The 57072-nt window shown below is 70.2% G+C and carries 51 protein-coding genes and 4 pseudogenes (2 of these 55 only partly in view); 20 read left to right on the top strand and 35 right to left on the bottom strand.

Annotated elements, in window-relative coordinates; translation table 11 throughout:
- The 3 genes from GR130_RS23030 to GR130_RS23020 form a co-directional block, all read right to left on the bottom strand.
- Positions 1-2049: the 5' portion of an ABC transporter permease gene (locus GR130_RS23030; RefSeq protein ID WP_159506445.1), read on the bottom strand. 261 nt of this gene lie to the left of the window's left edge; only the first 2049 of its 2310 coding nucleotides appear in the window; it begins with the start codon at positions 2047-2049; the stop codon falls past the left edge of the window.
- A 4-nt stretch (positions 2050-2053) separates the two neighbouring features.
- On the bottom strand, positions 2054-2782 hold the full coding sequence (locus GR130_RS23025; RefSeq protein ID WP_159510157.1) for an ABC transporter ATP-binding protein: 729 nt from the start codon (positions 2780-2782) through the stop codon (positions 2054-2056).
- 71 nt (positions 2783-2853) lie between these two features.
- A complete protein-coding gene (locus GR130_RS23020) occupies positions 2854-3357 on the bottom strand; it encodes a PadR family transcriptional regulator (protein WP_159506444.1) in 504 nt (167 codons plus the stop codon).
- Positions 3358-3640: 283 nt separating this feature from the next.
- Here GR130_RS23020 and GR130_RS23015 point away from each other — a divergent pair, with 283 nt between their 5' ends.
- From GR130_RS23015 to GR130_RS22985, 7 genes are all read left to right on the top strand, one after another.
- A complete protein-coding gene (locus GR130_RS23015; protein ID WP_159506443.1) occupies positions 3641-4909 on the top strand; it encodes an ABC transporter substrate-binding protein in 1269 nt (422 codons plus the stop codon).
- Positions 4910-5315: 406 nt separating this feature from the next.
- Entirely contained in the window at positions 5316-7043 is a 1728-nt protein-coding gene (locus tag GR130_RS23010; RefSeq protein WP_201304973.1) for a glycoside hydrolase family 13 protein, read from the top strand.
- A gap of 31 nt (positions 7044-7074) precedes the next feature.
- Positions 7075-8421, top strand: coding sequence for an ABC transporter substrate-binding protein (locus GR130_RS23005; RefSeq protein ID WP_159506442.1), 1347 nt, complete (start codon positions 7075-7077; stop codon positions 8419-8421).
- 11 nt (positions 8422-8432) lie between these two features.
- Positions 8433-9836 (top strand): carbohydrate ABC transporter permease, encoded by a 1404-nt coding sequence (locus GR130_RS23000; RefSeq protein WP_159506441.1) that lies wholly within the window; start codon positions 8433-8435, stop codon positions 9834-9836.
- Entirely contained in the window at positions 9833-10714 is an 882-nt protein-coding gene (locus GR130_RS22995; RefSeq protein ID WP_159506440.1) for a carbohydrate ABC transporter permease, read from the top strand. Before GR130_RS23000 ends, GR130_RS22995 begins: the two co-directional genes overlap by 4 nt.
- A gap of 106 nt (positions 10715-10820) precedes the next feature.
- Positions 10821-11939: an ABC transporter ATP-binding protein gene (locus tag GR130_RS22990; RefSeq protein ID WP_159506439.1), complete on the top strand. Its 1119-nt coding sequence runs from the start codon at positions 10821-10823 to the stop codon at positions 11937-11939.
- Between the two features lie 198 nt (positions 11940-12137).
- Positions 12138-13127, top strand: coding sequence for an esterase/lipase family protein (locus tag GR130_RS22985; protein WP_236573397.1), 990 nt, complete (start codon positions 12138-12140; stop codon positions 13125-13127).
- 105 nt (positions 13128-13232) lie between these two features.
- On the opposite strand, the gene GR130_RS22980 is transcribed toward GR130_RS22985, so the two are convergent.
- From GR130_RS22980 to GR130_RS22960, 5 genes are all read right to left on the bottom strand, one after another.
- The gene (locus tag GR130_RS22980; RefSeq protein ID WP_159506438.1) at positions 13233-14456 is read right to left on the bottom strand and encodes a beta-ketoacyl-[acyl-carrier-protein] synthase family protein; all 1224 of its coding nucleotides are present in this window, start codon (positions 14454-14456) and stop codon (positions 13233-13235) included.
- Entirely contained in the window at positions 14453-14743 is a 291-nt protein-coding gene (locus tag GR130_RS22975; protein ID WP_159506437.1) for an acyl carrier protein, read from the bottom strand. Before GR130_RS22975 ends, GR130_RS22980 begins: the two co-directional genes overlap by 4 nt.
- A 103-nt stretch (positions 14744-14846) precedes the next feature.
- Positions 14847-17108: an MMPL family transporter gene (locus tag GR130_RS22970; RefSeq protein WP_159506436.1), complete on the bottom strand. Its 2262-nt coding sequence runs from the start codon at positions 17106-17108 to the stop codon at positions 14847-14849.
- A 2-nt stretch (positions 17109-17110) separates the two neighbouring features.
- Complete coding sequence (locus GR130_RS22965) at positions 17111-18427, bottom strand: WS/DGAT domain-containing protein (protein ID WP_236573395.1); 1317 nt, start codon at positions 18425-18427, stop codon at positions 17111-17113.
- Positions 18428-18591: 164 nt separating this feature from the next.
- On the bottom strand, positions 18592-19422 hold the full coding sequence (locus GR130_RS22960) for a hypothetical protein (protein WP_159506434.1): 831 nt from the start codon (positions 19420-19422) through the stop codon (positions 18592-18594).
- 46 nt (positions 19423-19468) lie between these two features.
- Between GR130_RS22960 and GR130_RS22955 the strand changes: the two genes are divergently transcribed.
- Positions 19469-20899 (top strand): pyridoxal phosphate-dependent decarboxylase family protein, encoded by a 1431-nt coding sequence (locus GR130_RS22955; protein ID WP_159506433.1) that lies wholly within the window; start codon positions 19469-19471, stop codon positions 20897-20899.
- 584 nt (positions 20900-21483) lie between these two features.
- Positions 21484-22404, top strand: a complete 921-nt coding sequence (locus GR130_RS22950; RefSeq protein WP_159506432.1) for a glycoside hydrolase family 16 protein — start codon at positions 21484-21486, stop codon at positions 22402-22404.
- 243 nt (positions 22405-22647) lie between these two features.
- Here GR130_RS22950 and GR130_RS22945 read toward each other — a convergent pair whose 3' ends face one another.
- The 3 genes from GR130_RS22945 to GR130_RS22935 all read right to left on the bottom strand — a co-directional run bounded on the left by GR130_RS22945 (position 22648) and on the right by GR130_RS22935 (position 25618).
- Positions 22648-23982: a Dyp-type peroxidase gene (locus tag GR130_RS22945; RefSeq protein WP_159506431.1), complete on the bottom strand. Its 1335-nt coding sequence runs from the start codon at positions 23980-23982 to the stop codon at positions 22648-22650.
- A gap of 22 nt (positions 23983-24004) precedes the next feature.
- Positions 24005-24940, bottom strand: coding sequence for a hypothetical protein (locus tag GR130_RS22940; protein WP_236573393.1), 936 nt, complete (start codon positions 24938-24940; stop codon positions 24005-24007).
- Between the two features lie 144 nt (positions 24941-25084).
- Positions 25085-25618, bottom strand: coding sequence for a hypothetical protein (locus GR130_RS22935; protein ID WP_159506429.1), 534 nt, complete (start codon positions 25616-25618; stop codon positions 25085-25087).
- A gap of 305 nt (positions 25619-25923) precedes the next feature.
- Here GR130_RS22935 and GR130_RS22930 point away from each other — a divergent pair, with 305 nt between their 5' ends.
- On the top strand, positions 25924-27210 hold the full coding sequence (locus GR130_RS22930; protein ID WP_159506428.1) for an ATP-binding protein: 1287 nt from the start codon (positions 25924-25926) through the stop codon (positions 27208-27210).
- 97 nt (positions 27211-27307) lie between these two features.
- Here GR130_RS22930 and GR130_RS22925 read toward each other — a convergent pair whose 3' ends face one another.
- A complete protein-coding gene (locus tag GR130_RS22925) occupies positions 27308-28957 on the bottom strand; it encodes an allantoin permease (RefSeq protein ID WP_159506427.1) in 1650 nt (549 codons plus the stop codon).
- Between the two features lie 212 nt (positions 28958-29169).
- Here GR130_RS22925 and GR130_RS22920 point away from each other — a divergent pair, with 212 nt between their 5' ends.
- Complete coding sequence (locus tag GR130_RS22920; RefSeq protein ID WP_201304972.1) at positions 29170-29526, top strand: hypothetical protein; 357 nt, start codon at positions 29170-29172, stop codon at positions 29524-29526.
- Between the two features lie 135 nt (positions 29527-29661).
- Here GR130_RS22920 and GR130_RS22915 read toward each other — a convergent pair whose 3' ends face one another.
- Entirely contained in the window at positions 29662-30330 is a 669-nt protein-coding gene (locus GR130_RS22915; RefSeq protein WP_159506426.1) for a class I SAM-dependent methyltransferase, read from the bottom strand.
- A gap of 168 nt (positions 30331-30498) precedes the next feature.
- Positions 30499-30576 (bottom strand): annotated as a pseudogene (locus GR130_RS40875) (SDR family oxidoreductase); the annotation flags it as partial.
- Between the two features lie 216 nt (positions 30577-30792).
- Here GR130_RS40875 and GR130_RS22905 point away from each other — a divergent pair.
- Positions 30793-31224 carry a helix-turn-helix domain-containing protein gene (locus tag GR130_RS22905; RefSeq protein ID WP_159506425.1) on the top strand — a complete coding sequence of 144 codons (432 nt, stop codon included), beginning with the start codon at positions 30793-30795 and terminating at the stop codon, positions 31222-31224.
- An 80-nt stretch (positions 31225-31304) separates the two neighbouring features.
- On the opposite strand, the gene GR130_RS22900 is transcribed toward GR130_RS22905, so the two are convergent.
- The 4 genes and pseudogenes from GR130_RS22900 to GR130_RS22885 all read right to left on the bottom strand — a co-directional run bounded on the left by GR130_RS22900 (position 31305) and on the right by GR130_RS22885 (position 33542).
- On the bottom strand, positions 31305-31907 hold the full coding sequence (locus GR130_RS22900; protein ID WP_159506424.1) for a ClpP family protease: 603 nt from the start codon (positions 31905-31907) through the stop codon (positions 31305-31307).
- Position 31908: 1 nt separating this feature from the next.
- Positions 31909-32547, bottom strand: coding sequence for an ATP-dependent Clp protease proteolytic subunit (locus tag GR130_RS22895; RefSeq protein ID WP_159506423.1), 639 nt, complete (start codon positions 32545-32547; stop codon positions 31909-31911).
- A 111-nt stretch (positions 32548-32658) separates the two neighbouring features.
- A pseudogene (locus GR130_RS22890) lies at positions 32659-32781 on the bottom strand (epoxide hydrolase); the annotation flags it as partial.
- Positions 32782-32840: 59 nt separating this feature from the next.
- Positions 32841-33542, bottom strand: coding sequence for a hypothetical protein (locus GR130_RS22885; RefSeq protein WP_159506422.1), 702 nt, complete (start codon positions 33540-33542; stop codon positions 32841-32843).
- Positions 33543-33886: 344 nt separating this feature from the next.
- Here GR130_RS22885 and GR130_RS22880 point away from each other — a divergent pair, with 344 nt between their 5' ends.
- Together GR130_RS22880 and GR130_RS22875 are read left to right on the top strand one after the other, a co-directional pair.
- On the top strand, positions 33887-34858 hold the full coding sequence (locus GR130_RS22880; RefSeq protein ID WP_159506421.1) for a GlxA family transcriptional regulator: 972 nt from the start codon (positions 33887-33889) through the stop codon (positions 34856-34858).
- On the top strand, positions 34855-35460 hold the full coding sequence (locus GR130_RS22875) for a DJ-1/PfpI family protein (protein WP_159506420.1): 606 nt from the start codon (positions 34855-34857) through the stop codon (positions 35458-35460). Before GR130_RS22880 ends, GR130_RS22875 begins: the two co-directional genes overlap by 4 nt.
- A gap of 156 nt (positions 35461-35616) precedes the next feature.
- Here GR130_RS22875 and GR130_RS22870 read toward each other — a convergent pair whose 3' ends face one another.
- Positions 35617-36546, bottom strand: coding sequence for a LysR family transcriptional regulator (locus tag GR130_RS22870; RefSeq protein ID WP_159506419.1), 930 nt, complete (start codon positions 36544-36546; stop codon positions 35617-35619).
- An 83-nt stretch (positions 36547-36629) separates the two neighbouring features.
- On the opposite strand from GR130_RS22870, the gene GR130_RS22865 reads away from it, so the two are divergent.
- The gene (locus tag GR130_RS22865) at positions 36630-37676 is read left to right on the top strand and encodes a threonine ammonia-lyase (RefSeq protein ID WP_236573390.1); all 1047 of its coding nucleotides are present in this window, start codon (positions 36630-36632) and stop codon (positions 37674-37676) included.
- Positions 37677-37773: 97 nt separating this feature from the next.
- Here the strand turns inward: GR130_RS22865 and GR130_RS22860 are convergent, their stop codons facing one another.
- The 9 genes from GR130_RS22860 to GR130_RS22825 all read right to left on the bottom strand — a co-directional run bounded on the left by GR130_RS22860 (position 37774) and on the right by GR130_RS22825 (position 45051).
- Entirely contained in the window at positions 37774-39150 is a 1377-nt protein-coding gene (locus GR130_RS22860) for an alpha/beta hydrolase family protein (protein WP_236574012.1), read from the bottom strand.
- 86 nt (positions 39151-39236) lie between these two features.
- Entirely contained in the window at positions 39237-39800 is a 564-nt protein-coding gene (locus GR130_RS22855; RefSeq protein WP_159506418.1) for an ArsR/SmtB family transcription factor, read from the bottom strand.
- Between the two features lie 446 nt (positions 39801-40246).
- The gene (locus tag GR130_RS22850) at positions 40247-40378 is read right to left on the bottom strand and encodes a helix-turn-helix domain-containing protein (RefSeq protein ID WP_328707598.1); all 132 of its coding nucleotides are present in this window, start codon (positions 40376-40378) and stop codon (positions 40247-40249) included.
- A gap of 40 nt (positions 40379-40418) precedes the next feature.
- Positions 40419-41339, bottom strand: a complete 921-nt coding sequence (locus GR130_RS22845; RefSeq protein WP_159506416.1) for a VOC family protein — start codon at positions 41337-41339, stop codon at positions 40419-40421.
- Positions 41340-41452: 113 nt separating this feature from the next.
- Positions 41453-41698, bottom strand: coding sequence for a fumarylacetoacetate hydrolase family protein (locus GR130_RS41400; protein WP_268977978.1), 246 nt, complete (start codon positions 41696-41698; stop codon positions 41453-41455).
- Positions 41659-42348: a fumarylacetoacetate hydrolase family protein gene (locus tag GR130_RS41395; RefSeq protein ID WP_268977933.1), complete on the bottom strand. Its 690-nt coding sequence runs from the start codon at positions 42346-42348 to the stop codon at positions 41659-41661. Before GR130_RS41395 ends, GR130_RS41400 begins: the two co-directional genes overlap by 40 nt.
- Positions 42275-43489 carry a molybdopterin molybdotransferase MoeA gene (locus tag GR130_RS22835; RefSeq protein ID WP_159506415.1) on the bottom strand — a complete coding sequence of 405 codons (1215 nt, stop codon included), beginning with the start codon at positions 43487-43489 and terminating at the stop codon, positions 42275-42277. Before GR130_RS22835 ends, GR130_RS41395 begins: the two co-directional genes overlap by 74 nt.
- Before the next feature lie 159 nt (positions 43490-43648).
- A complete protein-coding gene (locus GR130_RS22830) occupies positions 43649-43858 on the bottom strand; it encodes a TOBE domain-containing protein (RefSeq protein WP_159506414.1) in 210 nt (69 codons plus the stop codon).
- Positions 43859-43926: 68 nt separating this feature from the next.
- Positions 43927-45051 (bottom strand): PP2C family protein-serine/threonine phosphatase, encoded by a 1125-nt coding sequence (locus GR130_RS22825; protein WP_236573388.1) that lies wholly within the window; start codon positions 45049-45051, stop codon positions 43927-43929.
- 556 nt (positions 45052-45607) lie between these two features.
- Here GR130_RS22825 and GR130_RS22820 point away from each other — a divergent pair.
- The 4 genes from GR130_RS22820 (at position 45608) to GR130_RS22805 (ending at position 50214) form a co-directional block, all read left to right on the top strand.
- Positions 45608-46435 (top strand): alpha/beta fold hydrolase, encoded by an 828-nt coding sequence (locus tag GR130_RS22820; RefSeq protein ID WP_159506413.1) that lies wholly within the window; start codon positions 45608-45610, stop codon positions 46433-46435.
- 295 nt (positions 46436-46730) lie between these two features.
- Positions 46731-48413: an FAD-dependent oxidoreductase gene (locus GR130_RS22815; RefSeq protein ID WP_159506412.1), complete on the top strand. Its 1683-nt coding sequence runs from the start codon at positions 46731-46733 to the stop codon at positions 48411-48413.
- On the top strand, positions 48410-49867 hold the full coding sequence (locus tag GR130_RS22810; RefSeq protein WP_159506411.1) for an ATP-binding protein: 1458 nt from the start codon (positions 48410-48412) through the stop codon (positions 49865-49867). The genes GR130_RS22815 and GR130_RS22810 overlap by 4 nt, the downstream gene beginning before the upstream one ends.
- Positions 49864-50214 (top strand): UBP-type zinc finger domain-containing protein, encoded by a 351-nt coding sequence (locus GR130_RS22805; RefSeq protein WP_159506410.1) that lies wholly within the window; start codon positions 49864-49866, stop codon positions 50212-50214. The genes GR130_RS22810 and GR130_RS22805 overlap by 4 nt, the downstream gene beginning before the upstream one ends.
- Before the next feature lie 306 nt (positions 50215-50520).
- On the opposite strand, the pseudogene GR130_RS40870 reads toward GR130_RS22805, so the two are convergent.
- Positions 50521-50745, bottom strand: a pseudogene (locus GR130_RS40870) (short-chain dehydrogenase); the annotation flags it as partial.
- Between the two features lie 77 nt (positions 50746-50822).
- Here GR130_RS40870 and GR130_RS22795 point away from each other — a divergent pair.
- Positions 50823-51041 carry a hypothetical protein gene (locus GR130_RS22795; protein WP_159506409.1) on the top strand — a complete coding sequence of 73 codons (219 nt, stop codon included), beginning with the start codon at positions 50823-50825 and terminating at the stop codon, positions 51039-51041.
- A gap of 59 nt (positions 51042-51100) precedes the next feature.
- Here the strand turns inward: GR130_RS22795 and GR130_RS22790 are convergent.
- The 6 genes and pseudogenes from GR130_RS22790 to GR130_RS22760 all read right to left on the bottom strand — a co-directional run.
- Positions 51101-51232 (bottom strand): annotated as a pseudogene (locus tag GR130_RS22790) (flavoprotein); the annotation flags it as partial.
- A 192-nt stretch (positions 51233-51424) separates the two neighbouring features.
- Complete coding sequence (locus GR130_RS22785) at positions 51425-52231, bottom strand: alpha/beta hydrolase family protein (protein ID WP_159506408.1); 807 nt, start codon at positions 52229-52231, stop codon at positions 51425-51427.
- A gap of 139 nt (positions 52232-52370) precedes the next feature.
- Positions 52371-53915 (bottom strand): FMN-binding glutamate synthase family protein, encoded by a 1545-nt coding sequence (locus GR130_RS22780; RefSeq protein WP_159506407.1) that lies wholly within the window; start codon positions 53913-53915, stop codon positions 52371-52373.
- Positions 53916-54247: 332 nt separating this feature from the next.
- On the bottom strand, positions 54248-54763 hold the full coding sequence (locus GR130_RS22770; protein WP_159506406.1) for a putative immunity protein: 516 nt from the start codon (positions 54761-54763) through the stop codon (positions 54248-54250).
- Positions 54764-55093: 330 nt separating this feature from the next.
- Positions 55094-56902, bottom strand: a complete 1809-nt coding sequence (locus GR130_RS22765) for an ABC transporter ATP-binding protein (protein WP_159506405.1) — start codon at positions 56900-56902, stop codon at positions 55094-55096.
- Positions 56880-57072: the final stretch of an ABC transporter ATP-binding protein gene (locus GR130_RS22760; RefSeq protein WP_159506404.1), read on the bottom strand. The gene runs 1616 nt beyond the window's last position; only the last 193 of its 1809 coding nucleotides appear in the window; the start codon falls outside the window, past its right edge — the gene reads right to left on this strand; it ends in the stop codon at positions 56880-56882. The genes GR130_RS22765 and GR130_RS22760 overlap by 23 nt, the downstream gene beginning before the upstream one ends.

Genomic DNA, 57072 nt, shown 5'->3' with positions numbered 1-57072 from the left:
GATGGCGGTGACCTGCCGTGGCGTCAGGCCCATGGCCCGCAGGACACCGAGGTCGCGGACGTGGTCGCGCAGGCCGAAGGCGGTGGCGGTGACCAGTTCGGCGAGGCCGATCAGCGTCAGGACCCCGATCAGTCCGACGACCACCACGCGGACCATGCCCAGCCGGTCCGCCGGGTTGGCCACCGACCGTACGTCGAGGCGGCCGTGGGACGCCGCGATCAGATCCGCCCGCACCGCCTTCGGATCCGCCCCCGGGCGCAGCACCAGCGCGTCGTACTGCGTCCTGGGAGGTCCGCCGGGTCCGGCCAGCGCACCCAGCTCCACCGAGAGCATCTCCCCGTTGTGATCGGGCTCGATGTCCCGACCGACGATGTGCAGGATGTGCGGGGTCCCCCCGGCCATGACCCGCACCCACTCGCCCACCTTGGCGTGCAGCAGGTCGAGCGCCCCCTGCCCGGCCACCGCCTCGTCCTCGTCGCGGATGAGGTGGCCCGCGGCGAGGGCGAACGGGTAAGGATGGTCGGCGGTGCCCAACGCGCGAACGGTGATCGTCGTGGTCTCTCCGGGGACAAGTGCCGGCGTCTCCACCCCCGGATACGCGGCTGCCACTTCGGGCTGCCGGGCGAGCAGGCGGAGCGCCTCCGCGTCGCCCATGCCACTGGGCCGTGCGGTCAGGCTCGCCGCCAGTCCCAGCTGCCGGGGATGGTCCTGGAAGCCGTCCAGCGTGGCCCAACTGCCCAGCGCCACGGTGATCATCATGATCGGGATTGCCAGCCGGGCAACGGTGAGCCCGGCGCGCAGGGGGCGGTGGAACGCCGCCCGGCTGCCCAGTGCCAGCGCCGGAGGCAGCTTCAGCAGCAGCGCGAGGCGGGCCAGCCGGGAGATCCCGCTCGCCGGGTGGTTGGCGCGGACCGTGGGCGCGGCCGGAATCCGTCCGGCTCGCCACGCTGGGAGGACGGTGGCCAGGGCGACGCTGAGCACCACCCCCGCACCCGTCGCCGCCAGCGCCCCGGCGTGGGCGGGTTCGGCCTGCCACAGGCCCATGGCCTCCCCGAGCGCGCCCGGCAGCAGCGGGCCGAAGAGGCTGGCCGCGCCCGCCCCCAGGACCATCCCGGCCAGTGCCAGGGCGGTGTGCTCGTACAGGAAGAGCCGCACCACCTGCGCCGGGGTGAAGCCGATGGCCTTGAGCATGGCGATGTCCCGTACCTGTGCCAGCACCCGGCTGCCCGCGGCGCCCGCGGTGGCCAGTGCCGCCGCCACCAGGGCGACCAGGCCGAAAACCCCGAGCAGCAGTCCGAGGAGCCGGTTGTCCTGGCCCATGGCGGAACGCACCTGCTGCCAGGTGGTGACCTGCGTCACCTGGCCGCTGCCCAGTGTGGTGACGACCTGCTGGGCGGTGAAGTCGGCAGCACCCGGATCGCGCAGCCGCAGCCCGATCACCTGCTGGGTGTGGACGGGCTCGGGCACGACACGGTCCAGGGCGGAGGGCAGCACCCAGCCGAGGCCGGGCGTCCAGTCCGGGTACGAGCCCTGGTCGGCGCTGTCGGCGATGCCGAGCACCCGCATCGGCCGCGTCCCGTCGTCCCGGCCGCGGACGGTGACCGTGCCGCCCACGTCCACGCGCATCGCGTGGGCGAGCGAGCCCTCCAGCACGATGCCGTCGGGCCGCGCCGGGTCCAGCCACCGGCCGGAGCGCACCAGTGGGCGGGCCACCGCCGGAGGATCCACGCCTGCCGCTCGCAGTTCGAGGGACACCTTCTCGGTGCCGCGTACCAGGTCGGCGGAGGCGGTCCGGTACGGTCCGGCGACCCCGGTGACCCCGTCGAGGTGGCTGAGCGGTGCGGTGTCCACGCCGGGACGCAGGTGGATCCACACATGGGCTCCGCGGGACTGCAGGAAGACGCGCTGCCAGGGGTTGGCCGCGTCCTGCAACAGCGCGTTCGCCAGGATCAACGAGACCGCGATCACCGCCGTGACCAGGACCATCAGCGCGGCCTGGCCGCGGTGGGCGCGCAGGTCGGCCCGTACCCAGCGAAGCAGCGCGCGCATCGGCTCAGCCCTTCAGCCGCAGCACGTCGGCCACGGTGGTCGTGCTGTCGGAGGGGGCGTGCAGCGCGGAGTCGTCGGCTATCTCGCCGTCGTAGAGGCTGATCACCCGGTCCGCGCTGCTGGCGACCCGGGCGTCATGGGTGACCAGCAGGATCGTCTGGCCGCTGGCGTGGTAGCGGGCCAGCAGGCGGAGCACGTCGCGGGTGTTGCGGCTGTCGAGGTTGCCGGTCGGCTCGTCGGCGAGCAGCAGACCCGGCTCGTTGACCAGGGCTCTGGCCAGCGCGACGCGCTGCTGCTCACCGCCGGAGAGTGCGGCGGGGGTGCTGCGGGCCCTGTCCTCGAGGTCGAGTTCGGCGAACAACTCCTCGCGGCGCGTCCGGGCCTGCTTCGGGGACATCCCGGCCAGCAGGGCCGGCAGTTCCACGTTGTCGGCCGCGGTCATGTTGGTGACCAGGTTGAAGAACTGGAAGACGATCCCGACGGTCCGGCGGCGCAACAGCGACCAGCGGGCCTCGGTCAGACCGTCCACCCGCTGCCCGTCCAGCCATATCCGGCCGCTGTCGGGGCGGTCGAGCCCGCCGAGCAGGTGGAGCAGCGTGGACTTGCCCGCGCCGGAGGGCCCCATGATCGCGACGAACTCGCCGCGGTCGACGCGGAGATCCACATGGCGTACGGCATGGGTGGCGGTCTTCGCACCGTGGTGGACCTTGACCAGGTCCCGTGCCCAGAGCATGGCTTCGGCGGGCGGGAGGACGTGGTCGGGGTCCGTGGTGGCGGCGCCCGCGGGGTCGGGGCCCGAGCGGCTCAATCCAGTTCCTCCTGACAGCGCTCCAGCCAGTCGAGGTCGGCCTGCAGGTGGAGCATGGCGCCCTCGACGAGCAGTTGTGCGACGCGGTTGTCCCGGTCCTGCGCGGCAAGCCGCGAAAGACCCCGCATGACGTTCAGATAGTGGCGGCGCTGCGTGTTGATCAGCGCGAGCCGGTCGCTGCCACCGGCCCCGGGCGCCAGGACCAGCTTCATGAAGAACTCGTCCCGTACCCGAGGGCCCTCGGTCGGCTCGGCGAACCATGCGGCGAGTTCCTCACGGCCGGCGTCGGTGATCTCGTAGACCCGCTTGTTCGGCCGGTTGGACTGGTCGACATCCTGGCCCTTGATCAGCCCATTCTTCTCAAGTCGCCCCAAAGTGACATAGACCTGTCCGATGTTTGGCTGAGGGTACGCCGCGCCGAAGGTTTGCTCAAGGGCTTGCTTGAGCTCGTAACCGTGGGCGGGTTCCTTGGCGAGAAGCGCCAGCAGTGGCAGGCGCACGGGCTTCGACTCCTCCTCACGTGCCGGTCGGACACGATCTCTGCTCGGTCAACGCGCGACCCATGACAGGGCCCGGCGTGGGCGTTATGGTTCCGCCCAGCACCCCGGCCTCTTCCCCGGTTCGCGCGCGTGCTCCCGGTATCGCCGCCGCAGTCGGGTGCGGGTTCGCCGCAACTGCTCCGAGCCGGCCGCGCGGACCGATGCCCTGTTCCCCGTCATAGATGCGAGATATACATAACCGAATACTACCCTTCCGCAGGGCGGTGGTGAGCTGGAGGAACGCATGCGGTGGCTCAGAGTGACGCGCTGGCTGGTGGCCGGGTTGCTGCTGCTCTCCGGGTGCGCCCTGCCCGCGAGCCGGGCTCGCGACGGCGGCGCCGACGGAACGGGTCCGGTGACGTTGGTCACCGGGCGGGACCTCACCGGCTATATGCAAGGCCGGCTGGCGGTGTGGAACGCCGCCCACCCCGACCAGAAGGCCACGTTGATCCAACTGCCCCCCGCCGCCGACGACGTGCGGGAACAGATGATCAGCAACCTCCGGGCGAAGAGCGACCGCTACGACGTCCTCAACATGGACGTGGCCTGGACCGCGGAGTTCGCCTCCGCCGGGTGGATCGCCCCGCTGGACACGCAGGGCTTTCCGCTGGACAAGTTCCTCAAACCGGTGGTCGACACGGCCACCTACCGCGGGCGGCTCTACGCGGTCCCCTACGTGACCAACGCCGGAATGCTCTACTACCGCAAGGACGTCCTCGACCGGGCTCACCTGCCCCCGCCGCGGACCTGGGCCGAGCTGGCGAGCGACGCGCGGACGGTGGCACCCGGGTACGGGCTGAAGGGCTACGCCGGCCAGTTGCTGCCGTACGAGGGCCTCACCGTCAACTACGCGGAGGCGGTGCAGTCGGCGGGCGGGGCGATCCTCTCCGACGAGGGCCGGAAGGTCGCCGTCGACTCACCCGCGGCCGTGCGGGCGCTGGACTTCATGGTCAACGGGGTGCGCCAGGGCTGGATACCGCGCGAGACGCTCACCTTCACGGAGGAGGAGTCACGGCGGGCCTTCGAAGACGGCGACTACCTGTTCATGCGCAACTGGCCGTACGCGTACGGCCTGGCCGAGGCGAAGGGCTCGAAGGTCGCCGGGAAGGTCGGCGTGGCCCCGCTGCCCGGTGCCGACGGCCCGGGGTCGAGTTCGCTGGGCGGTTCCAACCTCGCGGTCAGCAGCTACTCACGGCACCAGAAGACCGCCCGCGCGCTGATCCGGTACCTGACCGGGCTCGACAACGAGCGGCAGGTGCTGGAGCAGGGCTCGCTGCCACCGGTGTGGGCGCAGCTGTACACCGATGCCGCGCTGATCAAGCGGTTCCCGTATCTGCCGGTGCTGCGGCAGAGCATCCTGTCGGCCAGGACCCGCCCCAAGAGCCCGGAGTACGACCAGGTGAGCCTGGCGGTGGCCGGAGAGGTGCACGCCGCCCTCACGCAGCGGCGGTCACCGGCCGCGGCGACGGCGGCGCTGGCACAGGACCTGAAGGCGATCCTGCGAGGTCCCTGACGGCGAGCACCGCCCACCGAATCCATCCGGCGTTCAGGGCCGGCAGTCCCGCGGGACTGCCGGCCCTCGGCATGCCCGGACGCCGTCCGTCGCCGCGCGAAGGACACCACCGAAACGCCCCGGACACCTGCCCGTCATGCATCCCCGCGGGCCGGGCCTGGTGAGCTGGGCCGCCACCGGGCCTGGAAATTTCTGTTCTCACCGTTGACATCTACTCGACGGCTATACATAACATGCATGCACCTCGCGGCGGTCGGACGACAGCACCGGCCCCGGGGACGACGCGCGTACCGCGCGGCAGCCCGGCTCACGCGTCGTCCCTGTGAACGGAACGGCGCCCGGGCTGGGAAACCAGAACAACCGACGGCTCCTGCGCGGGCCGTACGACGGGCCAGGATGGTGACGGATGATCGGCGCACCGGTTGAAAACAACCCGCCGAGAGCGACAGCACGGCTCGGGGCGGTGGACACCCCGAACACCGAGAACACACCCGCGTTGCCGCCCCACCGGTGGTGGCGCGACGCGGTGATCTACCAGATCTACATCCGCAGCTTCCTGGACAGCACCGGCGACGGCATCGGCGACCTGGCGGGCGTCGCGGCCGGACTGCCCTACCTCAAGCGCCTTGGCGTGGACGGCATTTGGCTCACCCCGTTCTACCCCTCACCGCAGCACGACCACGGCTACGACGTCGCGGACTACTGCGATGTGGACCCGGTCTACGGCGACCTGGCCGCATTCGACCGCCTGATCGCCGACGCGCACCGGCTCGGCCTGCGGTGCCTGGTCGACATCGTGCCCAACCACTGCTCGCTCCAGCACCCCTGGTTCCAGCAGGCACTCGCCGACGCGCCGGGCGGCGCGGCACGCGGCCGGTTCCACTTCGCCCCGGGCCGCGGCACGGACGGTGAGCTGCCGCCCAACAACTGGCGGGCGATGTTCGGCGGTCCCGCCTGGACCCGCGTCGTCGAGTCCGACGGCACCCCGGGCGAGTGGTACCTGCACATGTTCACGCCCGAGCAGCCGGACCTCAACTGGCGCCACCCCGACGTGGCGCAGCACTTCGAGCGGGTGCTGCGGTTCTGGCTGGACCGCGGCGTCGACGGCTTCCGCATCGACGTCGCGGCCGGGCTGTACAAGCACCCGGACCTGCCGGACTCCGACGACCCGGGCGCGGACGAGCGCTCCCGTGACTCGGTCAACCCGCTGGCCTGGAACCAGCCCGAGGTCCACCAGGTGTGGCGCAGCTGGCGGGCGATCTGCGAGCAGTACACCGCGCGGGACGGACGCGAACGCCTGCTGGTCGGCGAGGTGTCGGTGCCGACCGCCGCCGAGCATGCCCGCTACGTACGGCCCGACGAGCTGCACCAGGCGTTCTTCTTCCACCTGTTGACCGCACCCTGGGACGCGGAGGCGTTCCAACAGGTCATCTCCGACGCCTTGCGCGACATCGCCGGGACCGGATCCACCATCACCTGGGTCCTCAACAACCACGACCAGATCAGGTCGGTCACCCGCTACGCCGCACCGGCTCCCGCCGACAGCACCGACCTGTCCGGCCTCGGCCCCGCCCGGGCCCGGGCCGCCGCCCTGCTGATGCTGGCGCTGCCCGGCGCCGCCTACGTCTACCAGGGCGAGGAGCTGGGCCTGCCCGAGGTGGACGACCTGCCGGACGAGGTGCTGACCGACCCGATATTCCGGCGCACGGGCAGCCGGGCCAAGGTCCGCGACGGCTGCCGGGTCCCGCTGCCGTGGTCCGGACACGCCTCCCCGTTCGGCTTCACCGCGGGCGACGCCCCGGCGCGGCCGTGGCTGCCCCAGCCGGACTGGTTCGCCGACCACACGACCGAGCGGGCACTGGTCGACACCACGTCCTTCTGGCACCTCTACCGGGACGCGCTCCACCTGCGCCACAGCCTGCCCCAGCTCGGCGAGGGGCCGGTGCGCTGGCTCGACTCCCCGCCGCAGGTGCTCGCCTTCGAACGGGGCGAGGGGCTGGTGTGCGCCGTCAACTTCGGCGCCCAACCGGTGCCCGCCCCGGCCGGCGGCACCCCACTGCTCGCCAGCCGCCCCTGCCCACCGGGCTCCCTGCCGGGCAACACGGCCGCCTGGTGGGTCACCGCAACTCCCTGATCCCGTACCCGCCCCAAATCAGGAGAACCCCGTGAAAAGAATCGTCGCACTGGCCGCCACCACCTGCGCCCTGGGCCTGCTGACCACCGCCTGCGGCGGCAGCGGCTCCAGCTCCTCCGCTGCTCCCAGCGGCGCCACCGCTTCCGACCTCCACCTGCCCGACCTGCACGGCCAGCACCTTGAGGTGGCCGCGGTGTGGACCGGGCCGGAACAGAAGAACTTCATGAAGGTCATCCAGCGGTTCGACCAACTGACCGGCGCCAAGACCGACTTCGTCCCCACCGGCGACAACGTCTCGACCTTCCTCGGCACCAAGATCCAGGGCGGTGGAGCGCCGGACGTCGCGTTCCTCCCGCAGCCCGGTGTGCTGGCCCAGTTCGCCAAGTCCGGGTGGCTCAAGCCGGCCGAAGCGGCCGTCGAGAAGCAGCTGAAGAGCAACTACAGCACCGGCTGGCAGAACCTGGGCGCCTACCAGGGCAAGCAGTACGGGGTGTACTTCAAGGCCGCCGACAAGTCCACGGTCTGGTACAACACCAAGGCCTTCTCCAACGCCGGAATCTCCAGCCCACCCACCACCTGGCCGGAGTTCCTCAAGGACGCGCAGACCCTCTCCGACTCCGGCACTCCGCCGGTCTCCGTCGGCGGCGCGGACGGCTGGACGCTGACCGACTGGTTCGAGAACATCTACCTCAGCCAGGCAGGCCCGGCCAAGTACGACCAGCTGACCAAGCACCAGATCAAGTGGACCGACCCCTCGGTCGGCAAGGCGCTGACCACCCTCGGCCAGCTCTTCGGCAAGCCCGCCCTGCTCGCCGGTGGCACCCGCGGCGCCGTGGCCACCGAGTTCCCCGCCTCCGTGGACCAGACCTTCGCCGATCCCGCGAAGGCCGCCATGGTCTACGAAGGCGACTTCGTCGCCACCAACATCACCAGTGACACCAAGGCCAAGATCGGCACCGACGCCAAGGTGTTCCCGTTCCCGAAGGCGGACGGTGGCCAGGCACCCATGGTCGTCGGCGGCGACGTCGCCGTGGCGCTGAAGAGCAGCAAGGGCGCCCAGGCGCTGCTGACCTACCTCGCCTCAACGGACGCCGCACGAACCGAGGTCAAGCAGGGCGGCTTCATCTCGCCCAACAAGTCCCTGGACCTCTCCGCCTACCCCGACGCGACCGAGCAGTCCCTCGCCAAGTCGTTGACGGCCGCCGGCGACAACTTCCGCTTCGACATGTCCGATCAGGCTCCGGCGGCGTTCGGTGGCACCAAGGGCCAAGGCGAGTGGAAGGACCTCCAGGACTTCCTGGCCAACCCCTCGGACGTGGCCGGTGCGCAGAGCAAGTTGGAAACGGACGCCGCCGCGGCGTTCGCCAACGCGGGCTGAGGTGACGGGTCATGGCAGCACAGACCGCGCCCACCGCCCCCTACCAGGCACCACCGTCCCCGTCCGGTACCGCCGGTCCCCGACGCGGCGGACGGCACACCGTCCGCCGCGCGCGCTCGGCGATCGGCGCCCACCCCTGGGCCGCCGCCTGCTTCCTGCTTCCGGCTCTGGCGGTGCTCGGGGCGCTGGTGGTGTACCCCATCAGCTGGACGGCGGTGCGCAGCCTGTTCGGTGCGGACGGCTTCGCCCACTTCGTGGGCCTGGGCAACTACACCAGCGTCTTCCATGACCCCAGGACGCTGACCGCGCTGCGCAACAACGCCCTGTGGGTGGTGGTCGCGCCCAGCGTGGCCACCGGGCTAGGGCTGATCTTCGCGGTGCTGACCGAACGGATCCGCTGGGGAACCGCCTTCAAACTGGTGGTCTTCATGCCGATGGCCATCTCGATGCTGGCGGCCGGAATCATCTTCCGCCTGGTGTACGACCAGGACCCCGGCAAGGGCGTGGCCAACGCGGTGGCGGTCGGCGTACACGACACCTTCGCCAAGGCGTCCTCCTACCCGGGGGCCAAGCCGCGCATCGGCGGCGGCCTGGCCCCCTCCGGGGGCGGCTACATCACCACCTCCACGGTGGCCCCAGGCACCGGCGCGGCGGCGCTGCCGCTGGTCGGCGTCGCGCCCGCCACCCTCTCCGGGGCGCAGCAGGCCGCCGCGCCGACCCACTGCCCCGCGGGCGCCGTCTGCGGCACCGTCTGGCTGGACTTCACCCCGGGCGGCGGTGGGGTCCCGGGCCGGATCGACCCGGGGGAGAAGGCCCTGGCCGGGGTCCAGGTACAGGCGGTACGTGACGGCAGCGCCGTCGCCTCCGCCACCTCCGGCCGCAACGGCACCTTCGTGCTGCCGGCCGACAAGCTCGGCACGGGCCCGGTGCGGCTGAGCCTGCCCGCGGCCAACTTCACCGCCCAGTTCCAGGGCGTCACCTGGCTCGGCCCAACCCTGGTCACCTGGTCCATCATCGGTGCCTACGTGTGGATGTGGACCGGCTTCGCGATGGTGCTGATCGCGGCCGGACTGGCCGGAGTGCCGCGCGAACTGCTGGAGGCCGCCCGGATGGACGGCGCGAACGAGTGGCAGGTCTTCCGCCGGGTCACCGTCCCGCTGCTGGCCCCGACGCTCGTCGTGGTACTGGTGACGCTGGTCATCAACGTGCTGAAGATCTTCGACCTGGTCTATGTCATCGCACCGGGCTCGACCCAGCAGGACGCCAACGTCCTCGCCCTCCAGCTGTACCTCGCCTCCTTCGGCGGCGGCAACGACCAAGGCGTCGGCAGCGCGCTCGGAGTACTGCTGCTGCTGCTGGTACTGCCCGCCGTCTTCTTCAACATCCGCCGCTTCCGGAAGGAGCGCACCCGGTGACCGCCATCGACACCCCCACGCGGCGCGGCCCTGGCGCGGCCACCCGCCTGGCCGCCCGAGCCGGAGCCGGCGCGGTCCGTCTCGGCCTGCTGCTGACCGCCCTCTTCTGGCTGGTCCCCACCGTCGGCCTGCTGATCTCCTCGCTGCGCGGCCCGTCCGACATCAGCACCTCCGGCTGGTGGCGGGCCTTCACCGACCCGGCCCAGCTGACCCTGCACAACTACGCGGCACTGATGGGCAACGGCACCATCACCCATGCCCTGCTCAACAGCGTGCTGATCACCGTCCCCGTCACCGTGCTGGTCATCGTCATCGGCGCCATGGCCGGATACGCCTTCGCCTGGCTGGAGTTCCCCGGCCGGGACTGGCTCTTCCTGCTGCTGATCGGGCTGCTGGTGGTCCCGATCCAGGTCGCCCTGATCCCGGTCACCAAGCTGTACGCCACCTTCGGCATCTTCGGCAGCCTGCTGGGCGTCATCCTCTTCCACACCGCCTTCGGCCTGCCGTTCGCCATCTTCCTGCTGCGCAACTTCTTCGCCGAGATACCGCGTGAGCTGCTGGAGGCGGGGCGCCTCGACGGCGCGGGTGAACTGCGGCTGTTCGCCCGGGTGGTGGTACCGCTCGGCGGCCCGGCCATCGCCTCGCTCGCCATCTTCCAGTTCCTCTGGGTCTGGAACGACATGCTGGTGGCGCTGATCTTCGCCAACAGCGGCTCCGCACCGCTCACCGTCGCGCTCCAGGAGCAGACCCGCCAGTTCGGCGACAACATCGACGTGCTCTCCTCCGGGGCGTTCCTGTCGATGGTGATCCCCCTCGCGGTCTTCTTCGCCTTCCAACGCCAGTTCGTCAGCGGCATCACGGCGGGCGCGGTGAAGTAGCGGCAGCCGTCGACCGGACCAACTCGCCCTCCCCACACGGGGACCCACCGCCAACCCCCACTCGGATCGTCCGGCACGTTCCTGCCGGTGAAGGGATCACTGCACCATGGCCACAGTCACGTTCGACAAGGCGACCCGTACCTATCCCGGAGCGGAGCGGCCGGCCGTCGACAAGTTGGAGATCGCCATCGAGGACGGCGAGTTCCTCGTTCTCGTAGGGCCCTCCGGATGCGGTAAGTCCACCTCGCTGCGGATGCTCGCGGGGCTGGAGGACGTCAACGACGGCGCGATCCGGATCGGGGACCGGGATGTCACGCATCTGCCCCCGAAGGACCGGGACATCGCCATGGTGTTCCAGAACTACGCGCTCTACCCGCACATGACCGTCGCCGACAACATGGGGTTCGCGCTCAAGATCGCCGGAGTGGGCAAGACGGAGATCAGGACCCGGGTCGAGGAGGCGGCGAAGATCCTGGACCTGACGGAGTACCTGGGGCGCAAGCCGAAGGCGCTGTCCGGCGGTCAGCGGCAGCGGGTGGCGATGGGCCGGGCGATCGTCCGGGAGCCGCAGGTGTTCTTGATGGACGAGCCGCTGTCCAACCTGGACGCCAAGCTGCGGGTGCAGACCCGCACCCAGATCGCCGGGCTCCAACGACGGCTGGGGACCACCACGGTCTATGTCACCCACGACCAGGTCGAGGCCATGACCATGGGCGACCGGGTCGCCGTCCTCAAGGACGGGCTGCTCCAGCAGGTCGACTCGCCCCGGAACATGTACGACCGCCCCGCGAACCTCTTCGTGGCGGGCTTCATCGGCTCGCCGGCCATGAACCTCGTCGAGGTGCCGATCACCGACGGCGGCGTGCAGTTCGGCAACAGCATCGTCCCGGTCAGCCGCGAGGTCGTCGCCGCGGCCGCCGACAAGGGCGACCGCACGGTGACGGTCGGGGTACGGCCCGAGCACTTCGACATCGCGGGCGGCCAGGCGACCTCGCTCGCCGACGACGAACCCGTGGGCCTCGCCGTCACTGTGAACGTGGTCGAGGAACTCGGCGCCGACGGATACGTCTACGGCACCGCCGAGATCGGCGGGGAGCAGCAGGACATCGTGGTCCGGGTCGGCGGTCGTCAGGTTCCGCTGAAGGGCCACGTGCTGCACGTCGTACCGCGCGCGGGCGAGACGCACGTGTTCTCGACCTCGTCCGGCGAGCGGCTGAGCGACTGATTCGCCCCGGCGGATCCGCCGCGACCACGCTTCACGGGCTGGGGCTGACGCGCAGGCGGTGGGTGGACAGGGCCGCTGGTGCGTACGGCTACCGATCCGTAACCACTTGCGGTTCGTCACGTTGGCCTTTGTGGTCTGTGTCGTGTGTGGGCGTTTGTCGGTGTGTGTCGGCGTCCTCTCACCTGTAAGGAGCATGGCGTGAAGCTGCGTTGGTCGAGACTGCTCGCCGCTCTTCCGGTGTTTGGCCTGGTCACGGGTATGGCCGCGGTTTCCCCTGTCGCCGCTGCCCTCTCGCCGTTGGAGGTTTCTGGTGGCAGGTCGGTCGGCCTTCCCCGTCCGGCGTCGTCGACCGCTTTGGTGGGGGGTTCGTCGGGGTCGTTTGTGTTCAGGCCGTCGGTTGGTGGGGTCGTGCCTCGTGGGGGATGGGCCGGCGTGGGCCGTGGTGGTTGGAATGACTTTTCCTGCAGGCCCTCGGCCGCTCATCCCCGTCCGGTGGTCTTGGTGCATGGCACTCTTGGTAACGGGGTCGACAACTGGCTTGGTCTGGCGCCTTATTTGATGGCGCGTGGGTACTGTGTCTTCTCCTTCACCTATGGCGGGTTGCTTGGTCTGCCGGTGGTGGGTGGGGTGGGTTCGATCGATGCTTCGGCTCGGCAGCTCGGCGTGTATGTCGATCGGGTTTTGGCGGCGACGGGGGCGCGGAAGGTCGACATCGTCGGGCATTCGCAGGGCGGGATGATGTCGCGGGTGTATCTGAAGTTCTATGGCGGCCGTCGCAAGGTGCACACGTTGGTCGGGCTGGCTCCCAATAATCATGGTACCGATCTGCATGGGTTGATCACGTTGTTGGATTCTGCTCCGAGTGTGAGGAGGGTCTTGCATGGGCTTGTCCCGGCGGTGACCGAGCAGGAGTCCGGCTCGCCTTTGTTGAGGCGTCTGAATGCGGGTGGTGACACCGTTCCCGGTGTTCGTTACACGGTCATCGCCACTCGGTACGACGAGATGATCACGCCGCATCGCTCGGAGTTCCTGCACGGCTCCGACGTCCACAACGTCGTGCTGCAGGACCTGTGTCCACTCGACGTCTCCGGACACGGCTCGCTCGGGCTGATCGACCGGCTCGCCTTCCACGAGACAGCCAACGCCCTCGACCCCGCCCACGCCACCCCCACCACCTGCGCCCATTAGGTTCCCCCGTTATAGGGAAGGGACGGTTGCCTGGTCAGCAGGTGGTGACGGGTTGTGAGGCTCGTTCGGTTGCCTCCTGCTCGGCGCTCGACCACCTCGGAGGTGTTACGGCACCCGGAAGACCAGGGCCGCGTTCTGACCGCCGAAGCCGATGGAGTTGCTGAGTGCCGCACGCAGGCGATGGGAGCGGGGGGCCTGGGTGACGACGTCCAGGTCGATGTCGGGGTCGAGGCGGTCGAGGTTGGCGATCGGCGGGATGGTCTGGTGTTGCAGGCTCAGCACGGTGACGGCGGCTTCGATACCGCCCGCGCCGCCGACCGAGTGCCCAAGGACGCTTTTGTTCGCCGTGACCGGCGGCGGTGTGCCGAAGACCGAGCACAGGGCGCGCGCTTCGGCCAGATCGTTCTGCTGAGTGGACGTCCCGTGGGCGTTGACGTGGTCGATGTCCGACGCGGACAGGCCGGCATCGGACAGTGCGGCGTGGATTGCCCGTACCACTCCCTGGCCCTCCGGGTCGGGCGAGGTGGGGTGGTAGCCGTCGGCGGAGGCTCCGTATCCGGCAACGAGGGCACGGATCAGCGCACTTCTGGCGCGGGCGTCTGCCAGCCGTTCCAGTACGAGGACACCCGCACCCTCGCCCAGCACGAAGCCGTCGCGGTCCGCGTCGAACGGCCGGCACGCGCTGCCGGGGTCGTGCACCCTGGCGGACAGGGCTCCCATCTGACCGAAGCCGGCCGCGGCCATGGGGTTGCAGACGCTTTCGCTGCCGCCGGTGATCGCGATGTCGCACGCTCCGGAGACGAGCAGGTCGCGGGCGACGCCGATGGCTGTTCCTCCGGACGCGCAGGCGGTGGAGGTGACCAGGCTGGGACCCAGCGCCTTCAGGTCCGTGCTGATCTCGCCGGCGAGCATGTTGGCCACCGTACGCGTGATGCACAAGGGGGAAATCGCCTCGTGCCGACCGCTGTTGAGCAGGTCGTACTCCTTCTGGGCCTGGTCGTTGCCGCCGTTCCCGTTGCCGAGGACCACGGCGACCCGGGCCCCGTCCCAGGCGGTGGGGTCCCATCCGGCATCGCCGACCGCTTCGCGGGTGGCGACCAGTCCCATCTGGATGAACCTGTCGATACGCCAGCTCAACCGGCGCCCGAGGAGGGCTGTGGGGTCGAAGTCGGGCACCCGGCAGGAGAAGTTCACCGGAAGGCCGGCCAGCTGCTCGTCCGCGGCGGCCAGCGACCGGCCGGAGAGCAGCCCGTCCCATGTCGCCTGGACACCGATTCCAGCCGGGGTCACCAGTCCCAGCCCGGTGACCGCGACGTCCACCGCCGTCATGGGAGGGTGGGGGTGGTCGGTACGTCCTGCCTGGCGGTGTCCGTGCCCACAGTCTCCCCGCCGTTGCGCCGTTCCTCGACGATCTGGCAGAACTCCCCGAGGGTCGGCCTGATGTCCTCCTCTGTCAGTTTGATGCCGAGCCGGTCGTTGATGATCACGGTGAGTTCGACGAGCGTGAGCGAGTCGAGTTCCAGGTCCCAGAAGGTGGCGTCCGGCTTGATGATGTCTTCGGGCACGCCCATGTGCTCGGTGAGCAGGTCGGCGATGAATTCGTATGTGGTGGTCATCAGCGTCCCTCGTGAAGTGAGTGCGGATGGTGGAGGGTTGGGCGGTCGAGAGGTTGGAGGGGTAGGTGGCTCGGTGACCGGGCGAAGGGTGCGGGCCGGTGCATCAGCCTCTTACGTGACGTGACGTTCGTGGTGGTCGGTGCGGTAGACGGGCCCGGGCCAGCCTGGACAGGACGAGTGCACGTACCTTCAGGAGCGGAGCGGGGGCCCACCAGTTCCAGCGGCCTGCCAGGCCCATGAGGGCCGGCACGATCAGGCACCGTACGAGCGTGGCGTCGATGGCGACCGTGAGGGCCAGGCACACCCCGAGTTCCTGCAGCACGGCCAGCGAGGAGGCGGCCAGTGCGCCGAGGACGATGACGACGGCGAGCGCACCGACGGTCACCAGCCGTCCGGTGCGCTGCAATCCGGCGACGACGGCCCGCTCGTTGTCCCCGGTACGCAGGTATTCCTCGCGGATGCGCGCCACCAGGAAGACCTCGTAGTCCATGGACAGACCGAACGCGATACAGAACACCACCGCCGGAATCAGCGGATCGACATGACCGGTGGCGGTGCCGCCCAGGAGCCGGGACAGGAGTCCGTCCTGGAAGAGAGACACCATGGCGCCGAACGCCACCGTCAGGCTCAACAGATTCATGACCACGGCCTTGAGCGGGACCAGCACGCTCCCCGTGAAGAAGAACAGCAGCAGTGCGACGGCGGTGATGACGAGCGCGGCGGCCCAGCCCAGGTGCCGTGCGAGGGTCTCCTTCATGTCCACCAGGGAGGCCGTCTCCCCGGCCACCAGTACCGGGCCCGCCCCCTTCTGCGCCCTGATCGTGCCGACCAGCCGCTGAGCCGTCGCACTGTACGGGCCGGCCTGTGTGGTGAGGGAGTACCAGGTCCCCTGCCCGACGCCGCCGGCAGGCCGGGCGGGCGGTGCGGCGAGTCGGCGGCCGTCGCGGAAACTCCCCTCGGCGCCCATCACCATGTCGACGCCCGCCAGTCGGGAGAGGGCCCGGCCCATGCGGTCGGCGGCCGGGGAGCCCGCCGGGGTCTGGGGTGTCAGCGCGGTGAGCGTGGTCCCGTTCAGCACCGGGAACTCGGCGTGCGCCCGCTCCGCGGCGAGGCGCGGAGCCGCATCGCGGGGCAGCCAGTCCTCGTCGATGAACCCCATGCGCGCCCCGGAGGCAGGCACGGCGAGGAGTACGAGGAACGCGGACACGGTGAGCAGTACGGCCAGTGGGCGCCGCAGTACCGCGCGGGCCAGCCGCGCCCAGAAGTCCGGGGCGTCGGCGCCCCGGGCCCGCCACCACCGTACGCGCACGGGGCGGCGGCTCAGGCGGCGCCCGAAGAGCGCGAGCAGCGCCGGCTGGACCACCAGCGCGGCGACCCCGGCCAGGCAGACCACCGCCACGGCGCCGGCGCCCAGCGAGCGGTGGAACGGGGTGGGAAAGAACAGCAGCGCGCAGAGGGACAGCGTCACCACGGCTGCCGAAACCGCAACCGTGCGGCCCGCCGAGCGCACGGTGGCGCGCACCGCGTCCGACACCTCCAGACCGCGGTCCAGCTCTTCCCGGAAGCGAGTGACCATGATCAGGCTGTAGTCCACCGCCAGCCCGAATCCCAGGGCGGTGAGGATGTTGAGTGCGAAGACGTTCACCGGGTAGTGCCGCGCCAGCAGGTCCAGGAGGGCCATCGCGCCGGTGACGCTGACCAGCCCCATGGCGAGCGGCAGCGCACAGGCCAGTACCGAGCCGAACACCACCAGGAGCACGGCGGAGACCAGCGGAACACCGATCATCTCGGAGCTGACGAGGTCACGGCGGCTCTGCTGCTCGGCGTACCGGTTGACGGACAGCCGTCCGGACGCCTCCACGGTCAACGGAGGCCGGGCACCGGCGTACTTCTGGATCAGGCGCTGCGCGGTGCGTGTCATCTGCTGGTCGTCCCCCGCGATGGCGAGCGTCAGCAGGGCGGCATGCCGGTCGGCCGACAGCAGGGACGGGGTGGGCGGGGACCAGGGGGCGTGTACGTAGACGACACCGGGTTCGGCGGCCAGTTCGGTGACGAGCCGTTGGCCTGCTGCCGCGGCCTTCGGCTCGTCCACCGCACCCGTCGAACGGGCCACGAACACCAGCTTCGGGGTCCCGGATCCGTAGCGCTGTGTCAGCAGTCGTTCCGCGCGGCTCGATTCCGCCGACTGGTCGAAATATCCGCCGTCCACCAGGCGTCCGTGCACGCCGGCGGCGGCGATTCCGGCACCGAGTACAGCCACCAGGGTCAGGGCCAGGATCAGCCATCGGTACGTCACGGCCCAGTGTCGAGGGGCCGTGACGTACCGCTCGCCCTTCTGCTCCTCGATCGCTTCTCTGCTGCTCATCATCACAGCCCGGCGCGCGCCGTCATCTCGTCCAGCTCATGCATCCAGAGCTGCACCAGGCCGTCGCAGTCGCCGACCGTCCGGTCCGCGACGAAGCCGATCTGGGCGGTGGTGGCATAGCTGGAAAAGCATGCCGCGAGCACATGGCCGGCCGGGAGGAGAGTCAGTGGCATGACGTTGGTGATGACCCGGTCGCCGAGGTGGAGACGCTTGTCGGGTCCGGGAACGTGGGTCGCCAGTACCGTCGTGCTCCGCGGGTGCAGATCGAGTTCGAGGAGCCAGCGGCCGAACCGGTCGGGGACCATCCGTCCCAGGGCGCCGGCATGGGGGTTGAACAGTGACGAACGGACCTTGCGCGTACGGGCTTTCACGTACTCCAGTCGCTCAACGGGATCGTCCAGGCCGACGGGCAGCCGTACTGCCGCGCCCAGCACCGCGTTTCCCCTCTCGCCTGCGTTGTCCCGACGCCGCAGGGTGACCGGCACCATCATGCGCATCGGTTGCCGGCCGAGCGGCCGGCCGCGTTCCCCGGCCCAGCTCTTGAGCGCGCCGGCCAGGGCCGACAGGTACAGGTCGTTGGGGGTGGCTCCATGTGCGGCCGCGATTTTCCGGAATCGGGCCAGCTCCACGCTGCCCCAGGCATAGTGCAGCCTGCCCGTCAGGGGAAAACCGTCGGGGACGAGGCGAGCGGCCCGGCGCAGCCCGCCCAGGGCGCTGATGCCTTCACGGACGGCGGTTGCCAGTTCGGCTGTGGTGCTCCGGCCGGCCGTGCGGCCGGGCGGTGGGGCGCCTGCCTTCGAGGAGGCGGCGGTTCCACTGAGGGTGCCACGGAAGAGTTCGGTGAGCAGCATGCCGTCGAAGTGCGCATGATGCCCCCTCAGGACGACCGCGAACTCGTCGGGGGCGTAGCCGTGCAGAATCCACACTCCCCAGAGACGTTCGGGCAAGGGTGCCGCGGCCAGATCCCCCAGCGCGGCGCGCAGTCCGTCCAGCCCCGTCCCCGCGGCGACGGGCGTACGAAAGACATGGTCCGCGGCGGCGAACGGGGCCGCCGCCCTTCTCCCGGACCCACCTGGCGGCGCTTCCGCGAGCTCCGGATAGCGGGCTGCCGCGAGGTCCACCAGGAGGCACATCTCCTCGTGGTCGGGCACGTCCCCCGTGATGCGGGTGACGCCCCCCACCGCGACCGACGTGCCCGGGTGTGCCGCCGCGTAGTCGAAGAAAGCTCCCTTCCATTCCCTGTCACCGGCCTGCCGCCCTGCTGCGGGAACCGGCTCCTGTCCGGCAGTGGCCCGACGAAGGACATCTCGGAGACCCATCTCGATCCCTTCCTGAAAGAGGACGAGGACGTGGACGCACCACGCATGTGCTGGTCCGTCAGATATGTGCGCGCTCACCGGGAATTGGGCCGAACGCGGTGTGGCAGAGAGCCGGCGTCTCTGCCGCGCCTGACGCCGACAACACCCGGCACGAATTCAAAGGTCTAAAGAAGTCGGTTGCGATGCCTGGCGAGTTTGCCGAGAGTGTCCAGGGAGTTTTCCGTTCCCCCCAAAAGCGAGGAGCCGTCCCCGATGAAGCGTTCGCATATGCCGATGTGAGCGGTGTACACCTCGTCCACGGCGTCCAGCAGATGCCGACGTATTTTGCAGGAATCCCTGCATATTTCACTGTGCATTGCACCCCAGGCGCGCAATCGGGTGATGAGAACGCGGTGATCTGCCGACCAGAGTCCGGAGAATCCTTGGGCGGAATGCTGGGGCGGCGCCATGGAAGGCCGCACGACGCGCTCATACGCGGACCGGGGAAAGGAGGCGGTCAGTCGCATGGCGGAGGCGCTCGCGCGCAGGAAGACGCGAGTGGCCTCGACCCCCGGCCCACAGGAACGGGCGCTGGGCGCGGTCAGTGCGTCCTGCAAACCCACTATGGCCGCCTGGGTGAGCGTGAAGAAGAGTCGGTGCCCGTGTATCCAGCGCTGCTGAGCAGGCGTGTTCGGCGTCAGTCCCGGTTCCGCCACGGGGGCCAGGCGGGCAGTATCCAGGGCCTCGTGGAGCGCCGGTTCGGTGGCGGCTTCGGGCAGCGAGGCCATCGCGCTCACCGTGGTGGCCAGCGCCTGGGAAAGCAGCCGGGCCGGCGCACCGGAAACCCGGATGACGCCGAAGAAGGCGTCGTAATCGGCTTCCCGCGGGTCGGCCAGCGGGCACTGGACCGAGCGAACCGGGCGACCTTCTCGAACGGATGAACGCCACAGCGACTCAAGGCTCTCGGGTAGCTGCTCCGGGTCGGGAAGCCGGAGTTCGACACGGCTGGGACACATAAGCGACACAATAGACAAAACATAATAACCCCGCTACTTTTATGCTATGGGTGACGAGTTTGAAGCGGCGATAGAAACGGCCACCAGACAACTGGTCGCCCATTGGCGGGCATTGGCAGCCCGAGAGGTGCCGGTATCCCCGCCCTGCGAACCCGGCTCGCTGCTCACCGCACTGCCGTCGGCGCCCCCCGAGCAGGCGGAGGGCCTCGGAGAGCTGCTGGCCGACACCTGGAAGGTCATCGTTCCGGGCCTGACCCATTGGCAGCATCCGGCGTTCCTGGGCTACTTCCCTACCAACAACTCGCCTGCGTCCGTGCTCGCCGAGTACGTCACCGCCGGGCTGGGCGTACAGGGCATGATGTGGTCGACATCGCCGGCGGCCACGGAGCTGGAGCAGGTGGTCACGGACTGGTTGGCTCAGGCCCTCGGCCTACCGGAAGCCTTCCGCCATTCGAGTGGTCGCGGCGGGGGAGTCATTCAGGACTCCGCCTCGTCGGCGGTTCTCGTGGCCATCGCGGCGGCCCTTCAGCGGGCGTCGGAGGGGCGATGGCGTACGGCCGGAACCGAGGGCCGCTACCGCATGTACTTCACGGAACGGGCCCACTCCTGCGTCTCCAAGGGCGCCCGGCTGGCCGGCCTGGGCGAGCCGCAGCTCATCGCCACACTGCCGGGCACCGGCCGGATGGATCCCGACGCGCTCGGCGCGCGGATCGACGCCGACCGGGCGGCCGGCTTCGTCCCCGCCATCGTCGTCGCAACGGTCGGCACCACCGATACCTGCGCCGTGGACCCCGTACCGGACATCGGGCGGTTGTGCCGGCGGGAGGATGTGTGGCTGCACGTGGATGCCGCCTACGCGGGATCCGCGACGCTGTGTCCGGAACACCGGCACCTCATCGACGGCGTCGCCCTCGCCGACTCCTACGCCGTCAACGCCCACAAGTGGATGCGTACGGGGACGCCGTGCGACGTCATGTGGACCTCCGACCGTGCCGCACTCACCGACGCCATGAGCATCTCGCCTTCATACCTGCGGAATGCTGCGACCGACTCCGGTCGGGTCGTGGACTTCCGCGACTGGCAGGTGCCCCTCGGCCGACCTATGCGTGCCCTCAAACTCTGGTACGTGATGCGGGCCCACGGCCTGGAGGGCCTGCGCGAAGCCATCCGTCACGACATCCGCCTGGCGGCCCAGCTGGCCCGCCTGATCACGGCCGAGCCAGGGTTTCACCTGGAGGTGCACGAGCTGGGCCTGGTCGTCTTCCGTCGCGACACCGACGACCACACCCGTGACCTGCTCTCCCGTCTGCAGGCCGACCGCACGCTCCTGTGCACCCCCACAAGCGTCGAGGGCCGCCCCGCCGTCCGGGCCGCCTTCGGATCTCCGTACGTCGATGCGGACACGCTGCACTACGTCTGGACGCGGATCCGCACCCACGCCCAGGGCCTGGAGACCCCCTCGGCTTCCCCTTCCTGACGAGGAACAACCCTCTCGCCCGGACACGCAACGGCCTGCCGCCCCGACCTGGCACCTGAGGGACGCCTGTGGTGCCGAGGAGGGGAGCGTCGCAACAGTCCGGGAGCTGCTGGGCGATGCGGCCTCCAAGTCGTCAGTTCTTGAAGGCCGTCGGAACTCTTGACGTGCCATCGGTTCACGAGTTGAATCACGCCGCGCATCACGTCGGAAAGCCAACCGACTCCAAGGGACCCCCATGTCGCCCACCCCCAGGCGCTCGCCCCCTGCGCCGTCCCGGGCTGCCCCGCCCACCGTCGGCGCGGCCCTGGTCGGCGCGAGCAACCGCAAGCAGCAGTTCACCGGCGGTGGCGCCTCGTTCACCGATACGGCCGCGTGGCCGACGCACGGCAGCGGCGACCTGACCGTGTCAACCCGGGCCGCGGGTGCGGTGGCGAGTACTTGGGCGTCGACGCGGCCAACTCGGCGAAACGGCACGGCCGTTCAGGTCTCCGAATGCGACGGTGCCGGAGCGCGCGTGGCATCTCCCCACGGCGTGTTCGCACCGTGATCCCCCCACCATCACCACCTTCGACGAGGTAGACGCCATGCCCTCAACCATCCCCCCACAACCCGACCGTCCGCGTACCCGAATACGCCCCCGCCGGCGCACCGGCGCCGCCCTCGCCACGGCGCTCCTCCTCGCGGCGGGCTGGACGTCGGCGACCACCGCGGAGGCCGACGGCAGCCCGGCTTCCCACCGGACCGCCGCCGTCACCACCTTCTCCGACGACTTCGACGGCCCGGCGGGCAGCGCGGTCGACGGCGGCAAGTGGCGTTACGAGACCGGCGACAACGTCAACAACCACGAGCGGGAGTACTACACTTCCGGAACCAACAACGCCGCACTGGACGGCCAGGGCCATCTGGTCATCACCGCCCGCAAGGAGAACCCGGCCGGTTACCAGTGCTGGTACGGAAGTTGCCAGTACACCTCGGCCCGGCTCTCCACGGCGCAGACCTTCACCCAGGCGTACGGGCACTTCGAGACACGTATGCAGATCCCCCGCGGCCAGGGGATGTGGCCGGCGTTCTGGATGCTCGGCAGCGACATCGGCAACGTGGGATGGCCCACCTGCGGCGAGATCGACATCATGGAGAACGTCGGCTTCGAACCAGGCACGGTACACGGCACCCTGCACGGCCCCGGCTACTCGGGCTCCGGCGGACTGGGCGCCGGCTACACCTTGCCCGGAGGAGAGGCGTTCGCGGACGGCTTCCACACCTTCGCCGTCGACTGGTCGCCGGGCGCCGTGACCTTCTCGGTCGACGGTCACGCCTACGAGACCCGCACCCCGGCCGACACCCACGGCAACAAGTGGGTCTTCGACCACCCCTTCTACCTCATCATGAACCTCGCGGTCGGTGGCTACTGGCCCGGTGACCCCAACGACAGCACCCAGTTCCCGCAGTCCCTGGTCGTGGACTACGTCCACGTCACCACCAGCAACAGCGCGCTGCGCCACTGAACCAGGGGTCGGCGGACGACCCTTGTACGGACAGCGAACGGAAGCGGGCAGGCCGACGCGCCGTGCCCGCCCGGATTCGTCACCGGGCCCGCCCGCGACGTCACGTCGCGGAATCCCGGTGACGGGTCCGTCGTTCCGTGACCGGTGGTCCCGTCCGATCGCTGGTCCGGACTGGGCCAACCCCTGAACACCGCTGTGGTCGGGGCTCGTTCGGCCGCTGCCACGGCCCGCGTCGTCGCCGTGTCAGTCGCGGCGATCACCGAGCCAGCGCAGGGCGCTCAGGCTCGGCAGGAAGCAGTACTCGCCGCCCCGGGTGACGACGAACCGAGGCAGGGGCGCAAGGCGGCGCCGCAGTGGCCGCCGGGGAATGGTGTGACCGGCGTCGCCTTCGTGGGATCCGGTGACGGGGTCCTTGACGTTGCCCGCTCCGAAGAAGACGCCGTCGTTCATCCATTCCGACTGGACGAACTCGAACTGCCGCCCCAGATGGGCGCCGATGAACGCGAACATCAGACCGCGGTCGGCTCCGTCGTCTTCCATGGCCCCGTCGGGCAGCGCTGGACCGTAAACGGCGCCACGTCTGATCATGCGGTGCAGCCGCACCTCTCCGGCCACCGAGGAGTCGCGGGGGTTGGCTCGCCGGATGTGACAGCCACCGGGCGTGACGAAGCCGGCCGGATCGTCCCGCTCGTACAGGAACGTATTGCGGCGGTGCGGGTCGGCCCCGAGCTCGGGGGCGTCGTTCTCCGGGGCGAGCGCCAGGGGCGCTCCGCTGCGCCAACGGCCCATGATCTTCGCCGCGATCAGTTCCTCGTCCAGGGGCCCGGTGGAGTTGTCCCTCAGGTAGCGCCTGAATTCGGCGACTTTCTGGTGGAGTTTACGGAAGACCGCGTAACTGCCGTTGCGCCCGAGGACGGTCGGCTGCGGAGTCTGTACGCCGCCGATCTCGTCCGGATAGCCGAGGACGAACTCGCCGCCTTTCAGGGGTACTTCCAGCTGATTGGATCCAGGGATGCCACTGCCCTCGACGGCCGGATGGCTGACACCGTCGCGGTAGCCGAAATGCTCGGTCTCGGTGGGCAACGCGTAGCAGTCCTGCCGCCAGATCGCGGTGACACCGGGAAGGCGGTCGTAGGCGGGCCGGGCGTGCTCCACGGCCGCCTCCAGGCGCAGGGGGTCGGGTGCGACCGCTGTGATCACCACGTGGACGTCGGGCGTGCCAAGCGGTGCTTCCCAGGTGTCCGGGCTGCTCTCGCCCACATCGCGCAGCGCTGTGGCGCGCGCGGCCATGCCTTGGCGGAACTCCCACGCGAACGTGTCCAGCGAGGCGCGCGGCACTCCCAGGGCCTCCAGGCCCCGACAGGTGACGGCGGCACTGACCCAGGTGTCGCCGAGGGGGCTCGGCGGGTCGGCGGCAGAGGTCACCACCGCGCTCAGCCGCCGCATCAGCTCCCGGCCCTGGGCCCGGTCGTCGACGCGGAAGGCCAGGTACGTCGCCGCGTAGGGGGTCGGCCTCGGGCTGAGGACCCCTCGCTGAATGTCGTCAAGTTCCAGTGTGACTTCCGTGGGTACGCTCACGGCCGGCCTCCCTGCGGCATGGCTACGAGACGAGGTTCCGCCAGAAATTCCGCAGGCTTTCGTCGGCGCCGAACAGCGCGCTGAAGATCGTCGAATCGGCGAGCAGCACGTCCCCCGCCCGATCACCGCTCGGGGGCATCCACAGGAACATGTTGAACTCGGTGTTCCCTCCCTCGACGAAGGGATGCGGCCTGGACGTGTCGATCGGCTGCCGGGCCAGTACGTGGATGCCCTTCGGCTCGTCGGTCGTCACGTCGTAGTGCGGTAGGTGCAGGTGGAAGTTGAAGTTCGTGACCCCCTGCAGCCAGTGCTTCTCGTCCAGGTCCCGGACCGTGGACAGCGGTGCGATCCGGTCGTCCGCCCCCGTCGCGGGGCGCAGTCCGTAGCGATTGACGACCGGCACGCCCAGGCCCTTCATCACGTCCCTGACGTAAGTGGCGAACCGCTGCTGGCGAGGTACCAGCGGATCGCCGTGGTGGCGGTACTCCATGTCCCGCACCGACGGATCGTCCGATGCACCGACGTCGTGGTGGGGCCCGAGGACGAGGCGGGCATTGTCGCGGGTGAGGAAGGCTCGCAGGGCCTCGACCTCGCCGGGCCGGGCCTCCTGCTCGGTGATCATGTGGTCCAGTCCGAACACGAACAGGACATCCGTGTCGTCGAGTACCCGCTCGTCGAGCGGGGTGGGGAAGCCGGCCTGGTCGATGCGCTGGTACACCGGGACCGGGTGCCCGGTGACCTCCTCGACGAAGTCCTGGAACGGGACCCAGGCCCAGAAGAACAGCTCCAGCGACCCCGCGATGCCCTGCTGGAACCGATACGGGTCGGCCCACTTGGGGTCCTCGTAGGACGGCCACGCCACTCGCCGCACCTCGGTCATGGTGGAGAAGCGGTTGTCCAACTCCGCCGCGCTCCGGCCCGCTTCGGCCGGATAGCTCCACGAGACGTAGATGCTCACGCGTCGCCCGGCCGGGGTGTACGGGCGGGGGATATGCCTCTGGTTATAGGTCCGCGCCGTCCTGACCTCGCTCATCCCAGTCGTCTCCGATCCGCGGTGGAACCCGCGCGGCGGTCCGGTCCCACTGCGGAGCCGGCCCGGCCCTCACTGCATCTGGTCGAGCATCTCCGACAGAGCGCCCTTGATCCGCAACGCCTTCTTGATCTCGTCGGCCGTCACATACGGATACTCTCCGTACTCGATGAAACTCGGGCAGTGGTGTTCGCGCACGAACCTGACGAAAGCCTCCGGATTGGTCCGCCAGTCCTCGGGAAAGCCCTCCAGGTTCTCGAACGCCGTGCTCACGCCGGCCTTCGTGAAGAGTGCGACGGCGTCCTCGGTGTACTTGTCGAAGTCGGTGTCGAAGATCCCCTGGTACATGAAGCGCGTGTCGTCGTCGAAGAGCACCCAGCGCAGGTAGTGCAACTTCAACGGGGCGAGAAGGTGGGGATCCTGCTCCAGCGCCTTGGCCAGCGCATACCCGTACTCGCGCATCGCATCGGCCCGGCCCGGCTTGACCCGCGCGACGATGGTGAACCCGTAACACGCCGGAGTCCTGGGGAATACCGGTCCGTACTTCCCCTGCTCCAGATGGTCGGTTTCTTTGGGGATCACGGCGGCCTGCGGCTTGATCTCCATGTCCACTCCTCCCGCCAACCGGTGGCCGCGACAGCTCCATCGTTCCACTCGACGACCGAACGTGCCCGCCGAGTAGAAGGGAGCCGATGTCCCGTCCCGAAGCCCCTTCCGCGGACCTCCCCGGCCGACGCGACGGACGTCCAGGGCCGAGGCCCGGACGGGCCGGCAGGGCAGGGCCATCCGGTCCCTCGCGGTGCCTGGCTCGACGAGGGACATTGGAGAGGCGGTGCCCGAACGGAGAGCGAGGGCCATCGGCATCAGTCCGGAGGGGGTCCGTCAGCAGCAGTCCGGAGAGGTGACGTGCAATGTCCCCATGGCGGGTTCGTGCGCTGGAGGAAGGTGATCTGGACCAGGTGGTGCGCATCTGGGAGGAGGCACCGGATTCCACCGGGGACCTGGCGGTGAGCCTGGCGGAGGCGGTGAGCGCGCTGCACGCCGAGGCGCCGGCCGTGGTGGCGGTGGTGGGGGAGCAGGTCATCGGCGCCGCGGTGTCCCTGACGACGCAGGAGCGTGCCTGGATCCTGCGGATGGCAGTCGGCCGGGCGTGGCGCGGGCACGGTGTCGGACAGGCGCTGCTGGCCGCCCTGGAGGAGCGGCTGGAGCGCTCCGGCGTGCGCCGCATCGGGGCGCTCCTGCCGGGCGAGGAGGCCGGGCAACGGGCGTTCGCGCGCGCCGGATACGTGATCCGGCCGGACCTCTGCTACGCCGAGAAACTGCTGACCGCGGTCTCCGCCGAAGCCACCTTGCTCGACCAACTCGGCGGCGCCGTACCGGACGACGGCCTCTGGGACGCCATCGCGGGAATGAGCGCCGAGAAGACGCTGATCGAGCGTCGGCTGGTCCTCCCGCTGGAGCATCCCGAGGTCGCCGGCCAGTACCGGCTGGTGCCGCCGCGCGCGGTGGTGCTCTTCGGCCCGCCGGGCACCGGCAAGACCACCTTCGCGCGGGCGGTCGCCTCCCGCCTGCGCTGGCCGTTCATCGAGGTGTTCCCCTACCAACTCGCCGACGACGCACACGGCGTCGCGGCCGGGCTCCGCCGGCTGTTCGCCCGCGTCGAGCACCTGGAGCAGGCCGTGCTGTTCTTCGACGAGGCGGAAGAGATCGCCTCCGAGCGGCACGACCCCACGACTCTGGCACACCGGGTCACCAACGAACTCCTCAAGCTCATCCCGCAGTTCCGGCGCGGCGACCGCAGGCTCCTGATCTGCGCCACCAACGCCGTTCGCTCCCTCGACCCGGCCTTCCTGCGCCCTGGCCGCTTCGACTACCTCATACCGGTCGGGCCGCCCGACCCCCAGGCCAGACGAGCCATCTGGACCCGCTACATCGGGCCGGACCGCGCGGCCGACATCGAGTTGGAGGCGCTGGTCGAAGCCAGTGACCGCTTCACCCCGGCAGACATCGAGTACGCGGCGCGCACCGCAGCCCAGAGCGCCTTCGAACGCCACCTGGCCTCGGGCGGGCAGGAAGCCGCCGACCCGGCCCGGCTCACCGGCGACTACCTGCAGGCCATCGCCCACACCCGGACGTCCCTGACCGAGGAGGACATCCGGGCCTTCGACCGCGACCTCAGGACCGCCGCCCGGGTGTGAGAAACCCCGATGCGGCCCTGGTGCCGTGGAGCGGTGACCCCCTGCGCCGCGGCCCCCCGCGCACGGGACGCCGAGGGCGAGGTGGCAGGGCGGTGCCCTACGCGGCGGCCGGCAGCACGTGGTCGCCGATCTTGTCCGTGCTCAGGCACAGGGAGCAGACGACCGCGTCGTGGGTGGCGCAGGCGGTCAGGTCCGGGCGCTCGTACGGCTGGTGGCAGACGTGGCAGTCGAGGGTGACCGCGCTCGGGTTGCCGTCCGCGTCCAGCAGGGGCTCGTCGATGCCGTCGTCGGTGCGACGCAGGTAGTACCTGCCCTTGGTGGCGATCGCCGTCAGCGGGGTCAGGACGAAGGCGATCGCGGCCGCGGCCACGGGCGAGTACGGCTGCAGGGTGTCGCCCAGCAGATGGAAGTACATGGCGATCGACAGGCCGGAGGCCGCGACGAAGGACACGACACCGACCGGGTTGACGGCGTACAGCATGCCGCGGCGGAACTCCGGCTGGAGCGGGGACAGTTTGAGCAGGTACTTGTTGACGCCGATGTCGGCGGCGACGGTGACCACCCAGGCGATCGCGCAGTTCGAGTAGAAGCTCAGGATGCTGTTGAGGAAGCTGAACATGTCGGCTTCCATCAGGGCGAGCGCGAAACCCAGGTTGACCAGGACGAAGACCATACGGCCGGGGTAGTGCCTGGAGACGCGGGTGAAGGAGTTCGTCCACGCCAGCGACCCGGAGTAGGCGTTCGTCACGTTGATCTTGATCTGGCTGATGACCACCAGCGCCACGGCCAGCGGGACGACCAGCCAGGACGGCATCATCGCGTCGAAGGCGCCGCGGAACTGCTGGATGGGCTCGGGCGCGGTGGCCGGGCCGACCTTGGCGAGGATGTAGACGGCGAGGAAGACACCGATGGTCTGTTTCAGCGCGCCCAGCACCACCCAGCCGGGGCCGGCCATGACCACGGCGGCCCACCAACTGCGCTTGTTCTCCTCGGTCTTGGGCGGCATGAAGCGCAGGTAGTCGATCTGCTCGCCGATCTGCGCGATGAGGGAGAGGCACACGCCGGCGCCGAGCAGCACGGAGGCGGTGTTGACGCCGCCGTCGCCGTCCGTGCCGGAGTAGGAGAGGAAGCGGTCGACCGTGCCGGGATCGGTGGCGATCAGGTAGACCAGCGGGCCGATCATCAGCAGCAGCCAGATCGGGGTGGTCCACACCTGGAGCTTGCTGAGCGCCTTCATGCCGTAGATCACCAGGGGGATGACCATGAGCGTGGAGACCAAGTAGCCCAGCCACAAGGGCAGTCCGAGGCCGAGCTTGAGGCCCTGGGCCATGATCGAGCCTTCGAGGGCGAAGAAGATGAAGGTGAAGCTGGCGAAGATGACGCTGGTGAGGACCGAGCCGTAGTAGCCGAAACCGGAGCCGCGGGTGATCAGGTCGAGGTCGATGTTGTAGCGGGCGCCGTAGTAGGCGAGGGGGAGGCCGGTGACGAAGATGACGACGGCGGCGACGGTGATCGCCACGAGCGCGTTGCCGGTGCCGTGCGCCAGGCCGATGCCGGCGCCGATGGAGAAGTCGGCCATGTAGGCGATGCCGCCGAGCGCGGTCGTCGCTACGACCACGGGGCGCCAGCGGCGGTAACTGCGGGGAGCGAAACGGAGGGTGTAGTCCTCCAGCGTCTCCTTGACGGCCTGGTCGGCGGCGGCCTTCGGTGTGCCTGCCGTCTGCGGTCGTGACTCGGTGGTACTCATACCGCGCCTCCCGATGATGCTGGTGCGGGTGCCTCGATGAAGGGAAGAACCCCGCTTGGCGTCATCGGCAGGACGGGGGAGTCGACGGCTCGTCATGCGCCGCGTACCGCCGTGTCCACGGCTCTGATCCCATGGCCGATCATGCTAGGAAGCGGTTGTTACCGTCGGCTCCCGCCGTCGTGAACGCGACGTTTCCGGGAACTCACCTTGGGATGGTTCGGCCGGGTGCCGCTTACGGCCGCGGGGCGAGCGGAATCGTTCTCGTCATCGGGTCGTCGTTCGGCGGTTGGGCCGCTGCCGAAACGGCCGTCCGCGACACCGCCCGCCTCATCACCGGTCTCGTCCTGATCGACGCCGTGGGCGTGCACATCGAGAACGAGCCGATCCGCGACGTCTTCGCCCTGGACGCCCGGGGCCTCGCCGACCACGCCTGGCACCACTCCGACCGCTACTGCGTCGACCCCGTGGACACCTCCGCCGAGCAACTCGCCGCCCGGCAGGCCGACATGGCCGCCCTGCGCGCCCTCGCAGGCGACCCCTACAAAGTCCGGTTCTCGTGTGTTCGGTGACTTACTTCACGGCGGAGCGACAGCGCTGCTGCCGCTCGCGCCCCGGGTCGGCGACGGCCCGATGGCCCGCGGAGCAACGAAGCGGAGGAGCCTTGCCCGGCACGGGAACCCTGTGCCGCTTCCGACGCCTGATTCTCAGTCGGCTTGCCTGGCCATGACGATCACACCCGGCCCGGTGTGCTCCTCTGCGGGGAGCCGAAGTTCGGCGACCGGGTGCAGTCCAGCCTGCTCGATCAGGTCCACGAGTTGTTCCGGCCGCCATTTGTGTGTCGTCCAACGAACGGACACGCCTCCGTATGCCTCGGTGCGCAGCGCGTCTTCGTCGCCCACGTGTGTTCCCGTGATGAAGTGTCCGCCCGGCTTCAGGGCGCGCGCGAACATGGCGAGAACCTGAGGCAGGACCTCGCGGGGGAGGTTGAACAGTGACCACCACCCGAGCACGCCGCCGAGGGACGCTTCACCGAGGTCGAGGTCGGTGGCGGAGGCGACGCTGAAGCGGCACTGCGGATGAAGACGGCGCGCGTTCTCGATCATGCGAGGGGAGAGATCGACCCCGGACACGTCGAGGCCGCGCTCGGCGAGGTAGGCGGTCACCGTTCCGGGGCCGCAGCCGACGTCGAGGACAGGCCCGAGCTCGCCCACGGTGTCGGCGAAGGCGTCGAGCGACGCCTTGAGCCAGGGATGCCTACGGACGTCGCCGATTCCCGTCGTCACCACCATGTGGGCGTAGTTGTCGGCCACGCGGTCATAGGACTCACGGACGACGTCGAGATCGGCTGGGCGGTCGATGTGGTGGGCGCGCATCGGCCAACGATACAGGGGCCCCGCCGGCGGATCGCGGCGGCCCGGATCGCGGTGGTCGGTACGCCGAGGCCGTCGTCGGACCAGTCCACGGTCCGAGGCAACTCGCCCAGGTGCCGGGCACATTCACGCCCCCGGCACCTCGAACCTTCGCCTGACGGCAGTCGTCTTTCAGGCTCGCATGCCGCCGTCGACGCGGAGGACTGTCCCGGTGACGTAGGAGGAGCGGTCGCTGAGGAGCCAGGCGGTGATCTCAGACAGAGGGGGCCCCGCGTGGTGACTTTTCCGCAGCCCCGAGCGACTGTCCGACGGCTCGCACGGCCACCTCGCTGGTGCCGCGCACCCGTTGGCGCGGGGACCGGAAAGGTTCGCCGGCTCGCGGCACCCCCAGTCCGCCCCCACGGCTTCACCCAGGGCAGAACGCCGCTCCCTTCCCCCGGCGCCCCGGAACCCTAGGCTGAAGGGGTGAGCACTCATGCGCCGAACGAAGCCCGCGTCATCCCCCTGCGCCCGCAGACCGCGCCGCCCGGTTCCGGTGGGGCGACCCGCGCCCCGCAGCGACCGGCGGGAGCCCCACAGACACCCGCGCCGAGGGAACCCCTGTGGCGCAACCTCGTCGGCGATGTGCTGCGGCGCGAGCGGCTCGCCCAGGAACGCACGTTGAAGGACGTCGCGGAGGCGGCCCGGATTTCGATGCCGTACCTGTCGGAGCTGGAGCGCGGACGCAAGGAGGCATCCTCCGAGGTGCTCGCGGCCGCCGCCCAGGCCCTCGGGCTCGGCCTCTCCGACCTGCTCTCGCTCGCCCAGGACGAGCTGGCCCGGTACGCCCGGAGCCGGGTGGGCCGGGGCCGTACGTCGCCCACGGGGCAGTACGACGGCCTCTGCCTCGCCGCCTGAGCGAACCGACGGCCGGTACGACGGGGCGCACCACCGCCGTACCGGCCGGCTCGCCGGCCTTCGGCCACGGCCGCGCGGGGTCAGACGAACGCGAGCCGTCGGCTCAGCACCTCGTCGGCGACCCCGTAGGCGACGGCCTCCTCGGCGGTGAGCACCTTGTCCCGGTCCATGTCCGCGCGCAGCGTCGCCATGTCGTGATCCGTGTGGCGGGACAGGACCTCCTCCACCTGCGAGCGGATGCGGACCATCTCCTTGGCCGCGAGGCTGAGATCGGAGACCGTCCCCTGCCGGCCGCCGCTGGCCGGCTGGCCGAGCAGCACCCGCGCGTGCTGGAGCACGAACCGTCGCCCGGGATCTCCGCCGGCCAGCAGCACCGCCGCCGTCGACGCCGCCTGACCGACGCAGAACGTGGAGATCGGCGCCTGCACGAACGTCATCGTGTCGTAGATCGCCATCAGTGAAGTGAACGATCCACCGGGCGAGTTGAGATAGATCGAGATCTCCTGCTCCGGGCTCGCCGACTCCAGATGCAGGAGTTGCGCGATGACCACGTTGGCGACCCCGTCGTCGATCTCGGTGCCGAGGAAGATGATCCGCTCGTTCAGCAACCGGCTGAAGACGTCGTAGGACCGCTCACCCTGCGCGGTCCGCTCGATGACGTAGGGAACCGTGTACGACCCCATGTCACAACCCCATCCGTCGGCGCGACGCGGCCGGGCGGATGTCGACGAGCGACTCCACCACCCGGTCCACGATCCCGTACTCCCTGGCCTGCTCGGCCGTGAACCAGCGGTCGCGGTCGCCGTCCCGCGCGATCGTCTCCTCGCTCTGCCCGGTGTGCTCGGCGGTGATCCGCTCGACGGCCTTCTTGGTGAACTGGAGGTTCTCCGCCTGGATTTCGATGTCCGCGGCGGTGCCACCGATGCCCGCCGAGGGCTGGTGCATCATGATCCGTGCGTTCGGCAGCGCCAACCGCTTGCCGGGCGCCCCCACGGTGAGCAGGAACTGGCCCATACTGGCGGCGAACCCCATCGCCAGCGTCGAGACGTCGTTCGGGATGAGCCGCATGGTGTCGTAGATGGCGAGACCCGCGCTGACCGACCCGCCGGGGCTGTTGATGTACAGGCTGATGTCGGTGCGCGGGTCCTCCGCCGAAAGCAGCAGCAGCTGCGCGCACACCCGGTTGGCCGACACGTCGTCGACCTGTGTGCCGAGGAGGACGATCCGCTGGGCGAGCAGTTGTGCCGCGAGATGGTCGTCGAAGCGGCTGGGCGGTGTGTCGCCCTCCTCCGCGCGGGGCGGGAGCGTGGTGAGTGGAGTCATCTGGTCTCCTTGTCGAGGCGGGCATGCTGTCGACTCCACTCTTGACCTCGGGAGATGCCCGGATGCGGTTTCTCTGCCCGCCGCAGATTCGCCACGGGCAGAGATGACGGCTCAGCCCTTCTCGCGCAGCGGTCGGAAGGACGCCCGTACGTCCTCCACCAGCAGGTCCGGCTCCTCCACGGCCGCGCAGTGCCCGCCCCGCCCGCACTCCGCCCGGCGCACGATGTTCTCCGTCACCGCGGCGGTGGAGCCGCCCCGCCGGAGACGGCTCCACCGCGTAGTTGGGCGGGCGTTCACTCGTGGGCGCTGATCACTCCGCCGGCGCTGAGCACGATGTACACGCCGTTGGCGTCGAGCCCGACGTCGTGCTGGTCCGTCTCCAGCGTGGCGTCCACCGAGCCCTCGTTGCCGAGGATCTGCGCGCGGTACCGCAGCTCGCCGACCTTCGTGACCTTGGCCGTCCAGCCGCCCGCGAGCTTGAACGTGCCCGGTCCCTGGTGTCCGCCGCCCATCCAGGAGTGGACCTGGCCGTCCAGCGTGAGCGTGACGAACATGTCGTTGGCGTCGAGCCCGTCGTCGTGCCCCTTCGTCTCCAGGGTGGCCAGGACCGAACCGCGGCTGACGATCTTGGCGCGGTAGTGCTGCGCGCCGAGCTCGTAGATCTCGGCCTTGCTGCCGTCCGCCAGGGGCTGGGTGCGGGCCGGGGATGTCGTCTTGGCCGTGGCGGCGTGCGAGCCGCCCGACTGCTTGCCCGCAGCGCCCGCCTTGCCGCCGGGGCCCGCCTTGGCATCGGAGCCCTGCGTTCCGGCGGCCGAGCCCGCGCCGCTGGACTCCGCGGCGGCCGTGCCCGTGTCCGTTTGGCCCGCGGACTTCGTGCCGGTGGCGTCCGAGCCGGAGCAGGCAGTCAGCGCAAGGGCGGCGGCTGCGGTCAGGGCTGCGGCGGCGACGCGCAGGGTGCGGCGACGCGCGGTGCGGACTGTGGTGCTGGAGCTCATTTCGGGTCCCCCGGGGCAGTTGGTGTCGTGGTCTCCTCGGTACGTCACCCACTTTGATCGCGGCCGCTATCGCAAGGCTGCCGCTCCGCTAACACCCGGCTAACACGGGCACCATGGCCAACGACCCACACCGCGCAAAGCCGGCGGTAGTGGGTCCAGCCTGCCGGAACTGCCCTGCCGACACAGCCTGTTGTCGCGGGAAGCCGGTAGCGGAAGCGGAACGCCGTGCTGTGCGCCCCCGCAGCGCAGCCGCTCTCAGCAACCACTGTTGCGCTCTCCGGCATGGCGCAAAGCGTGGGGTATCTGTCGTTGACGCCCTACGGCGTCGACTGGAGGGTGGAGGGGTGGAGCAGCGCCGCATCGTTTTTGTGATCTTCGAGGGTTTCCAGCCCCTCGACCTCTTCGGCCCGTACGAGGTGTTCGACCATGCTCACGAGCTCACCGGTGGGTACTCCTGCCAGATCACGGCACCGCAGCCGGGAACAGTCCGGTTCGGCAGCGGCCTTTCGGTACACGTTCCCTACGGTGTGGCCGATGTGGACCCTGCGGGGATCGACACCGTGGTGGTCGCCGGCGGCGGCGGAGTCGACCAGGCCCGGCAGGATCCCGCGTTGACACGTTGGATCGCCGACGCCGGGGCCAGTGCCCGCCGGGTCACCTCGGTGTGCAGCGGGGTGTTCCTGCTGGCCGCCGCCGGACTGCTCCGCGGGCGCAGGGTGACCACCCACTGGGCGCGTGAGCAGCAGCTCATACGGGAGCATCCTGAACTGGTCGTCGACTGCGATCCGATCTTTCTCAGGGACGGGCGGGTGTGGACGTCGGCCGGAGTGACGGCGGGGATGGATCTCGCACTCGCCTTGGTGGAGGACGACTTGGGCCGGGAGGTCGCCCACACCGTCGCGCAGCAGATGGTGCTGTTTCTGCGCCGCCCCGGCAGCCAGTCGCAGTTCAGCGTGCCGTTGTGGTCCACGCAGCCGGCCACCGACCCCGTCCGTGCCGTGGTCGCCGCGATCCACGCCGACCCCGGCGCCGGCCACGGCATCACCGAACTCGCCTCGCGTGCCGGGCTGAGCCCCCGTCATCTCCAGCGCAGGTTCACAGCCGAACTCGGCGTCCCGCCCGCGACGTATGTCGAGGGCGTACGCGTCGAGGCCGCGAAACGGGCGCTGGCCGAGAGCGACCACCCCGTGGAGACCCTCGCTCGACGGTACGGCTTCGGCACCGCGGAGACGCTGCGCCGCGCGTTCCACCGGCACGTCGGCATCGCACCGTCCGACTACCGCGACCGATTCCGATCCACCAGGGAGTACCTGTGACCACCTACGGCCTGCTGACCTTCGACGGCGCCGAGGAGCTGGACTTCACCGGGCCGTGGGAGGTGTTCACCGCCTCGTCCATGCTGCGCGACCACATCGACACCGTGCTGCTCATCGCCGAACACCCCGGCGCGGTCCGCTGCAACAAGGGCATGCGGGTCCTGCCGGACCACACCCTGGACGACCACCCTCCGCTGGACGTCCTGCTTGTCCCGGGCGGGAACGGGACCCGCCGCGAAGTGTCCAACCCCGTACTCATCGACTGGATCCGCAAGACCGCCGCCGACGCCGCCTGGACCACCAGCGTGTGCACCGGAGCCCTGCTGTTGCACGAGGCAGGTCCGGCACGCGGCCGCCGGGTCGCAACCCACTACCTGTTCGAGGACACCCTGCAGGCCAGGGGCGACCTCACCGTGGTCCGCGACGCCCGCTATGTCGTCGACGGGAACCTGGTCACCAGCCAGGGCGTCTCGGCCGGAATCGACATGGCCCTGTGGCTCGTCGGCCGTCTCCACGGCCGCGACCACGCCCGCGCCGTCCGCCGGTACATCCAGTACGAGCCCGCACCGCCCTACTTCGCCGACGAGCCGTTCGCCGCATGAAGGCCAGGCCGTCGGAAGACCTGTGTCGGCCTGTCGGCCGCCACGGCTCAGGGGCCGGGGGCGGCGCCGGAATCCTCAAGGTTGTCGATGGACATGGTCACATAGCCGGAAGCAGCAACGGCCTCCGGCCAGCCGATGTCCTGCCGCATCGATTCCTCATGCCGTTTGTCCGGCGGAGAGGGCGACGGGCGGCGTGGGCTCGTAGCACCGTCCGTCCCGCACGGCCCTCGTGAGGTGTTCGAGCAGGGCTGCGGTGGCCGGCGGGTCGGGTGGTTCTCCGTGGACGGCCGCGCTGATCACCCGCTGTTGGCCGGGTAGGCATACCAGCCTTACGGCGGGGTTGCGTTGGGCTGCCAGGGCCAGACCAGGAAGTGTGGTGACACCCAGCCCAGCGGCGACGAGGGCCTGGACAGCTACGTAGTCGTCGGTGGTGAACGCGATATCGGGGGTGAAGCCGGCGGCCTCGCATGAGCGCACCAGGTGTGTGCGGCACCGTTCGCACCCGCTGATCCACCGTCGCGTGGCGTGGTCGCCGAGCCTGTCGCCCGGCAGGTCTTCCGGTGTCACCAGGTAGGTGGGCTCGGTGAGCAGGGGCGTTCGGCGCAGCCCGTCGTCGTCGGCGAGTGGTGTGTCGGGGTAGCTGAACAGCACGGCGACGTCGACCTCGCCCGAGCGCAACAGCCGCACCGCATCCGGCGGTTCGGCCTCGGTGAAGCGCAACTCGACGTCGGGGTGGGCTGCGGTGAACGTGGCCGCCGCCCGCGGGACGAAGGCGCCCAGGGCTGAGGGGAACGCGGCCAGGCGTACTCGCCCGGCGTGCAGACCGGTGTGGGCGGCGAGTTCGGCCTCGGCCGCATTCAGTCGCCCCAGGATCTCCTCGGCTCGCTCGGCCAGCATTCGGCCCGCGTCGGTCAGTCGGATGCCGCGCCCCACTCGCTGGATGAGTCGGCTTCCCGTCTCGGCCTCCAGCCGAGCCAGATGGTGGCTGACCGACGGCTGCGCGTAGCCGAGGGCCCGGGCGGCGGCGGTGACCGAGCCGTGGCGGGCGACGGCTGCGAGCACGCGAAGGCGGGTGATGTCGAGCACAGGGCAATGTATCAATGTGGTTGATAGGTATCCGCGAGAATTGGCATTGGACCGATGGGATGGCCTGCCCGGACGATGACTGCATGCCACAGCCTCCTGCCTTCGCCGACATCCTCGCCGCCCGGGAACTTCTGGCCGGCCACCTGCCCGCCACGCCGATGTGGTCGTACCCCGCGCTCGACGCGGTTACCGGAGCGACCGTCCATGTCAAACACGAAAACGTCCAACCCGTCGGGGCGTTCAAGGTGCGCGGCGGGCTGACCCTGCTGTCCGGCTTGACTCCGGCGCAGCGCGCCCGCGGCCTGGTCACCTACTCCACCGGAAATCACGCGCAGTCGCTGGCCTATGCCTGCGCCGCGTTCGACGTGTCCTGCACGGTGGTGATGCCGGAGACGGTCAGCGAGGGAAAGGCACGGGCAGCGCGTGCGCTGGGAGCGACGGTGATACTGCACGGCGCGGACATGGGCGCCGCTCAGGAGCGGGCCGAGAAGCTGGCAGCCGACGACGGCCGATATCTGGTCAGCCCCGGCGACACCCCAGCTCTGCTGGCCGGCGTCGGCACCCTGTACCTGGAGGTCTTCCAGGCCCGGCCCGACCTCGACGCGGTCGTGGTACCCGTCGGTTCCGGCACCGGAGCCGCCGCGGCCTGCCTGGTGGCCGCGCAACTCGCCCCGAACTGCCGCGTGATCGCCGTGCAGTCATCCGCGGCGCCGGCCGCGCACGACTCGTGGCGGGACGGCGTCTGCGTCCAGCGCCCCCACCACACCACCGTTGAAGGACTGGCCACCGGACGCGGCTTCGCGCTGCCGCAACAGGTCATGCGCTCCGGACTCGCCGATTTCCACCTGGTCTCCGACGCGCAGATCGGCGCAGCGCAGCAGCTGCTCGCCGGCCACGCGCACACCCTCGCCGAAGGCGCCGGAGCAGCCGCGTTGGCGGCCGTACTGGCCAGGCCGCAGGACTTCACCGGACAGCGCATCGCCGTGGTCTGCACCGGCGGCAACGCCTCCACCACGGAGATCGCCGCGCTGAGCGCAGGCACCGCATCGCGCCGGATGGTGTCTGCTGCGCCGCTCTGCGCAAGAGGGGATGAGCCCCAGCAGCCGGAACACGACCAGGGACAGAAGTAGACCGCGCCGCTGCCACGATCCTGTACCAGGGTCTGTCCTCCGTCGTGATCAATAGGCGTTCAGGAGGCCGCTGGAGTCGTGGAGGGGACGAGGGCCGTCACGCGGCGACACCCCACCACACCGCCCACGGTACGAACCCGACCGTGGCCAGCCCGACCGGGGCCAGGCGCAGCCAGACCGCCCGGCTCGGCGTCAGCCGTCGCCGCCGGAGTGCGGCCGCCGAGACACCGGCGGACACCACCACGGCGACGGCGAGCCCCTGCACCACCAGCCACAACGCCGGACGGCCCCACACAACGGGCGCCGCCGCGCCGTTGCCCACCACGAAGACGGCGAACGGGCAGGCCACCGTCGCCACGACCGCCAGCAGGCCGAGCCCGGCCAACCACCGCACCGGGCGCAGGACCGGGCCCATGCGCAGGAGGGCACTCACCGGATAGGCCGCGAAGCCGAGGAGCAGCAGAGCCGGGGCGAGCAAGGCGTACCAGGCGTGGCCCGGCACGGGGGTGGTGACGAGCGCCTGCCCGGGTGCGGGGGCGGCGTTCGACGCCGGTGGGTGGCCGGCGGCCACGGCCTGCACCCATGAGGCCATGCTCTGCGCATAGCGCGGGGCCGGCTCCCCCAGCTTCTTGCCGTGGAAGAGCGGGCCGCCGATCCGGTCGAACCCGTCCGACGTGCGGTGCCCGTTGTGCGCACCGCCGGCGACGAAGCCGATGACGGCGTGCCGGTTGCCCGCACGGGCCAGGGCCTCGCGGAAGATCCGTGCGCTCTCCTGGGGCGGCACCTGCGTGTCGTGATCGCCCCAGAGCGCCAGCACCGGCGTTCGGTGGAGCCGCTCCAGCACCGGCACGGGGTCGTAGCCGGCCGCGGGGAACAGACCGGTCGCGCCCATGAATTGGGCGGCCGGGCCGGCCACGGTGCGACGGAACGGTCCGCCCACCCCCTGGTGGTGCAGATGCGTGGTGAGGTTCCATGCCTGGGTACGCAGCGGGTCGTAGCCGGACCCGCCGATGGTGACGACGAACGCGACGTCGGTCGAACGCGCGGCGGCGAGCGGCGCCACCCAGCCCCCCTCGCTGAACCCCCACAGCCCGACCTGGCGTGGGTTCACCCCGCTCCGGGACTGCAACAACCGCACTCCGGCGAGCGCGTCGTCGGCCAGCAGGCCGAAGTCTCGATGGAGCAGGGAGTAGCCGACGGTCCGCTTGTCGTAGACGAGCGTGGTGATCCCGGCCCGGGCGAACGCCTCGGCCTCCTGCCGGTACTCCTCCCGGGGTCCGGGGCCCGAGCCGCCGACGAGCACGATGCCCGGTGCCGGGCCGGGTGCTCCGCCCCTGCTGAGGACGGAGCCGTGCAGGACGAGCCCACCGCCGCCCCGGAAGGCGACCTCCTGGCGGACCAGCCCGTCCCCGCGGGCGTACGCCATGGGCGCGGCCAGCAGGAGGAGGGTGCCGGCCAACACCCCGGACAACACGGCCAGTACAGCGCGTATCGGTGATGCGGACGTAGCCGAGAGCAGCACGGTGTGCATCCCCCTTCGTTGTCGGTCGGGCCGCGCGGTCAGTCGGTGTCGGGAATTCCGAGCAGCCGGACGAGCACGGTCCGCGCCTCGGGCGCATTCCCTTGTTCCGGGGCCGAGTACCGATAGAGGAGCGCGATGTACTCCTCGAAGAACGCGCGGAGTTGGCCGGGGTCGACGCGGAGCGTGGCGCGCGAGAAGAGCGCCGCGTCGGCCCAGGGCCCCAGCGTGTCGCGCGCCTCCTCGAACCGCCGGGCGGAGTCGACCAGTTCGGCGAGGTTGAGCCGATGCATCTCGGTCAGTGCCTCGCGCATCTCCGGCGTCTGTCGGCTGTACGGCGGGAAGCGCCGGTCCCCTCGGACTGCCCGCCACCACCGCTCCCGCCCCTTCGCCAGGTCCGGGACCTCCTCGACGAAGCCGTGCCTGGCCAGCTGCCGCAGGTGGTAGCTGACCAGCCCCGTGCTCTCGCCCAACTCGCGTGCCAGCGCGGCAGAGTTTGCCGGTCCCCGGCGCAGGCATTGCTCGATCTTCTGCCGCATCGGGTGCGCGAAGGCGCGCAGCGCCTCGACATCGGTGATCTCTTGGGCGGGCGGTTGTTCGGCCATGCCGGAAGGCTACGAGTTGCAAAGAGTGTTTGCAAGGGATCCTTGCAACTCTCCGGTGCCGACCGGCCCGCCACCGGAAGGTCGCCGACGCGCGGTAGCGGACGCCCCGGCCGCCCGCTCCGCGTCTCGGCAGGAGCCGTCTGCGGCGGTTCGTACGAACCGGTGCCTGAGCAACGCTTCGTGGCGCAGGCCCAGGGGCCTGCGCCGAGCGTCAGCGCCGGCCCGTCGGTTCGTCCCGGCACATCGCGAGGAACGCCTCGTCGTGGCACCGGTGGGCCTGTGGCACGACACTGGCACGGCTGGCGACATGGCTCTGGAAGCGGCGCTTCCACAGGAGTTGGGTTACCGGGCGCCACGATGCCCCTGAGCCTGCCGGTAGTTGGCCTGCCTGTGCGAAGGGGCGCTCCCCTCGGGGGACCGGTTGCCCCTGCCGGAGGCGGTATCCGTCAGCCGAGCAGGGTCCGGGAGATCTCCAGGGCGAGGCGCAGTTCCAGTGTGCTGTCCGGGATGGTGGCCGTGGGAAGGTGTTCCTCGGCGCGTTTGACGCGGTAGGTGACGGTGTTGCGGGCCACGTGCAGCGCGGTTGTCGTTCATGGTGTCCTCCTGCAGTGCGGGTCGTCAGCTCGCGTCGTGGGCGCCGGTCATCAGCGCCGCAAGGTCCTCGGGCCGGAGGAAGGAGGGCGGGACCGGCGGGCCCCAGTTGTAGAGCGAGCGGGCGTCCTCCCACACCCGGGGCGTCCACAGCTGGTCGTCGACGATGCAGTCCATGTCGGCGAAGTACTCGGAGAAGTTGCCCGCCGGGTCCTTGAGGTACCAGAAGAAGTTCGAGCCCACGTGGTGGCGGCCCAGGCCCCAGACATGCCGCTCGGGGTGGCCCTCCAGCATGTGCGTCGCGGCGCGTCCGACCTCGTCGACGTCGTCGACCTGCCAGGAGGAGTGGTGCAGGAAGGGGATCGGGGCCTGCTGCACCAGGACGTTGTGGTGGTCGGTGGAGCACCGCAGGAAGGCGGCGCCCGGAACCAGATCGCTGACCTTGAAGCCCAGCCCCTCGGTGAAGAACCGCTGCGAGGCCTCCTGGTCGGTCGAGCCGAGCACGACATGTCCCAGGCGGCGCGGCCGGACCACGCCCTCGCGCAGCACCGCCGGCGCCCGGCCGTCGGGCCGCTCCGTGCGCCCGGGTCCGTTGTACGGCACCGGTGCGGCGGCCGGCTGCACCAGACGGTGCCGGACCTCGACGGTGACGGTCACCTCCGTTCCCGGATCGACCGCCCGCAGGCAGTGCCGGTCGAGGATGTAGGGCATCTCCAAGCGGTCCAGGGCGGCGCCGATGCGCCCGAGGTCGTCGGTGTCATCGGCGGCGACGACCAGTTCGTCCAGCCGGCGTCGGGTGGCGTGCACGATCTTCAGCTGTTCGCCCCCGTCGACGGTGGCGAAACGCCCGCGGCCCAGGGCGGTGAGCCCGAAGTCGGCGTAGTAGTCGTGGGTGGCATCGACGTCCGGCACACCCATGGTGATCCGGGCGAGACGGTGCAGAGGCATGGCGGCTCCTCGAAGGAAGGGGGCGGCGGGGGAGGTCGGGTTCAGGCGCCGGGGCCATCGGGCTAACCGAGCCGGGCGACCATGGGGTTACGGAGCGCGCCGATACCGTCGATTCAGCTGTGCAGTTCCTCGCCGGGGGCGAGGAAGCGGCGCGGTTCACGGGCGCCGCCGACGCCCGTCGGGGTACCGGTGAAGACCAGGTCGCCGGGCAGCAGCGGGCAGATGGCGGTGAGCCAGGCGATCTGCTGGGCGACCGGGAAGACCATGCGGCCGGTGCGGGACTGCTGCATCGTCTCGCCGTCGACGGCGCAGCCGAGCGTCAGGTCGTCGGGGTCGGCGAACTCGCCCGGCGTGACCAGGACCGGACCGGTCGGGCTGAACCCGGGGAACGACTTGCCGAGCGCGAACTGGGGTGCCGGACCGGACCCTGGAGTTGGATACGGCGCTCCGACAGGTCCTGGCCCACGGTGAGCCCGGCGACGTACCGCCAGGCGTCCTCCGCACGCACCCGGTGGGCGCGGGCGCCGATGACCGCGACCAGCTCGACCTCCCAGTCCACCATCGCGCTGGGCGGCTCCACCGTGTCGTACGGACCGGCCGGCGACGTCGGGTACTTGGCGAACACGGCCGGCCGAGCAGGCGTGTCGAGGGCGGACTCCGCGATGTGGTCGGCGTAGTTCAGCCCGACCGCGAACACCTGGCGCGGGCGCGGAACGGGCGTGCCGAGCCGGTGGTCTTCCAGGGGGATGCGCTCGGCCTCCTGCGTGGCGGGCGTCCGCGCCCAGGCGGTGAACTCCTCCCAGCAGTCGAAGACGGTCTGTGGGTCGGCCGGGAAGCGGCCGTCACTCGCCTTTTCAGCGCGGCGAGCGTCGTGAAGCCCACCGCCTTGGCGCGGCTGTTCTTGAGGCCGTCGGCAGCAGACCTGCCGGTCGTCGTCATCCGGCCAGCGGGACCAGCGGTGCCGGGCTGCCGTCCGTCCATCCGGGGGTGATCGCGGCGAGCGCGTCACCGACGGCGGCCCCCTGGAGGAAGGCCGAGCGGTGCCCTCCGATGATCCGGGCTTCGGCGCCGTCCCAGGAGACGGGTACCAGTCGCGTGAGGTCAGGGGCGGGCTGCAGGCTCCCTCTTACGGGGGCGTGCGGCAGGGGACCGAGGCCGCGGCCGCACAGCCCGGCGATCAGCGGGCCGAGGAGGGTGTGGGCGGCGACCAGAGCCGCGTACGGATTCCCTGGCAACCCCACCAGCCAGCGCCCGGCGGGGAGTTCGGCCAGCAGCATCGGGTGTCCGGGCCGGCAGGTGACCGTGTCGACGACCATCCGGGCCCCGGCGTCGGCCAGCAGCCTGCGGAGCTGGTCGGTGGTCCCGACGGACGTGGATCCCGTGACCACGACGATGTCCGTGTCCCGCGTCGCGTGCACCGCCCCGGCCAGCAGCCCTGTCGGCCGGTCGGGGACGTGCCGCACCGAGCGGGTCTCGCCGCCGAGCGCGGTGACCAGGTCCGGAAGCAGTGGCCCGAGGGCGTCCCGCACTCTCCCGGGGCCCGGTCGGCCGGTGTGGTCCAGCTCGTCCCCGGTCACCAATACCCCGACGCGGGGGCGCGTCCGCACCACCAGGGCGTCCTGGCCGCAGGACGCGGCCAGGCCGAGCAGTGCCGGGCCGATCCGGGTTCCTGCCGGGGCCAGGGAACTGCCTGCGGGTGCGTCCTCGCCGGCTCGCCGGATGTGGCGGCCCGGCGGCGGAAGAGGGCCGGAGACCCGGTCGCCGTCGCATACCGCAAGTTCCAGCGGCAGCACAGCACTTGTCCCTGAGGGGACCTGACCCCCCGTGGAAATCTCCACGCCTTCCCCGGCCCGCAGGCCGCCGCCCCAGGCACTGCCGGCGCGGACGGTCCCGCGCACGCGCCAGGGCCCTGCACCTGCCACCGCGTAGCCGTCCATCGCGGCGGTGTCGAACGCCGGAAGCGGATGGCGGGTGCGGAGATCCTCGGCCAGTGCCAGCCCGACGGCATCGGCCAGCGCCACCGTACGGGCGGTCGAAGCCGTGGGCGCGGCGTGCGCCAGTACCCGGGCCCGCGCCCAGGACACCGCCCGCAGTGACTGTGCCGGTCGCGGTATCGGGGCGGGCAGGGCGACATCGGTCGTCGGAGGCATGCACACGACTGTCGAACGGCGGCATTTCCGGCTGCTGCCGGGAGGGTTGCCGTTGCACTCCGATTCGCTCACGCACGGCGCCGGGTGTCTGTGAAGTTCCCGTCCGCGCCGAGGGCTGCGCTCGCACGGTGCGCGGCCCTCATACGTGGCGTGGGGTGATCAGGCGGCGGCGAGGGAGATCCCGGTCGACTTGATCAGTGCGACGACGGACGTCCCGGAGGCCAGGCCGAGGTCGTCGACGGCGGCGGTGGTGATGGCGGCGGTGATGTCCTGGCCGCTGGCCAGGCGCACCTGCACCAAAGCCATGGCCTCACCAGCGGTGACCGCGCTGACGGTGCCGGGAATCTGGTGACGGATGGAGATGCTCATGGAATACACGCCCCACACATCAGAAGGGAGACAGTGGGGCCTGGAGGTGGAGAGGACGGCCGTGATCCTCACGACGACGGGCGCATGCGTTGGATGGCGAGGAGGGCGGCGTCGTCGCCGAGGGAGCCTTGCGTATGGGCGAGGAGGTCCCGCTGGATGTTCTGGACGAGGGAGTCCGGACTGCTCCTGGTCCATTGAGCGACTCGCTCGGTCAGTGGGTAGAAGGCGTTGTTGCGGTCGCGGGCCTCGATGACGCCGTCGGTGTAGAGCAGGAGCATGTCACCCGTTCGGAAGGCGAATTCGTGCAGGGTGTAGAGGTCCGGGACGAGGCCGCACATGCCCAGCGGGGGTGCCGGCCGGGTGCTCTCGGCCGTGGTGACGCCGCCGTGGCTGACGAGCAGGGGCGGCGGGTGACCGCAATGCGTCATGCGGGCCACCGGCTCGTGGTCGGGGATCTCCAGCAACAGCGCGGTGATGAAGTGTTCAGGCGCTTCCGAGTCCGCCTCGGGAAGATGGGTCAGGTAACGGCAGACGCTGCTGTCCAGGGCGGAAGCGAGGGCCGGCAGCGTGGTGTGGTGGTGGGCGGCCTCCTGGAAGGCTCCGAGCAGGGTGGCCGCCTCGCCGACCGAGGCCAGGCCCTTGCCCCGTACGTCCCCGATGATCACGCGGGTGCCGGAATCGGTGCGGGTCACCGCGTACAGATCACCGCCGATACACGCCTCCTTCTCGGCGGCCAGGTACGAGGAGCCGAACCGCAGCGGGCCGAGCCGGTGCGGCACCGGGCGCAGCAGGGCCCGCTGTGCGGCCTCGGAGACCGACCGCACCTGGGCCAGCTCCTGCTTACGACGCTCCCGGAGCAGGCAGACGAACACGACGAAGACCGACAGCACGGTGAGCGCGATGATCTGCGCCACGTGGTTGGTGGTGGTCAGCCCGCCATGGAACACGGCGATCACGACCTGGGCCGCCACCGCCAACGCGCCGATCAAACCGGTGGTCCGCGGGCCGCTGAAGGAAGCGGTGATGGCAGGCGCGATCACCAGCAAGGGGCCGAGATGGACGTACTGCGGAGATCGGAGGTCCACCACGGTGATCACAATGATCAGCCCAAGGGGAATGGCCACCAGCGCACGGCTGGAACGCCACGGCTGCTGCATCCGGGCGAGGTGCTGTGCCAGGTGACCGCTCTGCATGTCTCCAATGTGCACGATGCGTCCGGAACAGGCGTTCCGGCGGGCGGCGGATGATCAGCGTGGCGAGCGCCCGGAACGGCTGTCGCTACCATCCGGGCCGACGGCCACGGCCTGACCGAGGCGGCGGTTGCGAAGAATCAGCATCGACGCCTTCGAGTGACTTGGGCACGGCGGACGGCTGCCCCCCCCGTAGCTGGCGCGCTTCCTGCGCCCCGGCGGCCAACTGGCATGGCCACGCCCGCCATGACCCGCGAGTTCCGCGAACTCGGGGTAATCCCTGCGCACATCAAGCGGATGGTGACGCCCCTCCTTCCCCCTGGTGACCGCCCGCACGAGGTGAGCGGGCAGGGCGACTCATCCCTGCCCGGCGAGCTGAAGTGGGGCTTCCCGAGTAGGGTGGGACACACGACGTCGTCATGGGCCGCCCTCCGTTGCCGCCCTCTTCGTCGCTTCCCATGTGAGTCCGCTGTCGGTCGAGGCGTGACATTCCCGGTGCGGCTCGGGAATTGACTTCCCATGAAGTGCGGAGTTCCGGACAAGCGCTGGAGAGGCAGTCATGGCCTTTGCCACCGCACATGACGGTACACAGATCTACTTCAAGGACTGGGGGTCGGGGCAACCAGTGGTCTTCTCCCACGGCTGGCCACTGATCGCGGACGCGTGGGACCCACAGCTGAAGCTGATGGCGGACAACGGCTTCCGGGCCGTGGCGCACGACCGACGCGGGGGCGGCCGCTCCGGCCAGCCGTGGAACGGGAACGACCTGGACACGTACGCCGACGACCTGGCATCGGTCATGGAGACCCTCGATCTTCGGGACGCCATCCTGGTGGGGCACTCGACGGGCGGCGGGGAGGTCACGCGCTACATCGGCCGGCACGGCTCGAGTCGTATCGGCAAGGCGGTTCTGCTCGGCGCGATCCCCCCGTTGATGCTCAAGACGGACGCGAACCCGGAGGGGCTGCCGATCGACGTTTTCGACGAGATCCGGCACGGCGTGCTGACGGACCGCTCCCAGTACTACAAGGACCTCAGCGGCCCGTTCTACGGGGCCAACCGCGAAGGCTCCACCGTCTCCCAGGGAACCCGCGACGAGTTCTGGCTCTGGAGCATGACCGTGGGCATCAAGGGTGCCTACGACTGCATCAAGGCGTTCTCCGAGACCGACCTCACCGAGGACCTCAAGAAGATCGACGTTCCCACGCTGATCGTTCACGGCGATGACGACCAGATCGTTCCCATCGTGGCCGCAGGCGAGAAGTCGTCGAAGCTCGTCAAGGACGCGATCTTCAAGATCTATGCGGGTGCTCCGCACGGCCTGTCGATGGTGCCCGAGTTCGCGGAGCGGCTCAACGCCGACCTCCTCGAATTCGCCCGCGGCTGACCGACTGCGCCGTGTCGCCGTGCTGTTCCATGCGGTGATCAGGTGATCGCCGACGGGCAGGAGGGCGGGGCGGGGCGGTGGGGTATCGCAGACGTGTCACTCGGCCGGCGGTGCCGCCTGGCGGGACTGCCGGCCGACGCCCCGCGGATACGACAGGAGACACCCGGCAGCATTCGGCAATCCCGACCTTGCGTAGCAGACCCTGACGGCCACCCATAAAATGGGTATCGCTGCCGCACCGGTGTGCCGGACAGGCACATCTCTTGGTGCGGAAGGGCAATCGACCGGGGACGGGATGCCTAGAGAACAGGCTGCCAGTCCGGCGCGGACCGTCATTCTGACCGTGGACGACGACCCGGGCGTGTCCCGTGCTGTCGCCCGCGATCTACGGCGCCAGTACGGCGCGTCGTACCGCATCGTCCGCGCGGAGTCCGGCGCGTCCGCCCTTGACGCGCTGCGTGAGCTGAAGCTGCGCGGCGCCCCCGTCGCGGTGATCGTTGCCGACTACCGGATGCCGGAGATGAACGGCATCGAATTCCTGGAGCAGGCTCTCGACATCCATCCCGGCGCCCGGCGGGTGCTGCTGACCGCGTACGCGGACACCGGAGCGGCCATCGACGCGATCAACGTCGTCGACCTCGACCACTACCTCCTCAAGCCCTGGGAGCCGCCCGAGGAGAAGCTCTACCCCGTCCTCGACGATCTCCTGTCGGCCTGGCGGGCCACCGACCACCGGCCGGTGACCGTCACCAAGGTCGTCGGACACCGTTGGTCGGCGCGCTCCTCGGCGGTACGGGAATTCCTGGCCCGCAACCAGGTGCCCTACCGCTGGTACTCGTCCGAGGAGCCGGAAGGCCGGCGGCTGCTGTGCGCGGCGGGGGAGGAGGGGATGCGGCTCCCGCTGGTGATCCCCCCGGACGGCACCGCCCTCGTCGAGCCGGAGGACCGGGAACTCGCCGCCCGGGTCGGCCTCGCGACGACACCGGCGACCGATTTCTACGACCTCGTCATCATCGGCGGCGGGCCCGCCGGATTGGGTGCGGCGGTGTACGGGGCGTCCGAAGGTCTGCGGACCGTCCTCGTGGAACGCTCCGCGACCGGAGGCCAAGCAGGGCAGAGCTCGCGCATCGAGAACTACCTCGGCTTTCCGGACGGAGTCTCCGGGGCACAGCTCACCGACCGGGCCCGGCGTCAGGCGTCGAAGTTCGGTGCCGAAATTTTGACCGCGCGCGAGGTGACCGGACTGGAGATCAACGGTGCGTCGCGCGTCGTCCGGTTCTCGGACGGCTCCGCTGTCGCCGCGCACGCCGTGATTCTCGCCACCGGCGTGTCGTACCGGCAACTGGAGGCACCCCGCGTGTCCGAGCTGACCGGCTGCGGAGTGTTCTACGGCTCGGCCCTGACGGAAGCGGCCGCCTGCCAGGACCAGGACGTGTACATCGTCGGCGGCGCGAACTCCGCCGGCCAGGCCGCGATTTACCTCGCCCGGAGCGCCAAGTCGGTCACCGTGCTGGTGCGTGAGCCGTCCTTGGCCACGTCGATGTCCCACTACCTCGTCCAGCAGGTCGACGAGACGCCCACGATCTTTGTGCGCGCCAACACGGTCGTCGACTCCGCCCACGGCGCGCGTCATCTGGAACAGATCACCGTCCGTGACACATCGACCGGCCACACCGAACTCGTCGACGCCCAGTGGATGTTCGTCTTCATCGGCGCGGTCCCGCGGACGGACTGGCTGGAGGGCACGGTGCTCCGGGACTCCCGCGGCTTCATCCTGACCGGCCCCGATCTGACCACCGACGGGCGCCCGCCCGCCGGTTGGGAGTTGGACCGGCCGCCCTACCACCTGGAAACCAACGTCCCGGGTGTGTTCGTCGCGGGGGACGCCCGCGCCGAGTCCGCCAAACGTGTCGCTTCCGCGGTAGGCGAGGGAGCCATGGCGGTCATGCTCGTCCACCGATACCTGGAGCAGTCATGAGCGGTCGGCCGATGCCGTGCAGCCAGGAAGAACTCGGCTCGCTGTTCCTGTTCGAGAAGCTTGCCCCCGACCAGCTCGCCCGGCTCTGCCGCGAAGGCCGGGTGGAGGAGTTCGCACCCGGGCCCGTGTACGAGGAGGGCGACCCGGCCACGTGCTTCTACGTGCTGCTCGAAGGAACCCTCGTCCTCTCGCGCCGGATCGGGGACTACGACGTGGAGACCAGCCGGAGTTCCAGCCGCGGGGTGTACGCGGGAGCCTTCCAGGCATACCTGGGAGACCGCCTGCGGCAGGTGTACAACAGCTCGCTCCGCGTCCTTGAGCCCACAAGCTTCTTCGTGCTGCCCGCGGAGACCTTCGCCGCGATCATGCGTGAGTGGTTCCCCATGGCCGTGCACCTGTTGGAAGGTCTCTTCTTCGGGGTCAAGAGCGCCCAGGAGGCGGTCGGCCAGCGAGAGCGGCTGCTGGCTCTCGGATCGCTGTCCGCCGGGCTGACCCACGAGCTGAACAACCCGGCCGCCGCGGCCGTGCGCGCCACCTCCGCGCTCCGCGAGAGGGTCGCCGGAATGCGCCACAAGCTCGGCGTCATCGCGGCACGCCCGTACCGGCGCGACGCCCTGGAGACACTCGTCGACATCCAGGAACGCACGGCCGAGCGCGTCGCCAAGGCCACCGCCCTGAGCCCGCTGGAGGCCGCGGACCGGGAGGACGCCCTCTCCGACTGGTTCGACGACCACGGCATCGCGGACGGCTGGCAGCTCGCGCCGACCTTCGTGCAGGCCGGCCTGGACACCGACTGGCTGGACCAGGTCACCGCAGCCGTCGACGACGACACCCTCGAAGGGGCCGTGCGGTGGCTCAACTGCACCGTGGAGGCAGAACTGCTGATGAACGAGATCGAGGAGTCGACCACCCGCGTCTCGGCCCTCGTCACGGCAGCCAAGCAGTACTCGCAACTCGACCGAGCGCCCTACCAGGTCACCGACATCCATGAACTGCTGGACAGCACCCTGCTGATGGTCTCCGCGAAGATCGGCCCGCGCATCACCGTCGTCAAGGAATACGACCGCAGCCTGCCGAAGATCCCGGCCTACCCCGGCGAACTCAACCAGGTATGGACGAATCTGATCGACAACGCGGCCGCGGCGATGAACAGTACGGACGCCGGCGGCACGTTGACCGTGCGCACCGCCCGCGACGGAGACCATCTGCTCGTCGAATTCCGCGACACCGGTCCCGGAGTCCCCGCGGAGATCCGGGACCGCGTCTTCGACCCCTTCTTCACCACCAAACCGGTGGGTGAAGGGACAGGTCTCGGTCTGGACATCTCCTGGCGCATCATCGTCAACAAACACAACGGGGACCTCAGGTTCCGGTCCGCCCCCGGCGACACCCGCTTCCAGGTACGCCTGCCGCTGGCCTCCGCCGACCCCAGTTCCCCACAGGAGCCCTTATGAGTTCACCGCACGGAATCGACCCCGCGGTCCCGCCCAGCGGAACCGGATGCGCCGAGTGCGACGCCAGTGGTGGCTGGTGGTTCCACCTCCGACGGTGCGCACAGTGCGGCCACATCGGCTGTTGCGACGACTCGCCCGCCAAGCACGCGACGGCCCATGCCCGGGACACCCGGCACCCGGTGATCCGCAGCTTCGAACCGGGCGAAACCTGGTTCTACGACTACGGGACCTCGCAGGTGTCCGACTCGGGCCCGTCCCTGGCTCCCCCTGAGAGCCACCCTGCCGACCAGCCCACCCCCGGCCCCGCGGGACGAGTCCCGGAGGACTGGGCCGACCGCCTGGGATAGGCAGGCCCCGAACTCCCGCCGTGCGGCAGAACGAGCAACACCGTCACGGGGGGAGTGCATCCGGGCGAAACAGCGATCACGGGTATGCGAAGGCTGTCCGGAAACGGAGCGTGCTGAATGGGGAGTCCCGTGGGTTCGCCACGCGGGAGCGTACGGCCCGTTTTTCCCTGGCAGGCCATGGGCGGTGAGCATCGACGAGACCGTCGCCGCGGCTCGCACGGACACCGTCTTCACCCCGTGTGTCTCCACTTCGTGTGCCTGAGGAGCCGGAGCGTCCGCAGCGCGGCCTCGGACGGACAGTCCTGACGACCAGGCGATCTCGCCGTGCCGGTCGACGAAGCGTCCCGAGCCGGCGCCGGGCTCTTCGGTGGCGAGGCGGACGATCACGTCCGTGCCCTCGGTGACGGTCTGCGTGCCGCTGTGGTCGGTGAGGCCGGTGGCGGTGAAACCAGGGTTGGCGGCATGGATCCGGGTCGGGCAAGCCTTGGCGTACTGGGTGGTCAGCATGGCCGGCGCCGCCTTCGAAGCGGTGTTGCCACATCGCTGCTGGAGGTGTGTGACGGTGGGGCGGGCTCGCGCACGGGCGCCGGCGGAGCGAGGATGAGGTTATGGCCGACGGCGCGCCTGTGGTGGTGCACCCGCCGATGACTGAGGGTGGCAGGCGGGTGACGATCCGGGGTGAGTGCGCGGGCACGGCCTACCACCTGCTCGACCTGATCGAGTTCCTGCAGCGCGCGGATCTGCCGGAGACCGATACGGCGATCGACGACCCGGAGTTGATCGATTGGCTCGGGGGCGGACCTGACGTCTGGAACGCCGAGCGGTAAGGGGCTGTGGGCGCAACACCGCTGAGCGGCTGTTGTCAGGCCGCGGCCGTCGAGGGCGCTCACCCCTGGCCGGCCACCTTTGGTGTGAGCAGCTCCAGTGCCTCTTCCCGGCGGAACCTGTCCGCTCCGCCGCCAGCCGTCGGCTGCTGTGGCTCGTACGAGCCGATGAGGACGCCCATGTCACGCAGCCGAGCTTGGGGAAGGATCGGGAACCCGGTCCGGGTCTCGATGGCGGTCGCGTCGACGACGTAGCGGAAGGGCTTCTTCCCGGTCCGCGGGGCGGGGTGCTGGTCGCTCACGCGGGGACTCCCAACTGTCGGCCGAAGTACTGCAGTTCCGGCAGGGTGCGACGGCGGTCGCACCCGACGACCCTGCCCCCACACCTACCCGAGCGAGCTCTTCGTCACCGGAGATGTCGTGCCTCCGGGCCGTGACCCGTGGATGTACTGGTCGGCCCAGGCGCTGATGATGTGGGCGGCTCGCTGCGCTTGTCCTCGTGCGGTCAGGAGGTGGTCCGCTCCTTCGAGCGAGACGAAGCTTCGCGGGTGTCGTGCCTCGCGGAAGATCTCCCCGGCGTTGGCGATGTCGACGGTCTGGTCGGTAGGCGAATGCAGGACCAGTAGCGGCAGGTTCAACTCGCGTATCCGGTCGCGCAGGTGAGCATGGCGGACGTCTTCGACGAAGGCGCGCTTGAGGACCAGGGTCCTCCCGCCGACGAACCACTCGTGCGAACCCTCACTGAGAACGCGATCCATGACCGCGTCGTACTGTCGCTCGACGTGGCTGGGCTCGACGGGCGCCCCGATCGTGGCGAGCGCGCGGACGCCGGTTGCCTCGGCCGCTGCGGCGAGGGCGGCGGCGCCTCCCCATGAGTGCCCCACCAGCAGGTCCGCTGGAGTTCCCCGCTCCGCCATCAGGGCCGCTGCACGGATCGTGTCCTGGACCTTGACGGTGAAGGAACCGTCCCCCCAGTCGCCGTCGGAGTCCCCGATCCCGAGGTTGTCGTAACGCAGCATTCCGATCCCCTCGCGTGCCAGTTGCTTGCTGACGCGCGAGGCTGCCGGCGAGTCCTTGCCGAGTGTGAATCCGTGTACGAAGATTCCCCAGCCTCGGATCTCGCCGTCTGGCAGGTCGATTGCTCCGGCCAGTTCGGGGCCGACGACGCTCGGGAATCTCACTTTTTCGGTCATGTTGCGATCACCTAGGCAGGGACTGTTCGTGGGGCAGGGGGGACGAGGGCGACACCGGCGGGTGCCACGCGCGTGCTCCGAGCAGGAGGGGGGAGGAGGGGGAGAGCAGTGAGCGCGGTGCCTGCCCGCTGTCGGCGCGTCAGACGATCGGCCTCTGCGCGGAGGCCGGCTTGGTGGTGAGCAGTGCAGTGATCTCGTCGGCGAGGTGCGGGCCGAGCTCGCCCCAGCCGTCCTTGTAGCCGTAGACGCCGGCCAGGGTGCGGGCCTCGTAGTCGCCGTTCATGATCTCGATGTCGGTGGCCGTGATGAGTGCCGGGTGGGCGACGCCGACGGCCGCCGAGACCTTCGTCAGCTCCTTGCGCAGGGTGCGCAGGTAGACGGCGGCCCGGGTGGCCTTCGAGGTCGGGTCGAGGCCGCGGGCCAGCCGCGGGTTCTGGGTGGCGACGCCGGTGGGGCACTTGTCGGTGTGGCACTTCTGCGACTGGATGCAGCCGATCGACAGCATCGCCTCACGCGCCACGTTGATCATGTCGGCACCCAGAGCGAAGGCGACCGCGGCGTTCTCCGGCAGGCCGAGCTTGCCGGAGCCGATGAAGGTCAGGTCGTCGGTCAGCCCCTGCTCGGCGAAGGTGCCGTAGACCCGGGAGAAGCCCATCCGGAAGGGCAGCGACACCGAGTCGCTGAAGATCAGCGGCGCCGCCCCGGTGCCGCCCTCGCCGCCGTCGACGGTCACGAAGTCGACACCACGATCACCACGCGCCATCAGCGTGGCCAGCTCCTGCCAGAAATCCATCTCGCCCACCGCGCTCTTGATCCCGACCGGCAGACCGGTCTCGGTGGCGAGCAGTTCGACGAAGTCGAGCATCGAGTCGACGTCGCTGAACGCGGTGTGCCGCGACGGCGAGGCGCAGTCCTTGCCGAGTGGGATGCCGCGGATCGCGGCGATTTCGGGGGTCACCTTCGCGCCCGGCAGCATCCCGCCCAGTCCCGGCTTGGCGCCCTGGGAGAGCTTGATCTCTATCGCCTTGACCGGGGCGCCGGCGACCACGTCCTTGAGCTTGTCGATGTTGAAGCTGCCGTCCTCGTTGCGGCAGCCGAAGTACGCCGTGCCGATTTGAAGGACGAGGTCGCCGCCGTTGCGGTGGTACGGCGAGAGGCCGCCCTCTCCCGTGTTCTGCATCGTGCCCGCCAGCGCCGCCCCCTTGTTGAGCGCCGTGATCGCCGCGCCGGAGAGCGATCCGAAGCTCATCGCCGAGATGTTCACCACGCTCGCCGGCCGGAACGCTTTGGCGCGCCCGCGTGGTCCGCCCAGCACCTTGGCCGAGGGCAGTGGGGCCTGCGGGTCGTGCGCGTCGGGCAGCGAGCCGGCGAACGTGCGCTGCTTCAGGTACGCGTGCCCCTGCATGTGCTCGACGTCGTTGTCGGTTCCGAACCCGAAGTAGTTGTTCTCGCCCTTCGCCGACGCATAGATCCAGGTGCGCTGGTCACGACTGAACGGGCGCTCCTCGTCGTTGGAGGTCACGATGTACTGCCGCAGCTCCGGCCCGATCGTCTCCAACAGGTACCGGGCGTGCCCGATCACCGGGAAGTTCCGTAGCAGTGCGTGCTTCTTCTGGACAAGGTCACGAGCGGCCACCAGTGCCAGTGCTGTTGCGGTGGCCGTGGCGATGCTCCGGGCGCGCATGAACGTTCCTCTCCTCGATGCTCGATTCCATCGCGATGCGGTGGACGTCGTCGTGTCGTACCGGGCGTTGGGCGGCGGGCACGACCAGGCGGGCGTCGGCGTCCGTCGGAGAACGCGAAATGATATTAGGGGCTCGCTCGGACAGGCGTGGGGGCAGGGTCGCCGGGGGCGGTCGTCCCAGCGGTGGGTGGCCCAGGCGCATGGGAAAGGCTGCGCACGGTGATGAGGGCATCCGCGAGGTCGAAGAAGGCGTTGACGACGCTGGTACGAAGACCGGGAGGTGCCGGCGCCGATCAGCTTCGTGTGGATGGCGCAGATGTCCGGACGCGCGCTCAGCAGTCGAACACCGACCAGCAGATGTCGTTCCGCCGTCGCTGGTCGTCGATGACAAGCTCGCGAATCGCCTCTGGGAGCCGGCCACGCTGCCACTGGCACTCAAGACGCCGTGCGGCCTCGCCCTCGCCTTCCGGTGCGGCCGCACGTGCGGCCTTGATCGCATACGCGGCCGCGCCGAGTTCGTGCGCGCCGACGTGTGCGACGACCGCGGCCTGCCCGGCGGCGTACGCAGCATGCCGTGCTGCGCCACGCAGGTCTCGCGCTGCGCCCATTGCATGGCCGCCCGCCGCGCGAGCCTGCATCATCTTGACCTCGCCACGTACCCAGGCGCGAGCATGCTCGATCGCTTGACGCGGCCGTGGGTCCTCGGGCCGGGCCGACTCGAAGAGGTCAAGGACGTGCTCCGCGCACGATGCAGCCCAAAGAGCCAGGAGATGGTGATCCGCATCGGTGAGGGTCCCACCGCGGCGGATGGTCACGAAGCGAGGGTCCCGGACCTTCGGGAGGATCATGGTTGGCACTCCTTTTGCTGGTATCCGCCCCACGTTCGAGGGCGCGGACCTGTGGCCAGGCACACCCTAGGCAAAGCCTGCGAACCCGGTGGCCGATCCGCAAGCTCGCCGACTACAGCAAGTGCGCAACCGAGCGCGCGGTGCGTGGCTCTCTCGTGCCGAGGGGATTCCCGCCGGCTTTCGGTCTCGCATCCCTGCCGTGGGCCGCTCGGCAGGGAGCCCGAGCGGCCGGCGGTTGCCCGCCGACCGTACCCACGTTTCTTGTGCCGTCCGTTGCCAGGGTTGGTACGTGGTCGGAGGTGACGCCTTGTGGGGGTGACCGGTATCGGTTCAGTGCGGGAGGGCGTTCTCCAGTCCGGCGTCGGGCTCCAGGGCCGTGTGGAGTCGGGCGTAGGCGCCTTTCGCGGCCAGGAGTTGGGCGTGGGTGCCGCGTTCGACGATGCGGCCGCCCTCCATCACGAGGATGAGGTCCGCGTCGCGGATGGTGGAGAGGCGGTGGGCGATGACGAAGCTGGTGCGTCCCGCGCGCAGCGAGTGCAGGGCGCGCTGGATGAGGGCCTCTGTACGGGTGTCGACGGCGCTGGTCGCCTCGTCCAGGAGCAGGATCGAGGGCCGGGTCATGAACGCGCGGGCGATGGTGACGAGTTGTTTCTCGCCCGCGCTGATGGTGGCCGACTCCTCGTCCAGGACGGTGTCGTAGCCGTCGGGCAGGGTGCGGATGAAGCGGTCGGCACACGTGGCGCGGGCGGCGGCCACGACGTCCTCGCGGGTGGCGTCGGGGCGCCCGTAGGCGATGTTCTCCGCGATGGTGCCGGAGAAGAGCCAGGCGTCCTGGAGCACCAGGCCGATGTGGGCGCGCAGTTCCTCGCGGGTCATGGTGGTGATGTCGGTGCCGTCCAGGAGGATGCGGCCCGCGTCCGTCTCGTAGAACCGCATGAGGAGGTTGCCCAGGGTGGTCTTGCCCGCGCCGGTCGGGCCGACGACCGCCACGGACTGGCCGGGTTCGACGGTGAGGGAGAGGTCTTCGATGAGGGGGGTGTCGGGGGAGTAGCGGAAGCAGACCTTCTCGAACCGGACGTGTCCGCGGGCTTCGTGGAGGTGCGCGGGGTGCGCGGGGTCGGGGCCCTGTTCGTCGGCGTCCAGGAGGTCGTGGATCCGTTCCGCGGAGGCGAGGGCGGACTGGAGGCGGGCGGCGATGCCGGCGACCTCGACGATGGGATGGCTGAACTGCCGGGAGTAGAGGATGAACGCCTGGACGTCGCCGATGGAGAGGGTCCCGGTGAGCACGCGCAGTGCGCCGACGACCGCCACGACGACATAGCCGAGGTTGGAGACGAACATCATCGACGGTTCGATGCTGCCGGAGATGAACTGGGCGCGCGCGGCGGCGCGGTAGAGAGCCTGGTTGTGCTCGTCGAAGGCCCGCTCGGCCTGTTCGCGCCGCCCGAAGCCCTTGACCAGCGAGTGCCCGGTGTAGACCTCCTCGATGTGCGCGTTGAGCGCTCCGGTGGCGGACCACTGCTGGGTGAACCGCGGCTGTGCGCGCTTGCTGATCCGGGCTGCGAGGACGGCCGACACCGGTACGCAGACCAGCATGATCAGTGCCAGCAGCGGCGAGATGACGAACATCAGAACCAGCATGGTCAGCACGGAGAACGCCGCCGTGAGCAGCTGACTGAGGCTCTGCTGCAGGGTCTGCTGGAGGTTGTCGACGTCGTTGGTCACCCGGCTGAGCACCTCGCCCGCCGGGTGGCGGTCGAAGTACCGCAGCGGCAGGCGGGCGAGCTTGACCTCCACGGACCGGCGCAGCGCGAAGACCACGCGCTGGACGACGGCCGCGACCAGCCGCCCCTGGAGGAGGGTGAGCAGGGCGGCCGTGCCGTAGAGCGCGAGCGCGATCAGCAGCAGGCGGGCGATCCCGTCGAAGTCGACTCCGCCGGATCCACGGGTGTGCCGGAGGCCGTCGAAGACGAGGTCGGTGGCCCTGCCGAGGAGCATCGGGCCCGTCGCGTTGAGCGCGACGCCGCCGATGCCGAGGGCGACCGCCACGGTCAGCGGGGCACGGTGCGGGCGCAGTAGCCCCAGCGTGCGGCGGGCGGGGCCGCGCCGCGCGCGGCTAGCGCTGTCCGCCGAGACCATGGACAGCCTCCCGAGGAGTCGTGGCGGCTGCGGCGTCCGGGCCCGCGTCGCCGTAGTGGTCGGTGGTGGCGGTACGTTGGGACCGGGCGATCTCCCGGTACGTCGTACTGGTGCGCAGCAGCTCCTCGTGTGTGCCGGTGGCGGCCACCCGCCCCGCGTCCAGGACCACG

This window comes from Streptomyces sp. GS7 (assembly GCF_009834125.1).
In the GTDB taxonomy this organism is placed as follows: domain Bacteria; phylum Actinomycetota; class Actinomycetes; order Streptomycetales; family Streptomycetaceae; genus Streptomyces.
Note: the sequence above shows the minus strand (reverse complement) of the source record. Positions and strands in the feature narration are given on the sequence as shown.

What these genes read in the sequence shown, in the direction of transcription:
- GR130_RS23025 (WP_159510157.1), bottom strand. Translation starts at nt 2,782, where the DNA reads ATGCTCTGGGCACGGGACCTGGTCAAGGTCCACCACGGTGCGAAGACC.
- GR130_RS23015 (WP_159506443.1), top strand. Translation starts at nt 3,641, where the DNA reads ATGCGGTGGCTCAGAGTGACGCGCTGGCTGGTGGCCGGGTTGCTGCTG.
- GR130_RS23010 (WP_201304973.1), top strand. Translation starts at nt 5,316, where the DNA reads ATGATCGGCGCACCGGTTGAAAACAACCCGCCGAGAGCGACAGCACGG.
- GR130_RS23000 (WP_159506441.1), top strand. Translation starts at nt 8,433, where the DNA reads ATGGCAGCACAGACCGCGCCCACCGCCCCCTACCAGGCACCACCGTCC.
- GR130_RS22990 (WP_159506439.1), top strand. Translation starts at nt 10,821, where the DNA reads ATGGCCACAGTCACGTTCGACAAGGCGACCCGTACCTATCCCGGAGCG.
- GR130_RS22980 (WP_159506438.1), bottom strand. Translation starts at nt 14,456, where the DNA reads ATGACGGCGGTGGACGTCGCGGTCACCGGGCTGGGACTGGTGACCCCG.
- GR130_RS22975 (WP_159506437.1), bottom strand. Translation starts at nt 14,743, where the DNA reads ATGACCACCACATACGAATTCATCGCCGACCTGCTCACCGAGCACATG.
- GR130_RS22970 (WP_159506436.1), bottom strand. Translation starts at nt 17,108, where the DNA reads ATGAGCAGCAGAGAAGCGATCGAGGAGCAGAAGGGCGAGCGGTACGTC.
- GR130_RS22965 (WP_236573395.1), bottom strand. Translation starts at nt 18,427, where the DNA reads ATGGGTCTCCGAGATGTCCTTCGTCGGGCCACTGCCGGACAGGAGCCG.
- GR130_RS22960 (WP_159506434.1), bottom strand. Translation starts at nt 19,422, where the DNA reads ATGTGTCCCAGCCGTGTCGAACTCCGGCTTCCCGACCCGGAGCAGCTA.
- GR130_RS22955 (WP_159506433.1), top strand. Translation starts at nt 19,469, where the DNA reads ATGGGTGACGAGTTTGAAGCGGCGATAGAAACGGCCACCAGACAACTG.
- GR130_RS22950 (WP_159506432.1), top strand. Translation starts at nt 21,484, where the DNA reads ATGCCCTCAACCATCCCCCCACAACCCGACCGTCCGCGTACCCGAATA.
- GR130_RS22935 (WP_159506429.1), bottom strand. Translation starts at nt 25,618, where the DNA reads ATGGAGATCAAGCCGCAGGCCGCCGTGATCCCCAAAGAAACCGACCAT.
- GR130_RS22930 (WP_159506428.1), top strand. Translation starts at nt 25,924, where the DNA reads ATGTCCCCATGGCGGGTTCGTGCGCTGGAGGAAGGTGATCTGGACCAG.
- GR130_RS22925 (WP_159506427.1), bottom strand. Translation starts at nt 28,957, where the DNA reads ATGAGTACCACCGAGTCACGACCGCAGACGGCAGGCACACCGAAGGCC.
- GR130_RS22920 (WP_201304972.1), top strand. Translation starts at nt 29,170, where the DNA reads ATGGTTCGGCCGGGTGCCGCTTACGGCCGCGGGGCGAGCGGAATCGTT.
- GR130_RS22915 (WP_159506426.1), bottom strand. Translation starts at nt 30,330, where the DNA reads ATGCGCGCCCACCACATCGACCGCCCAGCCGATCTCGACGTCGTCCGT.
- GR130_RS22900 (WP_159506424.1), bottom strand. Translation starts at nt 31,907, where the DNA reads ATGGGGTCGTACACGGTTCCCTACGTCATCGAGCGGACCGCGCAGGGT.
- GR130_RS22895 (WP_159506423.1), bottom strand. Translation starts at nt 32,547, where the DNA reads ATGACTCCACTCACCACGCTCCCGCCCCGCGCGGAGGAGGGCGACACA.
- GR130_RS22885 (WP_159506422.1), bottom strand. Translation starts at nt 33,542, where the DNA reads ATGAGCTCCAGCACCACAGTCCGCACCGCGCGTCGCCGCACCCTGCGC.
- GR130_RS22865 (WP_236573390.1), top strand. Translation starts at nt 36,630, where the DNA reads ATGCCACAGCCTCCTGCCTTCGCCGACATCCTCGCCGCCCGGGAACTT.
- GR130_RS22855 (WP_159506418.1), bottom strand. Translation starts at nt 39,800, where the DNA reads ATGGCCGAACAACCGCCCGCCCAAGAGATCACCGATGTCGAGGCGCTG.
- GR130_RS22845 (WP_159506416.1), bottom strand. Translation starts at nt 41,339, where the DNA reads ATGCCTCTGCACCGTCTCGCCCGGATCACCATGGGTGTGCCGGACGTC.
- GR130_RS22835 (WP_159506415.1), bottom strand. Translation starts at nt 43,489, where the DNA reads ATGCCTCCGACGACCGATGTCGCCCTGCCCGCCCCGATACCGCGACCG.
- GR130_RS22830 (WP_159506414.1), bottom strand. Translation starts at nt 43,858, where the DNA reads ATGAGCATCTCCATCCGTCACCAGATTCCCGGCACCGTCAGCGCGGTC.
- GR130_RS22825 (WP_236573388.1), bottom strand. Translation starts at nt 45,051, where the DNA reads ATGCAGAGCGGTCACCTGGCACAGCACCTCGCCCGGATGCAGCAGCCG.
- GR130_RS22820 (WP_159506413.1), top strand. Translation starts at nt 45,608, where the DNA reads ATGGCCTTTGCCACCGCACATGACGGTACACAGATCTACTTCAAGGAC.
- GR130_RS22815 (WP_159506412.1), top strand. Translation starts at nt 46,731, where the DNA reads ATGCCTAGAGAACAGGCTGCCAGTCCGGCGCGGACCGTCATTCTGACC.
- GR130_RS22810 (WP_159506411.1), top strand. Translation starts at nt 48,410, where the DNA reads ATGAGCGGTCGGCCGATGCCGTGCAGCCAGGAAGAACTCGGCTCGCTG.
- GR130_RS22805 (WP_159506410.1), top strand. Translation starts at nt 49,864, where the DNA reads ATGAGTTCACCGCACGGAATCGACCCCGCGGTCCCGCCCAGCGGAACC.
- GR130_RS22795 (WP_159506409.1), top strand. Translation starts at nt 50,823, where the DNA reads ATGGCCGACGGCGCGCCTGTGGTGGTGCACCCGCCGATGACTGAGGGT.
- GR130_RS22785 (WP_159506408.1), bottom strand. Translation starts at nt 52,231, where the DNA reads ATGACCGAAAAAGTGAGATTCCCGAGCGTCGTCGGCCCCGAACTGGCC.
- GR130_RS22780 (WP_159506407.1), bottom strand. Translation starts at nt 53,915, where the DNA reads ATGCGCGCCCGGAGCATCGCCACGGCCACCGCAACAGCACTGGCACTG.
- GR130_RS22770 (WP_159506406.1), bottom strand. Translation starts at nt 54,763, where the DNA reads ATGATCCTCCCGAAGGTCCGGGACCCTCGCTTCGTGACCATCCGCCGC.
- GR130_RS22765 (WP_159506405.1), bottom strand. Translation starts at nt 56,902, where the DNA reads ATGGTCTCGGCGGACAGCGCTAGCCGCGCGCGGCGCGGCCCCGCCCGC.